This is a genomic window from Xanthomonas sp. 3058 (genome assembly GCF_014199765.1).
GTDB lineage: Bacteria > Pseudomonadota > Gammaproteobacteria > Xanthomonadales > Xanthomonadaceae > Xanthomonas > Xanthomonas campestris_B.
Genome location: NZ_JACHOF010000006.1, coordinates 166,418 through 224,088, shown reverse-complemented (window position 1 = coordinate 224,088; position 57,671 = coordinate 166,418). Strand labels below are relative to the sequence as shown.

The 57,671-nt window shown below is 65.2% G+C and carries 46 protein-coding genes and 1 riboswitch (2 of these 47 running past the window's edge); of the genes, 30 read left to right on the top strand and 16 right to left on the bottom strand.

Annotation, left to right across the window (positions count from 1 at the left end):
- From GGR61_RS10905 to lpxC, 12 genes are all read left to right on the top strand, one after another.
- Positions 1 to 1,057: the 3' portion of a penicillin-binding protein 2 gene (locus GGR61_RS10905; protein ID WP_184621381.1), read on the top strand. The gene continues 812 nt to the left of window position 1, outside the view; the window shows 1,057 of its 1,869 coding nt (coding positions 813–1,869); its start codon lies beyond the left edge, outside the window; the stop codon is at positions 1,055 to 1,057.
- An 8-nt stretch (positions 1,058 to 1,065) separates the two neighbouring features.
- On the top strand, positions 1,066 to 2,541 hold the full coding sequence (locus GGR61_RS10900) for a UDP-N-acetylmuramoyl-L-alanyl-D-glutamate--2,6-diaminopimelate ligase (protein ID WP_184621391.1): 1,476 nt from the start codon (positions 1,066 to 1,068) through the stop codon (positions 2,539 to 2,541).
- Positions 2,538 to 4,031 carry a UDP-N-acetylmuramoyl-tripeptide--D-alanyl-D-alanine ligase gene (murF, locus tag GGR61_RS10895; protein ID WP_184407372.1) on the top strand — a complete coding sequence of 498 codons (1,494 nt, stop codon included), beginning with the start codon at positions 2,538 to 2,540 and terminating at the stop codon, positions 4,029 to 4,031. The genes GGR61_RS10900 and murF overlap by 4 nt, the downstream gene beginning before the upstream one ends.
- Positions 4,021 to 5,106 (top strand): phospho-N-acetylmuramoyl-pentapeptide-transferase, encoded by a 1,086-nt coding sequence (mraY, locus tag GGR61_RS10890; RefSeq protein WP_184407371.1) that lies wholly within the window; start codon positions 4,021 to 4,023, stop codon positions 5,104 to 5,106. The genes murF and mraY overlap by 11 nt, the downstream gene beginning before the upstream one ends.
- Positions 5,106 to 6,476 (top strand): putative lipid II flippase FtsW, encoded by a 1,371-nt coding sequence (gene ftsW, locus GGR61_RS10885; RefSeq protein WP_184621380.1) that lies wholly within the window; start codon positions 5,106 to 5,108, stop codon positions 6,474 to 6,476. The genes mraY and ftsW overlap by 1 nt, the downstream gene beginning before the upstream one ends.
- On the top strand, positions 6,473 to 7,744 hold the full coding sequence (murG, locus tag GGR61_RS10880) for an undecaprenyldiphospho-muramoylpentapeptide beta-N-acetylglucosaminyltransferase (protein WP_184621379.1): 1,272 nt from the start codon (positions 6,473 to 6,475) through the stop codon (positions 7,742 to 7,744). Before ftsW ends, murG begins: the two co-directional genes overlap by 4 nt.
- Positions 7,741 to 9,174, top strand: a complete 1,434-nt coding sequence (gene murC / locus GGR61_RS10875) for a UDP-N-acetylmuramate--L-alanine ligase (protein WP_184407368.1) — start codon at positions 7,741 to 7,743, stop codon at positions 9,172 to 9,174. The genes murG and murC overlap by 4 nt, the downstream gene beginning before the upstream one ends.
- Positions 9,171 to 10,127 (top strand): D-alanine--D-alanine ligase, encoded by a 957-nt coding sequence (locus tag GGR61_RS10870; protein WP_184621378.1) that lies wholly within the window; start codon positions 9,171 to 9,173, stop codon positions 10,125 to 10,127. Before murC ends, GGR61_RS10870 begins: the two co-directional genes overlap by 4 nt.
- Positions 10,128 to 10,251: 124 nt before the next feature.
- On the top strand, positions 10,252 to 11,088 hold the full coding sequence (locus GGR61_RS10865) for a cell division protein FtsQ/DivIB (RefSeq protein ID WP_184621377.1): 837 nt from the start codon (positions 10,252 to 10,254) through the stop codon (positions 11,086 to 11,088).
- Complete coding sequence (gene ftsA, locus GGR61_RS10860; RefSeq protein WP_003485272.1) at positions 11,085 to 12,320, top strand: cell division protein FtsA; 1,236 nt, start codon at positions 11,085 to 11,087, stop codon at positions 12,318 to 12,320. The genes GGR61_RS10865 and ftsA overlap by 4 nt, the downstream gene beginning before the upstream one ends.
- Before the next feature lie 296 nt (positions 12,321 to 12,616).
- A complete protein-coding gene (gene ftsZ, locus GGR61_RS10855) occupies positions 12,617 to 13,852 on the top strand; it encodes a cell division protein FtsZ (protein WP_184407365.1) in 1,236 nt (411 codons plus the stop codon).
- A gap of 233 nt (positions 13,853 to 14,085) precedes the next feature.
- A complete protein-coding gene (gene lpxC / locus GGR61_RS10850) occupies positions 14,086 to 14,997 on the top strand; it encodes a UDP-3-O-acyl-N-acetylglucosamine deacetylase (protein WP_184407364.1) in 912 nt (303 codons plus the stop codon).
- Between the two features lie 186 nt (positions 14,998 to 15,183).
- Here lpxC and GGR61_RS10845 read toward each other — a convergent pair whose 3' ends face one another.
- Positions 15,184 to 15,630 carry a DUF721 domain-containing protein gene (locus GGR61_RS10845; RefSeq protein ID WP_184621376.1) on the bottom strand — a complete coding sequence of 149 codons (447 nt, stop codon included), beginning with the start codon at positions 15,628 to 15,630 and terminating at the stop codon, positions 15,184 to 15,186.
- On the opposite strand from GGR61_RS10845, the gene GGR61_RS10840 reads away from it, so the two are divergent.
- Together GGR61_RS10840 and secA are read left to right on the top strand one after the other, a co-directional pair.
- Positions 15,631 to 16,575, top strand: a complete 945-nt coding sequence (locus tag GGR61_RS10840) for a M23 family metallopeptidase (protein WP_184407362.1) — start codon at positions 15,631 to 15,633, stop codon at positions 16,573 to 16,575.
- A gap of 154 nt (positions 16,576 to 16,729) precedes the next feature.
- A complete protein-coding gene (gene secA / locus GGR61_RS10835) occupies positions 16,730 to 19,468 on the top strand; it encodes a preprotein translocase subunit SecA (RefSeq protein WP_184621375.1) in 2,739 nt (912 codons plus the stop codon).
- A 300-nt stretch (positions 19,469 to 19,768) separates the two neighbouring features.
- Here the strand turns inward: secA and GGR61_RS10830 are convergent, their stop codons facing one another.
- Complete coding sequence (locus GGR61_RS10830) at positions 19,769 to 20,728, bottom strand: hypothetical protein (RefSeq protein ID WP_184621374.1); 960 nt, start codon at positions 20,726 to 20,728, stop codon at positions 19,769 to 19,771.
- Between the two features lie 404 nt (positions 20,729 to 21,132).
- Between GGR61_RS10830 and GGR61_RS10825 the strand changes: the two genes are divergently transcribed.
- The 3 genes from GGR61_RS10825 (at position 21,133) to GGR61_RS10815 (ending at position 23,098) form a co-directional block, all read left to right on the top strand.
- Positions 21,133 to 21,498, top strand: a complete 366-nt coding sequence (locus GGR61_RS10825; protein ID WP_260287500.1) for a VOC family protein — start codon at positions 21,133 to 21,135, stop codon at positions 21,496 to 21,498.
- A gap of 137 nt (positions 21,499 to 21,635) precedes the next feature.
- On the top strand, positions 21,636 to 22,583 hold the full coding sequence (locus GGR61_RS10820) for a Nudix family hydrolase (RefSeq protein WP_184621373.1): 948 nt from the start codon (positions 21,636 to 21,638) through the stop codon (positions 22,581 to 22,583).
- Positions 22,571 to 23,098 (top strand): AAA family ATPase, encoded by a 528-nt coding sequence (locus tag GGR61_RS10815; RefSeq protein WP_184407433.1) that lies wholly within the window; start codon positions 22,571 to 22,573, stop codon positions 23,096 to 23,098. The genes GGR61_RS10820 and GGR61_RS10815 overlap by 13 nt, the downstream gene beginning before the upstream one ends.
- Positions 23,099 to 23,225: 127 nt before the next feature.
- Here the strand turns inward: GGR61_RS10815 and GGR61_RS10810 are convergent, their stop codons facing one another.
- Positions 23,226 to 23,825, bottom strand: coding sequence for a hypothetical protein (locus GGR61_RS10810; RefSeq protein WP_184621372.1), 600 nt, complete (start codon positions 23,823 to 23,825; stop codon positions 23,226 to 23,228).
- Between the two features lie 144 nt (positions 23,826 to 23,969).
- Positions 23,970 to 24,797: a methylenetetrahydrofolate reductase [NAD(P)H] gene (gene metF / locus GGR61_RS10805; protein ID WP_184621390.1), complete on the bottom strand. Its 828-nt coding sequence runs from the start codon at positions 24,795 to 24,797 to the stop codon at positions 23,970 to 23,972.
- Between the two features lie 208 nt (positions 24,798 to 25,005).
- On the opposite strand from metF, the gene GGR61_RS10800 reads away from it, so the two are divergent.
- Positions 25,006 to 25,242 carry a hypothetical protein gene (locus tag GGR61_RS10800; RefSeq protein ID WP_184621371.1) on the top strand — a complete coding sequence of 79 codons (237 nt, stop codon included), beginning with the start codon at positions 25,006 to 25,008 and terminating at the stop codon, positions 25,240 to 25,242.
- A gap of 157 nt (positions 25,243 to 25,399) precedes the next feature.
- Positions 25,400 to 26,377: an NAD(P)H-quinone oxidoreductase gene (locus GGR61_RS10795; RefSeq protein ID WP_184621370.1), complete on the top strand. Its 978-nt coding sequence runs from the start codon at positions 25,400 to 25,402 to the stop codon at positions 26,375 to 26,377.
- A 193-nt stretch (positions 26,378 to 26,570) separates the two neighbouring features.
- On the opposite strand, the gene GGR61_RS10790 is transcribed toward GGR61_RS10795, so the two are convergent.
- A complete protein-coding gene (locus GGR61_RS10790) occupies positions 26,571 to 26,969 on the bottom strand; it encodes a VOC family protein (RefSeq protein WP_184621369.1) in 399 nt (132 codons plus the stop codon).
- A gap of 380 nt (positions 26,970 to 27,349) precedes the next feature.
- On the opposite strand from GGR61_RS10790, the gene GGR61_RS10785 reads away from it, so the two are divergent.
- Positions 27,350 to 28,285, top strand: a complete 936-nt coding sequence (locus GGR61_RS10785) for a Gfo/Idh/MocA family oxidoreductase (protein ID WP_184621368.1) — start codon at positions 27,350 to 27,352, stop codon at positions 28,283 to 28,285.
- A 165-nt stretch (positions 28,286 to 28,450) separates the two neighbouring features.
- Here GGR61_RS10785 and GGR61_RS10780 read toward each other — a convergent pair whose 3' ends face one another.
- Complete coding sequence (locus tag GGR61_RS10780; protein WP_184621367.1) at positions 28,451 to 29,092, bottom strand: hypothetical protein; 642 nt, start codon at positions 29,090 to 29,092, stop codon at positions 28,451 to 28,453.
- Between the two features lie 264 nt (positions 29,093 to 29,356).
- Here GGR61_RS10780 and GGR61_RS10775 point away from each other — a divergent pair, with 264 nt between their 5' ends.
- Complete coding sequence (locus GGR61_RS10775; RefSeq protein WP_184621366.1) at positions 29,357 to 29,902, top strand: DUF2058 domain-containing protein; 546 nt, start codon at positions 29,357 to 29,359, stop codon at positions 29,900 to 29,902.
- Between the two features lie 58 nt (positions 29,903 to 29,960).
- Positions 29,961 to 30,518 carry a DUF3228 family protein gene (locus GGR61_RS10770; RefSeq protein ID WP_184621365.1) on the top strand — a complete coding sequence of 186 codons (558 nt, stop codon included), beginning with the start codon at positions 29,961 to 29,963 and terminating at the stop codon, positions 30,516 to 30,518.
- A gap of 151 nt (positions 30,519 to 30,669) precedes the next feature.
- On the opposite strand, the gene GGR61_RS10765 is transcribed toward GGR61_RS10770, so the two are convergent.
- The 9 genes from GGR61_RS10765 to ahcY all read right to left on the bottom strand — a co-directional run bounded on the left by GGR61_RS10765 (position 30,670) and on the right by ahcY (position 40,537).
- Positions 30,670 to 30,978: a hypothetical protein gene (locus tag GGR61_RS10765; protein WP_184621364.1), complete on the bottom strand. Its 309-nt coding sequence runs from the start codon at positions 30,976 to 30,978 to the stop codon at positions 30,670 to 30,672.
- A 16-nt stretch (positions 30,979 to 30,994) separates the two neighbouring features.
- Positions 30,995 to 31,246, bottom strand: coding sequence for an SHOCT domain-containing protein (locus tag GGR61_RS10760; protein ID WP_184621363.1), 252 nt, complete (start codon positions 31,244 to 31,246; stop codon positions 30,995 to 30,997).
- A 546-nt stretch (positions 31,247 to 31,792) separates the two neighbouring features.
- A complete protein-coding gene (locus tag GGR61_RS10755) occupies positions 31,793 to 34,135 on the bottom strand; it encodes a type I restriction endonuclease subunit R (protein ID WP_260287495.1) in 2,343 nt (780 codons plus the stop codon).
- On the bottom strand, positions 34,119 to 34,418 hold the full coding sequence (locus GGR61_RS10750) for a type II toxin-antitoxin system RelE/ParE family toxin (protein WP_184407347.1): 300 nt from the start codon (positions 34,416 to 34,418) through the stop codon (positions 34,119 to 34,121). The genes GGR61_RS10755 and GGR61_RS10750 overlap by 17 nt, the downstream gene beginning before the upstream one ends.
- Before the next feature lies 1 nt (position 34,419).
- Complete coding sequence (locus GGR61_RS10745; protein ID WP_184621362.1) at positions 34,420 to 34,704, bottom strand: DUF1778 domain-containing protein; 285 nt, start codon at positions 34,702 to 34,704, stop codon at positions 34,420 to 34,422.
- 182 nt (positions 34,705 to 34,886) lie between these two features.
- A complete protein-coding gene (locus tag GGR61_RS10740) occupies positions 34,887 to 35,888 on the bottom strand; it encodes an Abi family protein (protein WP_184407345.1) in 1,002 nt (333 codons plus the stop codon).
- A gap of 10 nt (positions 35,889 to 35,898) precedes the next feature.
- Entirely contained in the window at positions 35,899 to 37,134 is a 1,236-nt protein-coding gene (locus GGR61_RS21370) for a restriction endonuclease subunit S (protein ID WP_326520246.1), read from the bottom strand.
- Positions 37,131 to 38,633, bottom strand: a complete 1,503-nt coding sequence (locus tag GGR61_RS10730) for an N-6 DNA methylase (protein WP_184621361.1) — start codon at positions 38,631 to 38,633, stop codon at positions 37,131 to 37,133. The genes GGR61_RS21370 and GGR61_RS10730 overlap by 4 nt, the downstream gene beginning before the upstream one ends.
- Positions 38,634 to 39,094: 461 nt before the next feature.
- Complete coding sequence (gene ahcY, locus GGR61_RS10725; protein WP_184621360.1) at positions 39,095 to 40,537, bottom strand: adenosylhomocysteinase; 1,443 nt, start codon at positions 40,535 to 40,537, stop codon at positions 39,095 to 39,097.
- A gap of 31 nt (positions 40,538 to 40,568) precedes the next feature.
- Positions 40,569 to 40,681, bottom strand: a riboswitch (S-adenosyl-L-homocysteine riboswitch).
- A gap of 171 nt (positions 40,682 to 40,852) precedes the next feature.
- On the opposite strand from ahcY, the gene GGR61_RS10720 reads away from it, so the two are divergent.
- The 8 genes from GGR61_RS10720 (at position 40,853) to GGR61_RS10685 (ending at position 56,507) form a co-directional block, all read left to right on the top strand.
- Positions 40,853 to 43,333, top strand: coding sequence for a prolyl oligopeptidase family serine peptidase (locus tag GGR61_RS10720; RefSeq protein ID WP_184621388.1), 2,481 nt, complete (start codon positions 40,853 to 40,855; stop codon positions 43,331 to 43,333).
- A 401-nt stretch (positions 43,334 to 43,734) separates the two neighbouring features.
- Positions 43,735 to 46,449, top strand: coding sequence for a phosphoenolpyruvate carboxylase (gene ppc, locus GGR61_RS10715; protein WP_184621359.1), 2,715 nt, complete (start codon positions 43,735 to 43,737; stop codon positions 46,447 to 46,449).
- A gap of 92 nt (positions 46,450 to 46,541) precedes the next feature.
- Entirely contained in the window at positions 46,542 to 47,114 is a 573-nt protein-coding gene (locus GGR61_RS10710; protein WP_184407428.1) for a TetR/AcrR family transcriptional regulator, read from the top strand.
- Positions 47,111 to 48,154 (top strand): DUF4105 domain-containing protein, encoded by a 1,044-nt coding sequence (locus tag GGR61_RS10705; protein WP_184621358.1) that lies wholly within the window; start codon positions 47,111 to 47,113, stop codon positions 48,152 to 48,154. The genes GGR61_RS10710 and GGR61_RS10705 overlap by 4 nt, the downstream gene beginning before the upstream one ends.
- Positions 48,154 to 50,211 carry an alpha/beta hydrolase gene (locus GGR61_RS10700; RefSeq protein WP_260287518.1) on the top strand — a complete coding sequence of 686 codons (2,058 nt, stop codon included), beginning with the start codon at positions 48,154 to 48,156 and terminating at the stop codon, positions 50,209 to 50,211. Before GGR61_RS10705 ends, GGR61_RS10700 begins: the two co-directional genes overlap by 1 nt.
- Positions 50,212 to 50,570: 359 nt before the next feature.
- Positions 50,571 to 51,776, top strand: coding sequence for an OmpA family protein (locus GGR61_RS10695; protein WP_184621357.1), 1,206 nt, complete (start codon positions 50,571 to 50,573; stop codon positions 51,774 to 51,776).
- 560 nt (positions 51,777 to 52,336) lie between these two features.
- Positions 52,337 to 55,111, top strand: a complete 2,775-nt coding sequence (locus GGR61_RS10690; RefSeq protein ID WP_184621356.1) for a TonB-dependent receptor — start codon at positions 52,337 to 52,339, stop codon at positions 55,109 to 55,111.
- A gap of 7 nt (positions 55,112 to 55,118) precedes the next feature.
- Entirely contained in the window at positions 55,119 to 56,507 is a 1,389-nt protein-coding gene (locus GGR61_RS10685; protein ID WP_260287492.1) for a histidine-type phosphatase, read from the top strand.
- Positions 56,508 to 56,864: 357 nt separating this feature from the next.
- On the opposite strand, the gene metK is transcribed toward GGR61_RS10685, so the two are convergent.
- Positions 56,865 to 57,671, bottom strand: the 3' portion of a protein-coding gene (metK, locus tag GGR61_RS10680; protein ID WP_184407338.1) for a methionine adenosyltransferase. The gene runs 405 nt beyond the window's last position; the window shows 807 of its 1,212 coding nt (coding positions 406–1,212); its start codon lies off the right edge, out of view — the gene reads right to left on this strand; its stop codon occupies positions 56,865 to 56,867.

Genomic DNA, 57,671 nt, shown 5'->3' with positions numbered 1-57,671 from the left:
CAACCCCAATTCGGTCACCGGCATCAACCCGTCGGCGCGGCGCAACCGCGCGGTCACCGATCTGGTGGAGCCGGGTTCGACGATGAAGCCGCTCACCGTGGCCACTGCGCTGACCGCCGGCGTGGTGACCAAGGACACCATCATCGATACCAACCCCGGCTACATGGCCGTGGGACGCTTCACCATCCGCGATGTGCCGCGCAACAACGGCGTGCTCAACGTGACCGGCGTGATCACCCGCAGCTCGAATATCGGCGCGGCCAAGATCGCCGCCAAGGTGCCGGACCAGACGTTCTATCAGTCGATCCGCAACTTCGGTTACGGCAGCGCGCCGCATAGCGGCTTCCCGGGCGAATCGGCCGGGGTGGTGCTGTCGCCACAGCGTTGGAGCGGCCCGTCCAAGACCACGATGTCCTACGGCTACGGCCTGTCGGTGACGCCGCTGCAGATCGCGCAGGCGTACGCCACGCTGGGCAACGGCGGCAAGCTGACACCGCCGACGTTCGTGCGCGGCCAGCACAACGAGACCCGTCAGGTGATCACGCCGGAAGTGGCGCGCCAGGTCATCGACATGATGGAAACCGTGGTCACCCAGGGCGGCGCCAAGGGCGCGGCGATCCTGGGATATCACGTGGCCGGCAAGACCGGTACCGCGCGCAAGAACGGCGCCAACGGTTACGAGCGCGGGCATTACAACGCGCTGTTCGCCGGCCTGGTGCCGGCCACCCGTCCGCGTTTTGCCACCGTCATCGTGATCAACGATCCGCAGGGCAAGGTGTATTACGGCGGCCTGGTGTCGGCGCCGGTGTTCCACAAGGTGATGGAAGGTGCGCTGCGGCTGATGGACGTGCCGCCGGACGACATCCAGTCGTGGCTGGCCGCGCAGGCCGCCGGCAAGACCGGTCAGCCGATCGCCAAGCCGCATCCGGTCGATCTGGACCCTGCGTTGGTACCGGACCCGGTGGACGAAGTGTCTGCCGGCATTCCCACTGCGCTTGCGCCGGCCGCGCTTCCCGCGCACGCCCAGCCGGCGCCGTTGCAGGAGAGCCATCAGTGAGCCGCTCCATGCCGCTGTCGCAGCTCTTGCCGGACGTGCCGCTTGCGCACGACGTGCAGGTATCGGGCCTGGTGATGGATAGTCGTGCGGTCCGCCCGGGCGATGCCTTCGTGGCGATTGCCGGTTTCGGTGCGCATGGCCTGGGCTTTGCCGAGCACGCGCGCGCCAATGGCGCTGCTGCGGTGTTGTTCGAGCCACCGGCACCAGCCGAGTTGCCGGCGCCGGCCGATGCGATCGGCGTGCCCGATCTGGCTGCGCGGCTCGGCGCGATGGCCGACCAGTTGCACGGCCAGCCGTCGCGGACCATGCGCATGGTCGGTGTGACCGGTACCAACGGCAAGACCTCCAGCGTGCAATTGCTGGCGCAGGCATTGACCTTGCTTGGCACGTCCACCGGCACCATCGGCACATTGGGGGTGGGCCTGTACGGCACCACCGTGCCGACCGGCTTCACCACGCCGCTGGTGTTGCAGACGCACGCATTGCTGGCGCAGTTGCGCGATGAAGGCGCGCAGGCCGTGGCGATGGAAGTCAGCTCGCATGCGCTGGACCAGGGCCGCGTGGATGCCGTGCACTTCGACGTGGCGGTGTTCACCAATCTCACCCGCGACCATCTCGATTACCACGGCGACATGGCGCAATACGGCGCCGCCAAGGCCAAGTTGTTCACGCGTGCGGGCCTGAAGGCGGCCGTGGTGAATCTTGACGATGCCTTCGGGCGCACAGTGTTCGCCGCACTCGATCCTGCGCTGCGCGCGATCGGCGTGAGTTCGCGCGCGCAGGCCGATGCCATGGTGCGTGCGCAGGCATTGCAGCTGGATCACAACGGCATCAATTTCGCGCTGCACATCGCCGGCCAGGTGCATCCGGTGCACTCGCCGTTGCTGGGCCGCTTCAACGTGGACAACCTGCTGGCCGTGGCTGGCGTGTTGTATGCGCTGGACCTTGCGCCGGCCCAGGTTGCCGACGTGCTGGGCCGGTTGCAGCCGATCCACGGGCGCATGAACCGGCTCGGCGGCGCGCATGGCGCACCGTTGGTGGTGGTCGATTACGCGCACACGCCCGACGCGCTGGAACAGGCATTGGCCAGCCTGCGTTCGCATGCGCAGGATCGGCTGATCTGCGTGTTCGGCTGCGGCGGCGAACGCGATACCGGCAAGCGCCCGCAGATGGCGGCCATTGCCGAGGTCAATGCCGACGTGGCGATCGTCACCGACGACAACCCGCGGGGCGAAGACGGCGATGCGATCGTGGCCGATATCCTGCGCGGCTTTGCGCGCCCGGATGCGGCGATCGTGCAGCGCGACCGCGCCGCCGCGATCCATCAGGCCATCGGCATGGCCGGTGCCTCCGATATCGTGCTGATCGCCGGCAAGGGCCACGAGCCGTATCAGGAAATCGCCGGCGTGCAGCATCCCTTCGACGATGCCTTGGTCGCCGGGCAGGCATTGCTGCCGCGCACCGGGCTGGGAGTGCGCGCATGAAGCTCACCCCGCTGTCGTTGATCGCCCACTGGGCCGGTGGCGAGCTGCATGGCGACGACGCCATGATCGATACCGTCGGCAACGACACCCGCACGCTGGCCAACGGCAGCCTGTATGTGGCGTTGCGCGGCGAACGGTTCGACGGACACGACTTTGCCGCCGATGCAGTGGCGCACGGCGCCAGCGCGGTGCTGGTGGATCGCCTGCTGCCGGCGCTGGGCGTGCCGCAGGTGCTGGTGGAAAATACCGAGCTTGCCCTGGCGCGCATCGCCGCCGGCATGCAGCGCGACCGCGCCACGCGGGTGATCGCCTTGACCGGTTCCAACGGCAAGACCAGCGTCAAGGCCCTGCTGTTGTCGATCCTGACCGAGGCCGGGCGCGTCGACGGCACCACCGTCTACGCCACGCCGGGCAACCGCAACAACGAGATCGGCCTGCCGTTGGCAGTGATCGCCGCCCCCGACGATGCGGATCTGGCGATCTACGAAATGGGCGCCGGCAAGCCGGGCGATATCGCCTATCTCACCGAGATCGCGCAGCCGCACGTGGCCCTGGTCAACAACATCGCGCCCGCGCATCTGGAGCGCCTGGGCAGCCTGCTCGGCGTTGCGCGCACCAAGGGCGCCATCTACGCCGCACTGCCGGCCGATGGCGTGGCGGTGATCAATGCCGACGATGCCTTCGGTGCATGGTTCGAGCAGCAGCTGCATGCGCAGCCGGTGCAGGGCCGTCGCGTGGTGCGCTATGGCCTGCAGGCCAGTGCCGAGATCACCGCACGTCAGCTCCGTCTGCATGCCGAGGGGGCGCACTTCACCCTGGTGACGCCGCAAGGCCAGGCGCAGATCGCGCTGCCGTTGCCGGGCCGTCACAACGTGCTCAACGCGCTGGCAGCGACCGGTCTGGCGTTGGGTGCGGGGATTGCATTGCCGATCATCGCCGCTGGCCTGGCGCAGGCGCGCCCGGTGGCCGGCCGTCAGATCGCCCACACGCTGCCTGGCGGCGCGGTGTTGATCGACGACAGCTACAACGCCAACCCGGGCTCGCTGGACGCCGCCATCGATACCCTGGCCGCTGCGCCAGGCACCGGCTGGTTGGTGCTCGGTGACATGCGCGAACTCGGCCCGGAAGGCGCGGCATTGCACGCCGCTGCCGGACGTCGCGCACGCGCGGCCAAGTTGCAGCGCCTGTACGCGTTGGGCGAGCTCAGTGCCGCCGCCGCGCAGGCGTTCGGCGACGGCGGCCGCGTGTTCGCCACCCATGCCGCGCTGGCCGCGGCCTTGCAGGCGGATCTGGCGCAGCTCGCCGTTTCGCAGACTCAAACGCAGGAACCTTCTTCGATGCACGAACACACCGGTGCGGCGGCGCAGACTGCCGCCACCACGGCGCAACTCCCGCCCACCTTGTTGGTGAAAGGCTCGCGCGGCAGCGCCATGGACCGCATCGTCACCGCGTTGCTCGCACCGGCGGAGGGCGCATCGCATGCTGCTTGAGTTGGCCCGTTGGCTACAGCAACTGGAGAGCCTGTTCGGGCTGTTCAACTATCTGACCTTTCGCGGCATCCTCGCAGCGCTGACAGCGCTGTTCCTGTCGTTGTGGATGGGCCCGGCGGTGATCCGCAAGCTGGCCCAGTTCAAGGGCGGCCAGCCGATCCGCCAGGATGGCCCGCAGACACATTTTTCCAAGGCCGGCACGCCGACCATGGGCGGCTCGCTGATCCTGCTGACGGTGACCTTGTCGGTGCTGTTGTGGGGCGACCTGCGCAACCGTTACGTGTGGTTGGTGCTGGCGGTGATGATCTGCTTCGGCGCGATCGGCTGGTACGACGACTGGATCAAGATCGTGCGCCGTGATCCCAACGGTCTGAAGTCGCGCTGGAAATATCTGCTGCAGTCGATCTTCGGTCTGGCGGCAGGGCTGTTCCTGTTCTACACCGCCGATGTACCGGCGGCGATCACCTTCTACATCCCGATGTTCAAGTCGATCGCGCTGCCGTTGGCCGGCGTGAGTTTCGTGGTGATCGCCTACTTCTGGATCGTCGGCTTCTCCAATGCGGTGAACCTGACCGACGGCCTGGATGGTCTGGCGATCATGCCGACCGTGCTGGTGGCCTGCGCGCTGGGCGTGTTCGCCTATGCCTCGGGCAACGTGGTGTTTGCCGAATACCTGAAAATCCCGCTGATTCCCGGGGCTGGCGAGCTGATCATCATCTGCTCGGCGATCGCCGGCGCGGGCCTTGGCTTCCTGTGGTTCAACACCTACCCGGCCATGGTGTTCATGGGCGACATCGGCGCGCTGTCGCTGGGCGCGGTGCTCGGCACCATCGCGGTGATCGTGCGCCAGGAACTGGTGCTGGTGATCATGGGCGGCGTGTTCGTGATCGAAACGTTGTCGGTGATGATCCAGGTCGCCAGCTTCAAGCTGACCGGCAAGCGCGTGTTCCGCATGGCGCCGATCCATCACCACTTCGAACTGAAGGGTTGGCCGGAGCCGCGCGTGATCGTGCGCTTCTGGATCATTTCGGTGGTGCTGGTGCTGATCGGCCTCGCCACGTTGAAGGTGCGCTGATGAACGACATGTCCCGCCAGGCCACACGACTGGACGCCATCGGCGGCCGCTACGATCCGTGGCTGCTCGGCGCGGCGGCCACGCTCGCCTCGCTGGGCGTGGTGATGGTCGCGTCCAGCTCGATCGAGTTGTCCGACAACCCGTTCTATTACCTCACCCGCCATCTGCTGTTCCTGGGCATCGGCATCGGCCTGGCGTTCTGGGCGATGCGCACCGAGCTCAAGACCATCGAGCAGTACAACCAGGTGTTGCTGCTGGCCTGCTTCGGCCTGTTGATGGTGGTGTTCGTGCCCGGCCTGGGTAGCAGCGTCAACGGTGCCAAGCGCTGGATCAACCTGGGCGTGTCGAAGTTCCAGACCGTCGAAGCGGTCAAGGTGCTCTACATCGTCTGGCTGTCCAGCTACCTGGTGCGCTTCCGCGACGAGGTCAATGCGACCTGGCCGGCGATGCTCAAGCCGCTGGGTGTGGCGGTGGCGCTGGTCGGCCTGCTGCTGATGCAGCCGGACTTCGGCTCGTCGACGCTGCTGCTGGCGATCACTGCCGGCATGCTGGTGCTGGGCGGGGTCAACCTGCCGCGCATGTCGATGCCGATCGTCATCGGCCTGCCGGTGTTCGCCTTCATCGCGATCCTGGAACCGTACCGCCTGCGCCGCATCACCTCGTTCCTGGATCCATGGGCCGATCAGCTCGGCTCCGGTTATCAGTTGTCGAACGCGTTGATGGCGGTGGGACGTGGCCAGTGGACCGGCGTGGGCCTGGGCGCGTCGGTGCAAAAGCTCAACTACCTGCCCGAAGCGCATACCGACTTCATCTTCTCGGTGATTGCCGAAGAGCTCGGGTTCGTCGGCGTGTGCGGGGTGATCGCGCTGTACGCGCTGCTGGTCGGCCGGGCGTTCTGGCTGGGCATGCGTTGCGTGGAAATGAAGCGTCATTTCTCCGGCTACATCGCCTTCGGCATCGGCTTGTGGATCAGCCTGCAGAGCTTCGTTTCGGTGGGCGTGAACCTGGGCATCCTGCCGACCAAGGGCCTGACGTTGCCGCTGATCTCCTCCGGCGGTTCATCGGTGCTGATGACCTGCGTGGCGATGGGCCTGCTGCTGCGGGTGTCCTACGAAATGGATCGTGCCGAGCGCCTGCGCAGCAAGTTGTCGCCGCAGGGTGCGGGTACGGCGACTGCCGAGCCGGCCGAGCCAGTGGTCGAATCCGTACCGCCGGCCTATGCGCCAGCGCGTAAGCCGCAGCGCGAAACCGCTGCTGCCGCTGCGCCTGCACCGGTCGCAGCCGCAGCGGTGGCGCCGGCATCGGCCATCTTGCGCGGCACCAGCCGCATGCAGCCGCGCGTGGAACCGACGTTCGGGAGAATCGCATGAAGGCGGGTGACCATGCGGCTCCCTCGCAAGCGCCCGCATCGTCGGTCGCGGACGTGCGTCCAGTGATGATTCTGGCTGGCGGTACCGGCGGGCACATCTTCCCCGGTCTGGCCGTGGCCAAGGTGCTGCGCGCGCGCGGCGTGCCGGTGACCTGGCTGGGCGCAGACGGCGCGATGGAAACCCGCCTGGTGCCGCAGCACGCCATCCAGATCGATACCCTGGCCATCAGCGGCTTGCGTGGCAAGGGCATCGCCAAGCTGCTCGGCGCGCCGGTGCGGGTGATGCGCGCGGTGCGCGCCGCCGGCTTCGTGCTGCGCAAGCGCCAGCCGCGCGCGGTGATCAGTTTCGGCGGTTTCGCTGCCGGCCCCGGTGGCCTGGCCGCACGTCTGCTCGGCGTGCCGCTGCTGGTGCACGAACAGAACCGCGCGCCGGGCATGACGAACAAGGTGTTGTCGCGTTTCGCACGCCGCGTGTTGACCGGTTTCCCGGGCAGCTTCGTTGGCGAAGAAGCGGTGGGCAATCCGGTGCGCGCGGAGATCGCAGCGCTTCCGTCGCCGGCCACGCGTCTGGTCGGCCGCGGCGGTGCCGTACGGGTGCTGGTGCTCGGCGGCAGCCAGGGCGCACGTGCCTTGAATCAAGCCGTGCCGGCAGCGCTGGCGGCACTCGGTCACCCGGATGTCGACGTGCGCCACCAGTGTGGCGAAAAGCTGCGCGCCGAAGCCGAAGCCTCATACGCGCAGGCCGGCGTCAACGCCAGCGTCGAACCCTTCATCGCCGACATGGCGGCCGCGTATGCATGGGCCGATCTGGTCGTGTGCCGCGCCGGCGCCTCCACGCTGGCCGAGCTGTGCGCCGCCGGCGTCGGCAGCGTGCTGGTGCCGTTCGCCGCCGCCGTCGACGATCACCAGACCCGCAATGCCGAATACCTGGTCGGCGCTGACGCCGCCGTGCTGCTCAAGCAGGACGACACCCTGGCCGTGCGGTTGCAGCAGGTGCTGCAACCCCTGCTCGCCGACCCGGCCCGTCGCCTGTCGATGGCAAACGCCGCACGCACCCTGGCCAAGCCGGATGCCGCAGAGCGCATCGCCGACATCATTCTTCAAGAGGCCGGGAGTGGGGATTCGGGATTGGGCATTCGTCAAGCGCAACAGCACAAGCAGGACAGCATGCAGAGATCCGTTAATGGCGACCGCTCCGCGCAGTTGGTCGCCACCAATCTCCAATCCCGAATGCCAAATCCCGGCACCTCCAGCGGAGGTGCTGCGTGATCCGCCGCCTGCAGGACAGTGGCGATCTGGTACGCGCGTTTCCGCGCGTGCATTTCGTCGGTATCGGCGGCACCGGCATGAGTGGCATCGCCGAGGTGATGCTGACGCTGGGTTATGAAGTCTCCGGTTCGGACAACGCCGATAACACAGCAACGCGCCGGCTGGCCAAGCTCGGTGCGCGGGTGATGCGCGGGCATTCGGCGGCCAATGTGCTCGGCACCGATTGCGTGGTGGTTTCTAGTGCGATCCGCGAAGACAACCCCGAGCTGATGGAAGCGCGCAGCCAGCGCATTCCGATCATGCCGCGTGCGGCGATGCTGGCCGAGTTGATGCGCTTCCGCCGCGGCATTGCAGTGGCCGGCACGCATGGCAAGACCACCACCACCAGCCTGGCGGCGGCCGTGCTGAGCGAGGGTGGGCTGGATCCGACCTTCGTCATCGGCGGGCAGTTGCTGGCGGCCGGTGCCAACGCCAAGCTCGGCGGCGGCCAGTGGCTGGTTGCCGAAGCCGACGAAAGCGATGGCAGCTTCCTGCGCCTGAATCCGTTGATGGCGGTGATCACCAATATCGATTCGGATCACCTGGAAAACTACGGCAACGATTTCTCGCGCATCCAGGCGGCATTCGCAGAATTCCTGCAGCGCCTGCCGTTCTACGGGCTGGCGCTGCTGTGCATCGACGACCCGGAAGTGGCCGCGCTTGCGAGCAAGACGCCGCGCCACGTGATGAGTTACGGCATGAGCGAAAACGCCGACGTGCGCGCCGAGGATGTGATGCAGGACGGCCCGCGCATGCGCTTCACGCTGCGTCTGCCCGAAGGCACCACCACGCCGGTGACGCTGGCTTTGCCGGGCCGTCACAACGTGCTCAACGCGCTGGCCGCTGCCGCGATCGGCTGGCAGCTGGGCGTGGCGCCGGAAACCATTGCGCGTGCGCTGGAAAACTTCGCCGGCATCGGTCGTCGCTTCAACGATCTGGGCGAAGTCACCACCAGTGCCGGTGCGCGCGTCCGCGTGGTCGACGATTACGGCCACCATCCGCGCGAGCTGGAAGCGGTGTTCGCCGCCGCGCGCGGCGGTTGGCCGGACAAGCGTCTGGTGGTTGCATTTCAGCCGCACCGTTACAGCCGCACCCGCGATCAGTTCGACGCCTTCGCCGCAGTGCTGAGCACCGTCGATGCGCTGGTCCTGAGCGAGGTCTATCCGGCTGGCGAAGCGCCGATTCCGGGTGCCGACTCGCGCGCGCTGGCGCGCGCCATCCGTGCGCGCGGTCGCAGCGAACCGGTGGTGGTCGGGCAGATTTCCGGCCTCGCCGAGGTGTTGCCTGACGTCCTGCAGGACGGCGATCTGTTGCTGATGATGGGTGCCGGCGATATCGGTTATGTGGCGCAGCACATCATCAACAACGGCTTCACCGGAGCCGCCGCATGAGCACCCATATCGAAAGCGCCCGCATCACCGATCCAGCTGTCTTCGGTCGTGTCGCCGTGCTGCTCGGCGGGACGTCTTCCGAGCGCGAAGTGTCGTTGAACTCCGGCAGCAACGTGCTCGACGCCTTGCGTGCGCGCGGCGTCGATGCACAGCCGGTCGACGGCATCCCCGCATTGGCGCAGGCCCTGGTCGAGCAGCGCTTCGATCGCGTCTTCAACGTGCTGCACGGCCATAACGGCGGCGGCGAAGACGGCATCGTGCAAGGCCTGATGGAAGCCTTCAAGGTGCCGTACACCGGCTCCAACGTGCTGGGTTCGGCGTTGAGCATGGACAAGATCCGCACCAAGCAGGTGTGGCTGTCGCTGGGCTTGCCGACGCCGCGCTATGCGCGCCTGGCTGCCGGCGCCAGCGCCGATGAGATCCATGCCGCCGCACGGCAGATCGGCTTGCCGGTCATCGTCAAGCCGGCCAACGAAGGCTCCAGCGTCGGCATCAGCCGCGTGTTCGACCAGGCCCAGCTCGAAGAAGCCGTGGTGCTGGCGGCACGCTACGATGGCGCGCTGTTGATGGAACAACTGATCGAAGGCGACGAACTCACCGTGGCCGTGCTCGGTGAACACGCGCTGCCGTCGATCCGCATCGTGCCCAAGGGCCAGTGGTACGACTACAACGCCAAGTACGTGGCCGACGATACCCAGTACCTGTGCCCGGGCCTGGACGGCGATGCAGAAGCGCAGATCCACCAGCTCGCACTGGATGCGTTCCGCGCTGCGGGCGCGCGTGGCTGGGGCCGTGTCGATGTGATGCGCGACCGCGCCAGCGGCCAGCTGTATCTGCTCGAAGTGAACACCGCCCCGGGCATGACCAGCCACTCGCTGGTGCCCAAGGCCGCGCGCCAGCTCGGTATCGATTTCGAAGAGCTGGTCTGGCGCGTGCTGGAGCAGACGCTATGAAGCCGGGATTTGGGATTCGGCATTCGGGATTGGTGAGCAGCGACGCCGCGCGCGCCGTTGCTGTTGCTGCTGCCGTTGCGAATCCCCAATCCCCAATCACGAATCTCGCGCGCGGAGCGCGCGCATGAACGCCACGCTGCGCATCCTGGCGTGGTTGATCGCGGTGGCGCTGGTGGCGTTGCCGGTGGTGGCTGTGCTCAATGGTTGGGTTGGCGCCGAGCGTTGGCCGTTGGCACGCTTGCGGGTGTCCGGCGACTTCAAGCGGGTGCCGGCAGAAGAGTTGCGTGCGGTGGTCTTGCCGTATGCGCGCTCGGGCTTTTTCGCAGTCAAGTTGCAGAACGCGCAGGACGCCATCGCGCGCTTGCCGTGGGTGGAAAGTGCGCAGGTCCGCAAGCGTTGGCCGGACGTGCTGGAAGTGCATGTCACCGAGCACAAGCCGTTCGCGCGCTGGGGAACCGACCGCATGTTGTCCGAGCAGGGCCGGTTGTTCCGCACCCCGCCGTTGCTGAAGGATTTCAAGCTGCCGCAACTCGGTGGCCCGGACAGCAAGACCCAGGACGTCATGGCGCTGTACAACGAATCGCGCGCACTGTTCGCACCGGCCGGGCTGGATGTGGATCGCCTGGAAATGGACGCGCGCGGCAGCTGGTCGCTCGGCCTGAGCAACGGCGTGCAGATCGTGATCGGCCGCGACGACGCGCGCGCGCGCCTGCAGCGTTTCGCCCGCGTGCTACCGCAGCTGGCCGACCCGCAACGCCCGGTCGCCCGCGCCGACCTGCGCTACACCAACGGCTTTACGGTCGAACGAAAAATGGAAGAAGGCGCGCCGGAGACCAAGAAGAAGGGTCCTGCGGCCACACCTGCCGCACACCACACAGTCGTCCTGGAATTGCCTCGCGCCCATACCCCGCTCTTCTCCAATCCCGACTCCCGAATCTCGAATCCCGGCTTTAAGACATGAACCGCAAAGGCGACAAATCCCTCATCGTTGGACTGGACATCGGCACCTCCAAGGTCGTCGCGCTGGTCGGCGAGTACTCGCCCGGCAATCCGATCGAAGTGATCGGCATCGGTTCGCATGAGTCGCGCGGTCTCAAGCGCGGCGTAGTGGTGGATATCGAATCCACCGTGCAGTCGATTCAGCGCGCGGTGGAAGAAGCCGAGCTGATGGCCGGTTGCGAAATCCGCTCGGTGTACGCATCGATCTCTGGCAACCACGTGCAATGCAAGAACTCGCCCGGCATCGTGCCGATCCGCGACGGCGAAGTGACCTGGAGCGATCTGGAACGCGTGCTGGATGCGGCCAAGGCCGTGGCCATTCCTGCCGACCAGCGCATCCTGCATGCGATCCCGCGCGAGTACGTGCTGGACGATTCGCAGGAAGGCATCCGCAATCCGGTCGGCATGACCGGCGTGCGCCTGGAGGTGCATGCGCATCTGGTGGTGTGCGCGCAGTCGGCCGCGGCCAACATCACCAAGTGCGTGCAGAAATGCGGCCTTCAGGTGGACGATCTGGTGCTGTCGTCGCTGGCTTCCAGCGTGGCGGTGTTGACCGCCGACGAACGCGAGTTGGGCGTGGTGCTGGTGGATATCGGTGCCGGCACCACCGACCTGGCCGTCTACGTGCAGGGCGCGATCTGCCACACCGCATCGCTACCGATCGCCGGCGACCACGTCACCAACGACATCGCGCACATGCTGCGCACGCCGACCCCGGAAGCCGAGCAGATCAAGGTGCGTTACGCCTGCGCGCTGGCGCAGCTGGCCACCGCCGAAGAAAGCATCCAGGTGCCGTCGGTCGGCGACCGCCCGCCGCGCCGCATGCCACGGCATGCGCTCGCGCAGGCGGTGCAGGGCCGTTACGAAGAAATCTTCGAAATGGTGCAGGCCGAGTTGCGCCGCTCCGGTTTCGAGGAAATGGTGCGCGCCGGCATGGTGCTCACCGGTGGCGCGTCGAAAATGGAAGGCGTGGTCGAACTGGCCGAAGAGATGTTGCAGATGCCGGTGCGCGTGGGCATTCCCCAGCACGTCACCGGCCTGGGCGAAGTCGTCGGCAACCCGGTGCACGCCTCCGGCGTGGGCCTGTTGCTGATGGGTAGCCAGATCGAACACCCGCGTCGTCCGTCGATCCCGACCGGACGTGCCGGGAGTTTGTTCAAGAAATTGAAGAACTGGTATCGCGGCGAATTCTGAGGGGCCGGGATTTGGAATTCGGGATTTGGGATTGGTAAGTGCGGAAGAAAAAACAGAAGTGGCAGCAACGATTAAGTAGAGAGCGGCGAGCGGGTAGGCGGTAAAATTCTTTGCAGCAATTACATCGAGGAGCAGGTGTGGTGAGTGGTAGAGCGCAGCAGCGGATCTATGGCCCCCCGCACACGAATCCCGACTTTCAAACAACAACACTCGCCGTGGTGCGGAGTGGACAGGGACCAACGCTTTTGCGAATCCCCAATCCCCACACCCCAATCCCGGCTCAAGAGGACACTGACATGGCACATTTTGAACTGATCGAAAAGATGGCTCCCAACGCGGTAATCAAGGTCGTTGGCGTGGGCGGCGGCGGCGGCAACGCGGTTGCGCACATGGTCAACACCAACGTCGATGGCGTGGAATTCATCACCGCCAACACCGACTCGCAGGCGATCAAGAACTGCGGCGCCAAGCTGCAGCTGCAGCTCGGCACCAACGTCACCAAGGGCCTGGGCGCAGGCGCGAACCCGGAAGTCGGCCGCCAGGCCGCGCTGGAAGACCGCGAGCGCATCATGGACGCGCTGCAGGGTGCGGACATGGTGTTCATCACCGCCGGCATGGGCGGCGGCACCGGTACCGGTGCTGCACCGGTGGTGGCACAGCTGGCCAAGGAAATGGGCATCCTGACCGTGGCCGTGGTCACCAAGCCGTTCCCGTTCGAAGGCCGTCGCCGCATGCAGGTGGCGCTGAAGGGCATCGAGGAACTGAGCCAGCATTGCGACTCGCTGATCACCATCCCCAATGAAAAGCTGATCACCGTGCTGGGCCGCAATGCCACCATGGTGCAGGCGTTCCGCGCCGCCAACGACGTGCTGCAGGGCGCCGTGCAGGGCATCGCCGATCTGATCGTGCGTCCGGGCCTGATCAACGTCGACTTCGCCGACGTGCGCACCGTGATGTCGGAAATGGGCCTGGCGATGATGGGCACCGGTTCGGCACGCGGCGACGATCGCGCGCAGGCCGCTGCCGAAGCCGCCATCCAGAACCCGCTGCTGGACGACGTCAACCTCGCCGGTGCCAATGGCATCCTGGTCAACATCACCGCCGGGCCGGACTTCACCATGGCCGAGTTCGACGAGATCGGCCGCACCATCGAAGCCTTCGCTTCGGAAGATGCGACCGTGGTGGTGGGGACCGTGCTCGACCCGGACATGCAGGACGAGGTGCGCGTCACCGTCGTGGCCACCGGCCTGAACCGTGCAGTGGCTCGTCAGTCGCAGCGCCCGGATCAGCGCGCGCCGATCAAGCTGGTGCGCAACGCCACCACCGGCCAGCCGGAATTCGGCGACTTCGACACCAGCAGCGGCGACGCGGTGTCCAAGTCGGTTGGCGGCAGCATGGGCCTTGGCCTGCGCCGTCCGAGCAGCGACTCGGTCGGCAGCAGCAACCCTGGCGGCGGCTCCACGGCGCCGGCCGCAGACCTGCCCAACGACTACCTGGATATCCCGGCGTTCCTGCGCCGCCAGGCCGACTGACGTACGTTCGCTGCGCCGCTTCGGCGGCGTCGCCAGCACTGCCCCGGAGCTCGCTTCGGGGTCGCAATGCCATGTCCTCTTTCTGCCGGATCGCCCGCGATCCGGCAGCTTTTGCAGTGGCGTGACCAGGCGATTACAGTTGCCGTCACGCGCGGCTTGTTAAAATTCGGATAATCTCAACGCATCGACAGCCGGTTCAGCGTCTGTCTGCATTGTTCCTCCAGACTTCGCATATGACCCAGCAACGCACTCTCAAGAACACCATTCGTGCCACCGGCGTCGGCCTGCACAGCGGCGACAAGGTGTATATGACGCTACGGCCGGCTCCGGTCGATCATGGCGTGGTGTTCCGGCGTGTGGACCTGGAACCGATCGTCGAGGTGCCCGCCGATGCCGAGCTGGTCACCGAAACCACGCTGTGCACGGGGCTGACCCGCAATGGCGCCAAGATCCAGACCGTCGAGCATCTGATGTCCGCGCTGGCCGGCCTGGGGGTGGACAACGTCATTGTCGAACTGTCCTCGGCCGAGTTGCCGATCATGGACGGTTCTTCAGGCCCGTTCGTGTTCCTGCTGCAGTCTGCCGGCATCGTCGAGCAGAACAAGTCCAAGCGTTTCATCCGCATCAAGCAGCCGGTGGAAGTGCGCGAGGGCGACAAGGTCGCACGCTTCGAGCCTTACGAAGGCTACAAGCTCGGTTTCACCATCGAATTCAATCACCCGATGATCCCGGCCAGGCAGTCGCGCCAGGAAATCGAGTTCTCCACCTCGGCCTACGTCAAGGAAATCTCGCGCGCCCGCACCTTCGGCTTCATGCGCGACCTTGAGTACATGCGCGAGCGCAATCTGGGCCTGGGCGGCTCGATGGACAACGCCATCGTGCTGGACGAGTTCCGCGTGCTCAACGAGGACGGTCTGCGCTATACCAACGAATTCGTACGGCACAAGATCCTGGACGCCATCGGCGACCTGTATCTGGCCGGCGGCGCCATTCTGGGCGCCTACGAAGGCTTCAAATCCGGGCATGCACTCAATAACAAGCTGGTGCGTGCGCTGTTGGCCGACCAGGCCGCCTGGGAATGGGTCAGCTTCCCGGAAGGCACCGAGCAACCGCCGGTCCTGTACGCCAGTCCCGTCTACGCCTGATGTCGGGGAATGGCGCCAGCGGCGTCCGAAGTGTGAACTCCATCGGATTTTCGGCCCGTTCTTAACACTTATTTAAGACTTCCCTAACTCCTGCGCGTCCTGCGACCGCTAGGATGCGCCGGGTCGTCTGCATCTTCGCAATCCTTTCACACCCTGGCGGCCGCTTCGCACCATGCGGCACGGACCTCACCGTTTTGTCGGTAGGACGTCCTGCAAGGAAGCCAGCGCGTCGCGCAGACCTCGATGCGTCGCCTCGGACACCGGGCGCGCAGGGTCGCGGTTCTGCTGCATTGGGGAATGCAGCTGAGTGGTCGCGGTCTTGACGGTCACTGCGGTGGCCTTCAGTCCGATGGATCGGGCGGCATCAAGGATTTGGGTCTCGGCAAGCCGCACCTTGGCATGCCAGACCGGTGAATCAACTAGAAAAACGAGCTGTTCGCCTCGGACATTGGCCAACCGGCAACGGGTGGCCAGATGGGGCGGTAACAGGGGACGCAACTGCCGGTCCAGCGCATCGAGCCACAAGGCCCGGCGCAAGGGGTCGCCAGCCTTTTCGCCCAACGCTGCCTCGATGGCCGGTTGTGGAGTGGAAGGGTTGCGTGCGTTGGACTTGGGCTTGGACATGACACTCATATGGCGTTGAAGAAAGTCGTAATCAAATCTCGGCAGACCCGGGCCCAGCGGTTGGCCCAACAGTTCCAAGGCTTTGCGGCGGATCGACCGATGCTCGTCCTCGGTGCGGTCCTGGGCCTGGGCATGCTGATCGGCGTCGGTGCCAGTACCGCCACCGGCATGGTGACCAATTCTGCGCTGGAGGCCAAGGTCGCCCGGCAGCAGTCCGAACTTGCGCAGGCGCAGCGCGCCTCGCAGGCGCAGGTCAATGCACTGGCCGCGCGCATGGGCGAGTTGCAGGCGCAGGCGACCCGCCTGAATGCCTTGGGCGAGCGCCTGACCGAAATGGGCAAGTTGAAGGACGGCGAGTTCGACTTCGACGAGCCGGTCGGCGTCGGTGGCGGCGATGAGCCGGTCAACGACATGCCGGTCAAGGTGCTCAAGCAGAATCTCGGGCAGGTCGAGCAGCAGTTCTCCGCCGCTGGCCAGCAGTTGGACGTCCTGGCCTCGCTGATGTTCGATCATCAGCTTGAGCAGAATTCGGTGCCATCGCGGGTGCCGATCCGCAATACCTACATCACCTCCGGCTTCGGTGGCCGCGCCGATCCATTCGATGGTGGCTCGGCCTTCCACAAGGGCGTGGATTTCCATGCCAACGTGGGCGACCCGGTGATGTCGGTGGCCGACGGCGTGGTCAGCTACGCCGGCGTGCGCGGCGGCTACGGCAACGTGGTCGAGGTGGACCACGGCAATGGCTACGTGACCCGCTACGCGCACAACTCGCGGCTGGTGGTGAAGGTGGGCGACCTGGTGCGTGCCGGCCAGCAGCTGGCCAAGGCCGGTTCCAGTGGCCGATCCACCGGCGCACATGTGCATTTCGAGGTCTGGGTGGACGGCAAGGTGGTCAATCCGCGCAAATTCCTGGGCGATACCAATACGCCGGTGGGACGTCGAGGACGCGGTTGAGCAGGCGGCGCGCGGTGCTTGATTCGTGAAGGCCCGCCCCAAGCTACAATAGGGTGTTGCCATCGACAGGGCGCAGTGCGCCCTGTTTCGTTTACGGCGGTCGGGTCTTGGGACCGGCGTCGGTCAAACCGTTCCTTTTCAACCGGTTTCTTCAATGATCAACAGTCTGCTTACCCGTGTCTTTGGCAGTCGTAACGAACGCCAGCTGCGCCAGCTCACCCGCCTCGTCACCCAGATCAATGCGCTGGAGCCGACGATCGAGAAGCTCTCCGACGCCGAGCTGCAAGCCAAGACCCCGGAGTTCAAGCAGCGGCTTGCCATCGGCGAGTCCCTGGACAAGATTCTTCCAGAAGCGTTTGCGGTGTGCCGCGAGGCCAGCCGTCGCGTGCTCGGCATGCGCCATTACGACGTGCAGCTGATCGGCGGCATGGTGTTGCACCTGGGCAAGATCGCCGAGATGCGCACCGGTGAAGGCAAGACCCTGGTGGCCACGCTGCCGGTGTACCTCAACGCGCTGCAGGGCGAGGGCGTGCACGTGGTCACGGTCAACGACTACCTGGCGCGCCGCGATGCTGCGCAGATGGGCAAGTTGTACAACTGGCTGGGCCTGAGCGTGGGCGTGGTGTATCCGGGCATGCCGCACAGCGACAAGCGCGAGGCCTATGGCAGCGATATCACCTACGGCACCAACAACGAGTTCGGCTTCGATTACCTGCGCGACAACATGGCGCTGTCGCGCGCCGACCGCTATCAGCGCAATCTGCATTACGCGATCGTCGACGAAGTCGACTCGATCCTGATCGACGAAGCGCGCACCCCCCTGATCATTTCCGGCCCGGCCGACGAATCGCCGGAGTTGTACATCCGCGTCAACCGCATCGTGCCGCAGCTGACCAAGCAGGAAAGCGAAGAGGGCGAGGGCGATTACTGGATCGACGAGAAGGGCAAGCAGGTGCATCTGTCCGAGGCGGGCATGGGCCACGCCGAAGAACTGCTGATGCAGGCCGGCATCCTGGAAAACGCCGAAGACGGCCTGTATGCCGCGCAGAACCTGAGCGTGGTGCATCACCTCAACGCCGCGCTGCGTGCGCATGCGATCTACCAGCGCGATGTGGATTACATCGTGCGCGATGGCGAAGTGGTGATCGTCGACGAATTCACCGGCCGCACTCTGACCGGGCGTCGCTGGTCCGATGGTCTGCATCAGGCGGTCGAAGCGAAGGAAGGCGTGCCGGTACAGCGCGAGAACCAGACGCTGGCCAGCATCACCTTCCAGAACCTGTTCCGCATGTACAAGAAGCTGTCCGGCATGACCGGTACGGCCGACACCGAAGCCTACGAATTCCAGAGCATCTACGGCCTGGAAGTGGTGGTGATTCCGACCAACCGCCCGACCGTGCGCAAGGACCACCCGGATCAGGTCTTCCTCAACCGCAAGGGCAAGTTCAATGCGGTGCTGGCCGATATCGAAGATTGCGCCAAGCGCGGCCAGCCGGTGCTGGTGGGCACCACCTCGATCGAAACCTCGGAGATGCTGTCCGAGCATCTGCGCAAGGCCGGGGTCAAGCACGAAGTGCTCAACGCCAAGCAGCACGAACGCGAAGCCACCATCGTGGCCAACGCCGGCCAGCCGGGCGCGGTGACCATCGCCACCAACATGGCCGGTCGCGGTACCGACATCGTGCTGGGCGGTTCGCTGGAAACCGAGTTGCACGGCATGGGCGAGGACATCAGCGACGAACAGCGCCAGCAGGCCAAGACCGAATGGCAGCGTCGCCACGATGCGGTCAAGGCGGCCGGCGGCCTGCACATCATCGGTACCGAGCGCCACGAATCGCGGCGTATCGACAACCAGCTGCGCGGCCGTGCCGGTCGCCAGGGTGACCCGGGTTCCTCGCGCTTCTATCTATCGCTGGAAGACAACCTGATGCGCATCTTCGCCTCGGACTGGGTCCAGAAGGCGATGCGCATGATGGGCATGAAGGAAGACGACGTCATCGAGGATCGCCTGGTCAGCCGGCAGATCGAGAAGGCGCAGCGCAAGGTGGAAGCGCACAACTTCGACATCCGCAAGAACCTGCTGGATTTCGACGACGTCAACAACGATCAGCGCAAGGTGATCTACGCCCAGCGCGATGAATTGCTGGATGCCGAATCGGTCAAGGACAACGTCGACGGCATCCGCGGCGATGTGATCTACGATCTGGTCGCCCGTTTCGTGCCGCCCAATTCGGTGGACGAACAGTGGGACCTCAAGGGCCTGGAGGCCACGCTGGAATCGGAGCTGGGCATGCCGCTGGCGCTGAGCGAGATGGCGCGCACGCAGGAAGAGCTGGACGCCGAGCAGATCGCGGCCAAGGTGCAGGCGGCGGTGGATGCGCACTTTGCCGAGAAGGAAGCGGCGGTGGGCAACGACACCATGCGCTCACTCGAAAAGCACGTGATGCTGACCGTGCTCGACCAGGGGTGGAAGGAGCATCTGGCCAAGATGGATTACCTGCGCCAGGGCATCTATCTGCGCGGGTATGCGCAGAAGCAGCCCAAGCAGGAATACAAGAAGGAAGCCTTCGAGCTGTTCTCCGAGATGCTGGAGAACGTCAAGCGCGAAGTGATCAACCTGCTGGCGCGCGTGCGCATCCGCAGCGAGGAAGAAGTGGCCGAGCTGGAAGAGCAGGAACGTCTCCAGGCGCAGGCACGGCTGATGGCCTCGCAGTTCCAGCACCAGGAAGCCGGCGGCTACGGCGCCGACGAGGAAGTGGAGCAGATGCAGGGCGGCACTGCGCCGGTACCTGTGTCGCAGGTCACCCGTGATGAGCCCAAGGTCGGTCGCAACGATCCGTGCCCGTGCGGCAGCGGCAAGAAGTACAAGCACTGCCACGGTCAACTCAGCTGAGCTGAGTTGACCGTGGTGCAGCCCGTGGAGCGGGCTGCACACCCGCTATCCGCGTTGCGGATAACGGGCTCACGGTGCTGCTTCCGATCCCCCGCGCCTTCGGCGCGCCCCCCTTACCAAGGGGGGCTGTACTTACGAAGAGCATCCGTGGGTTGAATCAGAAGCCGCGATACGACACGGCGGACTGGGGCATGTGATCGTCTGCTTCGATCTCCTGCCCTTGACGCATTCCTTTTCCGAAGATGCCTTGCTTGAGGGACGTGACAGGGCCTGCGGCGAGTGCACATTGGGCATTGCCGGCTATTGGCTGCCTTTCGCGGGAAATGGCTCGGTGCCTGGGCAGATCAAGCGCGTCCATCTTTCTCCGTCGTATCGCAGCACGTCGTCGTAGCCGAACGACCAGAGCACGCCATCTGCGACCTGCAGGCGGTTGGCACTGCGGAGATCGGGAGAGATGCCGGTATCGACCCTGCACAGCCGGTCCGATGACCAGGTGTAGAGCGAGGTCGCCGAGCTCAACCAGAGCGTTCCGCCAAACAGCGCGACCGACAGGAATTCCTCAGTGCATCCGGCAGCGCCAACCCGGCTGAAGCCGGTTGCGGCGTTGCCTTTCAGAAGCGTGCCGTTGCGGCCGCAGATCCAGAGCGTTCCGTCCTGATCGGCTGCGATGGCATTGAGCCAGGCACCTGACGGATTGTCTTCGGGTATCCATCGATCGCCAGTGCGCGAATAGATGCGCCCCCGGTCGCCCAGTTTCGTGACCGCATACAGGGTGTTGCCCGACAGGCACAGGTCGGCCACGTCGTAGTGGTCGCCGGGCACCCCGATGATTCCCCGATCGACAGGCTCCCATCTCCCCGGTGCGCTCCGCCGATAGATCTGGCCGGCATAGCCGAAGGCGTAAAGTTCGCTTCCGAGTTGCCGGATGCCGCCGAGATAGCCGAGCTTGCGCGACGTCGGCTTGCAAAGGCCCGCATCGGGAATGTCCTCGATGACCGATTCCTTTTGATGGAACCACACCTTGCCTTCTTCCGAAACGCAGACGAACGCCGGACGGTCCATCGTGCCCGAACGGAAGGTGCAGACATCCACGACCACATCGTCGAGGTTTTGCAGGCCCCACGCGGGAGTGGATGTTGCGTCGTCGAGGACGATGAGCTTGGTCGGCGGGTCGAAGGGATCGCTGTCCCCCACATAAGCCAACAGCATGGCCAGGTCCGAATATTTGGCGTACCCGCTGCGAAAACGTATCTGGCTCACTGGCTTAAGCCTCTCTTCAAAGAATCCAGAGCGAATGCCGCCGCCGAACAGGCTTTGGAGCGGCTCACCGTTGCAGGCGGCGAGGTCCGCTGCGGGGCGAGGGCGGGATCACCCATCGTTCGAATGCAGCGTCGATCCTGGAAGTCATAGTACCCATCCTGTCTGTGCGTTCAGAGGGAGGGTGGGGAGCGCAGGGCTTGCCTCCGGTCGCTCGCGTCTTTGGCGCCATCTTGACTGGCCCGGCACCTGAAACCGCACCCGTAGCCGTTTCCTCGCAAAACACGGTGCGGCCCGTGCGTGTCGCGCCGCCGTGACCTTGCTGCGCTCCACCGCCGCGCCACACCCATGCACCGCCTGCGCGAGGGGGGCGTATGCTCGGCCCATGTCCTGCGTGGAGTGCGGTCATGGCGCTGTCCAGCCAGCAATTGAAGGTATTCGTGCCTGCGCGCGATTACGCGCTGTCGCAGCGGTTCTATCGCGCGCTGGGGTTCGTGCAGGAGGACGAGGTGGGCAATGTGACCTGCTTCCGGCATGGCGCGCATTGCGCCTTTCTGCTGCAGGATTTCTATCTGCGCGAGCTGGCCGAGAACCTGATGCTGCATCTATGGGTGGACGATGCCGACAGCTGGTGGCAGCACGTGCACGACACGGGCCTGGACGAGCAGTTCGGCGTGACGTGCAGTGCGCCGGAAGACCGGCCGTGGGGCGCGCGCGACTTCACCTTGCACGATCCCAGCGGGGTGCTGTGGCGCATCGGGCATCCGTTGTAGGCGGGAATCGGGAATCGGGAAGTGCAACGGCGGGCATGGTGCGTGCTTCGACCAATCCCGATTCCCGATTCCCGAATCTCCAATCCCAGCCCTCAAGCGATTGCGCTGAATGGCTCACTCGCGGCACTCTTGTGCCCATGCCCGATTCCCTGAGATCCATCCACGTCGTTGCCGGCGTGATCACCGACGCGCGCGGTCGCATCCTGTTGACGCGTCGTACCGAAACCCGCGACATGCCCGGCCTGTGGGAATTCCCCGGCGGCAAGCGCGAGCCCGGCGAGACCTCCGAACAAGCGTTGGTGCGCGAGCTCAACGAAGAACTCGGCATCGAGGCGCAGGTGGGCGAGTGGCTGATGGACGTGCCGCAGCTGTACCCGGACAAGCGCCTGCGCCTGGAAGTGCGCCATATCACCGCCTGGAAGGGCAGCCCGCGCGGCCGCGAAGGTCAGGCGATGACCTGGGTGGCGGCAGACAAGTTGACCCGCTATTCGATGCCGCCGGCCGACGTGCCGGTGGTGGGTGTGCTGCGGCAACCCGACCGCTACTTGATCACGCCGGAACCGGAGGACGCTGAGCTGTGGCTGGAAGGGCTGGAGCGCGCGATGCAGGCTGGCATCACGCGCATCCAGCTGCGTGCGCGGCAGATCGAGCCGGCGCGCTGGCGGGCATTGCTGCAGCAGGTGATGACGCTGCGGGGGCGGTCGCGTGCGCAGCTGCTGCTCAATCGCGACATCGCGTTGGCCAGTGAACTCGGCATCGGCGTGCATCTGGGCTCGGAGCAACTGGCCACGCTGCGTGAGCGCCCCTTGCCGCCGGACCAGCTGGTGGCCGCCTCGTGTCATGGGCTGGAGGATTTGCGCCACGCACAGCGTATCGGCTGCGATTTCGCGGTGCTCGGGCCGGTGCAGAGCACGGCTTCGCATCCTGGTGCCACGCCCTTGGGATGGCAGGGCTTTGAAGCCTTGCGCGAGCACGTTTCGCTGCCGATCTATGCGCTCGGCGGCATGCAGGTCGGTGATCTGAGCCAGGCACGTGCGCATGGCGCGCAAGGGATCGCGGCGATTCGGTCGCTCTGGTCGCAGTGACCGAGCCGTCGCCTGCGTTGGTGGTGTTCGGCGGATTGCCGGGCGTCGGAAAGAGTTGTATTGCCCAGGCGCTACTGGCGCAATGCACTGGGTTTTATTTGCGCATCGATACCATCGAGCAATCACTACGCGAAAGTGGTGCACTCGCCAACGACGTCGGACCAGCCGGCTACATGATCGCTTACGCGCTTGCCGAGGCCAATCTACAGCAGGGTCGCGTGGTGGTCGCCGATTGCGTGAACCCATTGCCGGTCACCCGTGAAGCGTGGCGTGGTGTCGCGCGTCGCACACGCAGCCGCTTACTGGAGATCGAAGTGGTGTGCAGCGATCGCAATGTGCATCGGCAGCGCGTGGAATCGCGGCACGGCGACGTCGTCGGATTGCGCGTGCCGGATTGGTCCTCCGTGCTCGCGCATGACTACGCGGCGTGGACCGAGCCGCATGAGGTGATCGACAGCGCCGTGCTGAGCCCGCAGCAGGCTGTCGCGCAGATCATGGGCCGGCTCGCCGCGTAGCCTGCACGCGCACCCGATGAGGCCTGTGGTCTCAAGTGTTCGCGTAGCCGATGGGCGCATTGCCTCCTGGCCAACGCAGGCACGTCTCCACTGCAATCCGGCAGAGTCGTTTCAGCCGGGCGCTGCGCTAAAACGTCACCCAGAAGCAGTTGTACTGCCGGCGCAGTCGCAACACGCTGCGTGCGGGCGTGCCGCTGGCGAGGTTCTGCTCCAGTCGCAGCCCCCACGGACGTGGGCGGCCCGGGTCTTGGGTTGGCGCTGCGTCGATCGCGGGGCTGTCCAGTGGCACGGCCGTGGTCGAGGCGCTGTTGGTATCGCGCTCCCACGGTGACGGGTCGCGTTGCGGGTACATCGGCACGATGTCCAGCAGGGGGCGCTGCACGATGGCTTCCAGGCGGCTCAACACCTGGTTGGCAGCGGCATCGGATTGCCCGCTCCACAGATACAGGCTGGACAGGCGATTGACATCGCGGCTGTCCACTGCCAGTTGCAGCAACGACACCAGTTCGCTCAGTCGACGCGGGCAGCCGTTGCGATACAGGTCGGTGTTGCCCTGGGGACGTGCGGCAGGCGGTGGCCGCGAGGCCGCGCCCACGTCTTCGCAGCGGCGGTCGGTAAACATGGTCTGCCCATCGGGCGTCACGCAGCGACGGATCTCCTGCGCCTGCAGGCGCGCGGCGGGGCAAAGGCAGAACAACAGCAGCAACGGCAGCAGGAGACGAGGCATCGGCGCAGCGTAACGGTGCGTGCGTGAGCCGGCGGGCAACGGAGTGCCCGTTTGGGCAATGATCGTTGGCCCAGGTGCGCGTCTGCGAAGCGCGGGCGGTCAGGCGCGTGCCGGCAAGCGCGCTTTTCGTCGGCTTCGCTCAGCTCAGCGCCCGAGCAGCTGCAACACCTGCGTGGTCGGCTTGGCCAGGTTGAGCGTGTAGAAGTGCAGGGCGGGCGCGTCACCGGCGATCAGGCGCTCGCACAAGCTGGCCACCACTTCGGCCCCGAAGGCGCGCACCGCATCGGCATCGTCGCCGTAGGACTGCATCTTCTTGCCGATCCAACGTGGAATCTCCGCACCGCACTGCTCGGAAAACCGCCGCAGCTGCGAGAAATTGGAGATCGGCATGATGCCGGGAATGATCGGGATCTCCACGCCCATGCGCTGCACCGTGTCGCGGAAATGAAAGTAGGCATCGGCGTTGTAGAAATACTGGGTGATCGCCGCATCGGCGCCGGCATCCACCTTGGCCTTGAAGTAACGCAGATCGCTCAGTGCATCGGTCGCCTGCGGATGGGTTTCCGGATACGCGCCGACTTCGATGCGGAAGGCATCGCCATGTTCGGCGCGGATGAAGGCAATCAGGTCCGAGGCATAGCGCAGGTCGCCCGGGTGGCCCATGCCGGAGGGCAGGTCGCCGCGCAGCGCCACGATGCGGGTGCAACCGATCGCGCGGTACAGCTTGAGCAGTTCGCGGATTTCCTGGCGGCTGCCGCCGACGCAGGACAGATGCGGGGCGGCCTCAAAGCCATGCTTCTGCTTGAGGTGGCGCACCGTTTCGGAGGTGTAGCTGAGCGTGGAGCCGCCGGCACCGAAGGTGCACGACACATACTCCGGTGCGCAGCCCTTCAACTTGGCTGCGGTGCGGTCCAGCTGCGCGCGCTGGTCGTCGGTCTTGGGCGGGTAGAACTCGAAGCTGAGCTGCGTCATCGCGGCGGGTCCGGCGGATCGTGCACGCATAATATCGCTTCATCGCGATGAATGCATATTTGGTTGCGCGTGTCCCGATTCCGCTGTGTCGCAAGCTGCGTCGTCGGTGCATGTGCCCGTCGAATGGTCGGGTCTGCTCGTGCGGCGTGTCTGGATGTCTGTCGCACGGTAAGCTGAGGCACCCCACGTAACTTGACCGGAGCGCGACATGCAAGAAGAGGAAATGGACGTCATCGCCGAATCGTTGGGTCGCATCTGGGTTGCGTTGGCGCGCAGCGTCGGCGATCTGGCGCTTGCCCTGGCCGAGCAACCGGGCGTGGATGGCAACAAGCTGCTGAGCGACTTCGCTGCACGCCTGCCCTCTGACCAGGACGATGGCACCTCGAAGGTATTCGAGGCGATTCGTCAGTACATCGATCAGGGCCCCGCTCCCAGCGAGGAGTGAGTGTCTGCCGTGCGCGTCTGCCCGTGCAGACGCGCGTGGTACGGCGCGGCCTTGGCGTGTGCAGCGTTGGTTCCTGGCGACGCGTTCCGATGCACACCTGCGCCAGGCGTTGACGCAGGCATGCTTACACTCGGCGCACTTTCTACGGAGCGCCTGTATGAGCGAGACCACGATGACCGCCATCGCCATTGCCGATGGCAAGGGCGACGCGGATGCGCTGTATGCCTGCGAGCAACCGCGCCCGCGCCCGGCGCCGGGGCAGGTGTTGATCCGCGTGCACGCCGCCGGCATCAATCGGCCCGATCTGCTGCAACGCGCAGGCCACTATCCGCCACCGCCTGGTGCGCCGGAAACGCTGGGTCTGGAAATCGCCGGCGAGATCGTCGAGCCGGCTGGTCGCTGGAAGGTGGGCGATCGGGTCTGTGCGTTGCTGGGCGGTGGCGGTTACGCGCAGTACGCGGCAGTGGACGCGCGGCATGTGTTGCCGATTCCCGCCGGCATGGATCTGGTGCACGCTGCGGCGCTGCCGGAGACCGTCTTCACTGCCTACGCCAATCTGTTCGAGCATGGCCGGCTGGCTGCCGGCGAGTGGTTGCTGTTGCATGGCGCCACCTCCGGGATCGGTGTGACCGCGATCCAGTTGGCCAAGGCGGCCGGCGCGCATGTGCTGGCCACCGCGCGCTCTGCCGGCAAGGCCGCGCAGGCGCGTGAGTTGGGCGCCGATGTGGCGATCGACTCGACCACCGAATCGTTCGTCGCCGTGGCCAAGGCGCACGGCGGGGTGGATGTGTCGCTCGACATGGTGGGCGCTGCGGTATTTGCCGACACGTTGGAAGCGCTCAACCCGCGCGGGCGCATCGTCTATATCGCGTCGCAGGCCGGGTCGAAGATCGAGGTGCCGATTCCACTGCTGATGCGCAAGCAGGCCATTCTCACCGGATCGACGCTGCGACCGCGCAGTGCCGACGAAAAAGCGCGGCTGGCCGCGGAAGTGGAGCGCGTGGTGTGGCCGTGGATCGAACAAGGCAGGTTGCGTGTGTTGCTGGACAAGTGCTTTCCGCTGAAAGAGGCCGCTGCAGCGCACCGGTACCTGGAGCAGGGCAGCCATCTGGGCAAGGTGGTGCTGGAGATGTGACCGCGCATGGTCGACTGCGTCCCGATACCGGTCGGCTGTCAGGCAGCTGCCGGCAATCGGGTTCGCTGCATCGCTGTCGTAGCGTGTTGCATGTGCAGCAGGATGGCCGAAGCGTGACCAACACCCGCGCGATCGCCCTGTGGCCGTGTTGCCCGGCGCCTTGTCAATCGACGCGCCGCGTTGCCGGCAATGCCTATGCGGCGCTGCCGACCACCGCTTCCAGGTGGTGCCCGTCAGGATCGACGACGAACGCGGCGTAATACGCCTGGCCGTCATCCGGACGCAGGCCGGGCGCGCCGTTGCAGCGGCCGCCGTGCTGCAACGCGGCCCAATGAAACGCATCCACCGCAGCGGCGTCGTGCGCAGCGAATGCCAGATGGAAGCCGACACCTGGTGCGCACTCTGTCGCCTGCCGCTGCTTCAGTGCCAGGCTGTCTTCGCCGCCAGCTTTGCCGTAGCCGACGGCCTGGTCGGGCGTGCCCGGTTCAAGATCGGACCACACCCGCACATCGCCAAGTGCGCCGAGCGCAGCATCGTAGAAAGCGGCGGATGCCTCGATGGCGCGAACGCCCAGCGAAACGTGATGCAACATCGGTGTGCTCCTTGATTGGTGGCGGCGATTGATATCGGCACCTTCGCGTGTCGGTGGCGATCCTGGTCTGCCGCGACGCCGTGGTCAACCAACCTGATGGCAGGGTCGACACGGTTGGCACGCGCGCGCCCGATCCGGTGCTGGAGCGCTGCAGCAACACACGACAACGACCGGGTGTGGCGGCGCGCGTCCCGTGTTGCAAGCGCCACCTCCTGCATGCCGCGACCAGGTGGCGGAGGTATAGCAAAACACGCAGGAGCGATGTCTCGCGGCGAGCCGGGGGCTGCCCGTACACTGCGCTCCTGCATCGCGCCGCTGCCGCGTTGGTCTGTATCGGACAGGTGCGCGGGCCGCTATTTCTCATCCACACGAAGGTTCCGATGAAGCATCCAGACGCACTGCGCATTGCCCTTGTCGGTATCGGCAAGATCGCCCGCGACCAGCACGTGCCCACCATCGCCGCGCGCAACGATGTGCAGCTGGTGGCGACGGTGAGCCGGCATGGCACGGTCGACGGTGTGCCGTCGTATCAGACCCTGGAAGAGGCGTTCGCCGCGCATCCGCAGATCGAAGCGGTGGCGTTGTGCACACCGCCGGTCGGGCGGCACGCGCTGGCGCAGACCGCATTGGCCTCCGGTCGCCATGTGTTCCTGGAAAAGCCGCCAGCGGCCACACTCGCCGAGATCGACGATCTGCGCGCGATGGCGCAGCGCGCGCAACGCAGCCTGTTCACCAGTTGGCACTCGCGTTGCGCCGCAGGTGTGGAGCCCGCCCGCCAATGGCTGGCCGACAAGCAGATCGTGCGCGCGCATATCGCCTGGAAAGAAGACATTCGCCATTGGCACCCGGGGCAGGACTGGATTCTGGAACCCGGTGGCATGGGCGTGTTCGATCCCGGTATCAACGCGCTGTCCATCGCGACCCATCTGCTGCCGCGCACATTGGCGCTACGCGCTGCGCAACTGCAGACACCACAAAACCGCCAGGCGCCGCTGTCCGCCACACTCGCGTTTGTCGATACGGCCGGTGTGCCGGTGACGGCCGAATTCGATTTCCTGCAGACCGGTCATCAACGCTGGGATATCGAGGTCGAAACGACTGCCGGCCTGCTCAATCTCAGCGAGGGCGGGGCCAGATTGAGCATCGACGGGCAGCCGCAAGCGCTGCCGGCATCCACTGAATACGACGGGCTGTATCGACGGTTTGTGCAGTTGGTGCGCGCCGGCGAGTCGGAGGTGGATATCGCACCGTTCGTGCATGTGGCCGACGCCTTCCTGCTCGGGGCACGTACGGTCATCGCGCCGTTCGAGTGGTAGCCAATCCGTGCAGCCATGCATGGTGTCGGCAATGCATGCATCGCCTCATGCGGTCAGCGTGAGCCTCGCCGCACGGCATGGACGACCGAGATCAAACGCCTGCATGCGCTGTGTCGGCTTGCGGTGCAGCAGATACTGCTGCACCGGAAGAGGCCGGTACGCTGCCTAGTTGCGATAGACGTGGCGCAAGTCGTTGCCGGTGTGCAGCTGTTGCAGTTTGCTCAGCGGGACCTCGACCCGGTCGGTGGTGTAGTACCCCGGTTGCCGTGCGGTGACGCCGCGCGCATCGCTCTCGGCGCCTTTCCACTTGCTGTAGCCCTTGGCCGGAACCGCCAGGGTCACGTTCTGGCCGCTGACCTGTTCCACTTTCACCACGCCGTAGGCGTGTCCTTCGAATGCCCCGGGTACTACCGCCTCCAGATCCACCGTGTACAGGTCGCCCTGGCGGGGCTGCGCCAGCAGCGCATCGTCCTGCCTGGAGGTCTGTGCCGAGCTGTACGCGCCGAAGGCCACGAGCGCTGCGATCAGGCAGAGCAATACCAGGCCGCCAAAACGGCGGTAGGCCGGAATCGGCGATGTGCCCAATGTGGCTTCGAAGGTCTTGGTGTCCAGCTGTGTGGTGTGATTGCACCCGTCGCAAACACGCAGGTAGCGCTTCTTGGTCACCCAGCCGAAGAGATACCACAGATGGGCGTAGCGATAATGCAGCACGTTGCGGAAACTGCGCTCCTGCCCGCATTGGCTGCAGTTGGCGGTATTGGCAGCGCCCAACGGGATGACATCGCCACCCGATCCCCAGATGATCATGCGTTCGTCCTTGATACGTTGAAGAGCCTGAATATTATTGCGAAATCGGCGAGATGGGTAGCCAGGGTGCCGCAGTGCTTTATGCGTTGGGCAAGCCAGGCACTGGTGTCCGGGGACGACAGCGCGTCACGCCGTATCGGCGCGCTTGCCCTGAACGTGCATGACACGCTGCGCGCCGTCCGTTCCTGGCCAATCTAGTGTCGTGCCACGGGGCGGGGGCGGAGCACGTTAAACTGTGTGCAGATCCTTTCGCTCACTGATCCCATGCGCAATCCATTGCAAGAACAGCTGCTCAAGGCTGGCCTGGTCAAAAAAGCCCAGGTGGACAAGGTCGCACGCGAGCAGGTCAAACAGCGGCATGCCAAGGGTGCGGCGGTGGTGCCGGTGGACGCCGACAAGGTGGATGCGGCACGGCTGCAGGCCGAGCGTGCAGAACGCGATCGCGCGCTGGCCGAAGAGCGCAATGCGCAGCTGCGGCGGCAGGAAGTCCTGGCTCAGATCAGGCAGATCGTGGACACCAGCAAGATCAAGCGCGAGGGTGAGATCGATTACCGCTTCAACGATGGCAGCGTCATCCGCAGTGTGCTGGTCAACCCGGCATTGCGCAGCCAGCTGGCCAGTGGCGCCGTGGTGATCGTGCGCCACGGCGACGGTTTCGAGCTGATTCCACGCGCTGCCGCCGAGAAGGTCTACAGCCGTGATGCGCAGGCCGTGGTGCTGGATCATGGCCGCATGGATGCCGCTGCAGCGACAGACAGCGACGATGACTATTACAGCCAGTTCAAGGTGCCGGACGACCTGATCTGGTAGCTGGTCGCGTGCAGGGCTGCAGGCTACCCTGACGGTCTTTGCTGCCGATCATCTCGACATGTCGATCGTTCTCACCGCGTTTGCCCGTACCCGCCTGTTCCCACGCGATGGCCGTCGCAACGCCATCCAGGATTGCACGCCCGAGCAGTTCATCCAGCGCCTCAACGACGAGGCGCCAGTGCGCGTCATCGAAGGCTACGCGCCGTTCTGCCAGCTGCATGTGCATCGCAACTGGACCTCGACCCGCTGCCTCACCGTGCCGATCGCCGACGACAACCGCCACCAGCTGCGCTCCGGTTATGAAGCACGCAGCACGCAGGAGTTGCCGGTATTGGTGCGATGGTTCGAAGGCGTCGAGCCACCGGTGGCCGCGTATCTGCTACCCATCCTCTACAGCCGCGATCAGCTCGCCAAGGAAGGCGCGCCCATCGACGCGGACTGGGGCGTGGTCGGTTGTCTCTACACCGCCGAACCTGACGAAATCCCGATGGCGCCGATCACGATGTTGCGCAACGCGCTTGGCGTGGAAGAAGGCGGCTCGGGTGTGGCCCTGGACCGCGATGCCTATCGGCGCAGCGTGGCGTTCTGGGAACGCAATGCGAATTGGCGGCCGTGATTGCCGGTGCTGTGTGGATGCTGGTGGTGGAGCGGCGGCGCGCGCCGTGGTGCCGGATAAAGCGCTTTAAAAAAGCCCTGTGTCGTCGAACCTTATCGTGAGGTAAGGCAAGCATGCATGCGCACGCGTTTGCCCGACACGCTCAACATCGCTAACCGATGCCGAAGACAGCGGTATCGGGCCGCGTCCAGGCAATCGTGGTGATTGCGCCTTGCACCAGGCCCTGATCCCTGAGCTGTGCAAACACCGCTGCCGGCGGCCATCCTGCTGGTGTATCGGTAAACGGAATCTGCAATGACTGCAGCAGGCTGAAAATCTCCGCCAGTTCCTGATGGCTGTGGAATGGCAGTCGTACGCCGTCTTTGGCGTCGGTGCCATGCGCAAGCAATTGTGCGGACATGTCGCCGCGTTCGCAGGCGACGTGGACCTGCTGCTCCAGAACGGCGCGGACATCAGTCATGGCTGGTGGCGGTGACTCAAATGCCATCCAGAATCCGGGCGCGTCGCTGGTTGTATTCTGCTTCGGTGATGACTTGTTGCGATTTCAGGGTCTCCAGCTCCGCCAGTCGAGACTGCACCGTGTTTATCGCTGTCGAGTGTGGCGTGGCGGATGTGACCGATGCGCGCGTTGCACGCTTGGCCGCCCAGACCACCAGTGCGATGACGGCAGCGGCAATGCCGAAAATGACCAGCAGGATGAGCCAATGCCAGATACTGAAGCTACCCATGTTGTTTCCTTTTAACGAGGGAATTTGAAACGGTTTGGCACTGCTGCGCGACACGTCTCCACGTCATGCGTGCAGACGCGGTGCGTGGCACGCGGTACAAAGACCCGGAACGGGCACCCAACGCGCTCAGTCTAGAGCCGTCGCGGCCCCGCGTGGTCAGCGCGACAGCGACTGCTGGGGCTGCACCTGTTCCTGCGCCTGCCGCTGCGACAGGTCGGCGTCCAGTGCCTGGCTCTGGCGCGTGCTCGACTATAGGTCTGGTCGATGCAACCACGGACTCAGCGGCGCAGTGGCGACCGCGCGGGGCACGCTAACACTCGGCGCAGGCATCTTTTAGCGGCGGCGCACCGCAGCAAGCCACACCTTGGCGCGCTGTGACAGGCTGCCGATAACAGTCGGTCCGCCAGAAAGCAGCACGGGCGCCCGAAGGCGCCCGTGCTGTGCACATGATCGGCAGCGACGGCCGCAGGCCGTCCAACTCCCTGCTGGCGGCCGTGATTGTGATCGCGCCGCTGGCGTTTCATACGTCCGTGGATCAGCGGAACATCAGCGGAACAAGTGCGCCTGGATCCCCACGAATGCGCTGCGGATCTCTGCAACGCTGCCCAGCATCCGCTTGGCGTCATTGACCCCGCCGTAGCGGATCCGCAGGACGTCGCCGATCCTGCTGCTGGCCAGCTCGCCGGTACCGTTGCGCGCGTAGTTGCCCAGCACATACTCCAGGAATGAACGCATCTCGCGTTCGTATCCGCCAAGTCCGGTGGACGCCGCTGACTGCACCCGTTGCATCCGCGACAGCGGCGCGAGGGTGAACCGCACGTAGGCCAGCACGTCGAAGATGTCGCTATGGGGCGCATCGATCAGGCGCCGCATGTCGTCCAGACGCTCGCCGTCGTAACCCAGGTCCGTGAGGCGCTGGAGGAAGGCCTCGCGCCGGTCCGGGTCGCTCCAGATGGCGCGCAGTTCGTCCTCGTTCTTCAGCAATGCATCGAGGTCGCCGAACAGCTGCTGCATGAATTCCTGGGCGGTGATCATCCTGCCATCGTTGGACCAGTAAGTGGTCGCGGCAATGTAGTGGATGCTGCGTTCGCGGCCGTCGGAGAGCTTGACCACGACCCGCTTGGGCGGCTCGGGTTCGCGGACGCCACCACCAGGCACGCCGGGCTCGCTCTCGCGGGGCCGCCGTGGTCTGCGCGGCTCGGACGGATCATCCGGCGGCAGCGGCTCGCCATCCCACGCAGCATCGTTGAAGTGCGCATAGGCCTTCACGAAGTCGTAGATGGTGAAGTAGTCCTTGCCTTCGAACGTGCGCGTGCCGCGCCCGATGATCTGCTTGAACTCGATCATCGACTTGACCGGGCGTAGCAGCACGATGTTGCGGATGTTCAGCGCGTCCACGCCGGTGGACAGCTTTTGCGACGTGGTCAGGATGGTCGGCAGGGTCTTCTCGTTGTCCTGGAACTCGCGCAGGTGGCGTTCGCCCAGCTCACCGTCGTCGGCGGTCACGCGCTCGCAGTAGTGCGGGTCCGGGTTGTCCTTGATCTGGTTGATGCAGTTGCGTACCCGTGCGGCGTGCTCCTGGGTGGCGCAGAACACCAGCGTCTTCTGGCGCTGGTCGATCTGGTCCATGAACTCCTGCACGCGGCTGCGCTCGCGCTGGTCGATCACCAGCCGGGTGTTGAAATCGGCTTCCGTGTAGACGCGGCCGCGTTCCAATTCACCTTCCAGTACCACATCGCCCTCGGAGTAGGTGTACTCGTCCAGGGTCGAGGCCATCTGCCGCACCTTGAACGGTGTGAGGAAGCCGTCGCCGATGCCTTCCTTCAACGCATACGTGTAGACCGGCTCGCCGAAGTAGGCATAGGTGTCGCCATTGACATCGCGCTTGGGCGTGGCGGTCAGGCCCAGCTGCACGGCCGGCTTGAAGTACTCCAGGATCGCGCGCCAGCTGCTTTCGTCGCGCGCACCGCCGCGGTGGCACTCGTCGATGACGATGAAGTCGAAGAAGTCCGGCTCGTAGCCTTCGAAGGTGAACTGCGCGCTAGCGGACTGGCCTTCCGTATCGCCGCCACCGGTCATGAAGGTCTGGAAGATGGTGAAGAACACGCTGGCATTGCGCGGAATGCCGCCCTTCTTGCGGATCTCTTCCGGCCGGATCCGGCACAGCGCATCCGGCGCAAACGCACTGAACGCGTTGAAGGCCTGGTCGGCAAGAATATTGCGGTCGGCCAGGAACAGGATCCGTGGGCGACGCACCGGATCACGGCTCAGGTTCCACTTGGCATGGAACAGCTTCCACGCGATCTGAAACGCGACGGATGTCTTGCCGGTGCCGGTGGCCAGCGTCAGCAGGATGCGGTCGCGGTCCGTCGCGATTGCCTCCAGCACCGCGGTGATCGCGTTGTGCTGGTAATAGCGCGGCTGCCACTTGCCGCTGCCGGTCTCGAACGGGACCGCGCCGAAGCGCTCGCGCCAGTCGTTGCCGTGCGGGAAGCAGCGCAGCCAGAGGTGTTCCGGCGTCGGGAACGGCAAGGCGATGTCGCCTTCGGCGCCGGTGTCCATGTCGATGCCATACCAGCCGATCCCGTTGGTGGCATAGGCGAACCGGGCCTGTAGTCGCGCCGCATAGTCCTTGGCCTGACCGACGCCTGCGGTATGGCCCAGCCCGGCGCGCTTGGCTTCGATCACCGCCAGTTTGCGGCCTCGGTAACTCAGTACGTAATCCGCTGACAGCGAAGTACCGCGCTGGCCGCCGCCGAGGATGCGGCCAGGGCAGATCAGTTCCCGGTGGACCTGCGCGCCCTCCACCACGCCCCAGCCGGCATCGCGCAGCACCGGGTCGATGCGGTTGGCGCGGGTGTCGGCCTCGGTTTCATGCATCGCGTGCATAGCCCGCCTCGCGTTGTGCGCGGATCGCCAGGACAAATACGGTGTCCAGCTCGGTTACATACTGGTAGAGGGCAATGTATCCGCGAGTGCCTTGGCCAATGACCAGTTCACGCAGATCGTTGCGCGTCATGCGCCCGATCAGTGGATTGTTGGTGAGCACATCGGATGCGCTGACGATTTCGCCAAGACGCTCCTGGATATGCTCGGCCTCGTGCTGTTCCAGGTGGCCGATGATGCGCCGCAGGTCCTCGTTGACAGAGGGCAGGAACTCGACGCGCGCCACGCTATTTCGCGAACTTGCGGGGGACGGGAAGTGGCGTGTTATTGCCCTGAATGCGTTCCATCAGATAGCGGCGCATCTCTTCCCAGGGAATGCTCTCGCCGGTCTCGAGGAATTCGGCCCAACGGCGTTCGGCCTCTGCATGGAAGTCGGTGCGCCGCTCGGCCAGTTCGGCCTTCTCGGCAATGGCTTCCAGGATGAAGTTGTGCGACGTGGTGCCAGCCGCTTGCGCGGCCTTGGCGATGCGGGCCTTGAGCGCGTCCGGCAGGCGGATGGTGGTGGTGCTCATGCGGGGCTCCCGGTCAGGATGCCCAAATGTAGCACGGGAGTGTCACAGGCGCATCAGCGTCTCGAGCAACGCGCGCCTTGCAGTTTTGATTATGCGTATTGGCGATTCAAAGCCCGCTCGGTTAGACTTGTCGCAACACGACCCCCGCCTCTTGGTTCCCTCGGGAATCTACGCGGGGGTTCTTATTGCCTGTCGCCCGCCAGCCACCAGTCTTTCCAACCGTTGGGCGCTCCCATGTCCGCGCTAGACAACTGGCGTGTAGATGCCTGAGACGGAAAGGCGTCGAGATGCGCCGCCATCCGCTCTGGCCAACTGCTTCCGGGGCACACCACGCGCACCAGATGGCAGACCATCGCCAACTGGATGAACGGCTTGGTCAGCAGATCCTGCCTGTTCTCGAATGCAGCGCCCCAAGCAGGCCATGCGGTTGACGGTGGAATGGGAGAACTCACCATGTTTCGGTTCCACACGCGGCTGTGGTGGGCCACCAGATTGCGCAGGTAGCTCAAACAGCGCACCCAGCTTGCGAACACCTTCCAGTCGGCAATTCCATAGCGCTCAGCGATGGCCTGCTGGTCGGGCACTTTCATCATGGCCAGCAGTTGCGAGACTGCACCGAAGTCCCACACCTCGATAGCGACCCAGATCGGCAGGTCCGGGCCATGCTTCTCACGATAGTGCTTGACGAAGTCCTCGCGGGAGCGCTGCACCAAGCTCTGGTACTTCATCTGCCATGTGGCGAAGAATGTCTGGTTCGTCTGCGGCGCTCTTTTTTCGCGGAACGTGGGGTGGAAGTTGCGCTCATGAAGATGGGCGAAGGTGTCGACTTTGCCCAGTCGGTATGCCACCTCCACCCGCAGCGACACTTCGATTCGTTCAAGGGCATCTGCCAGCAGCACGCGTAGCCGACGATCGAACAGATACAGTTCGATGGCATCGGTGAACGTTGTCCCTGGCATGAAGTGATCCGTGCGCACCGAGCGGATCGACCCCGATTGCGGGTCCTGCTCATGCCGGAAGATCCGGAACGGATACCAGTACGCACTGAGCCGGTAGTAGCCGACACGCTGCAGCCACGCCAGTGCCCATTCCCTGTCCGACAGGGCCAAGCCGCGCTCTTCCAGCATCAAGAGCTGATCTTGAAAGGATTTCCATGGGCGATCGTAGGTACTGGCATCGGTCATGGCGAAGAAATTACGTCAGTTGGCCGGAGAAGGCGGCTTGGAGCAGGGATTGGCGGAGGGCGGCGACTTCTGCAGCAATGTGCGTGTATCTGGCTCGCAGGTTTGCAACGTGAGTTGAAAGGGCGTTTAGCTTTTTCACGATCGCCTCTTGTTGGTTAAGAGGCGGGAACGGGAACTCCGACTCCTCGAACGTCGCGAGATTGATGTTGTCTTGTGCGCTGCCTTTGCCTTTGAGCTTCAATTCCTCTGCGAAGTAGCGAAGCATGTACTCCACATAGTAGGGCGTTGCTTCATCGGGCTTGGGGACCATTCCGATTACGCTGTCAGGAAAACATGCCTCGATCTCCAGCACGCCGGTGTCTGCAATGTTTGCGGCGATGGTGATGCAAACTGTGCCGACCGGCCATAGTTTGCTCTGCATCAGACCCATCTCGTTGTAGCTCTGCGAAAACTCCCGGATGCCGCCTTGAGCTTTACGCACGTCGCCCGTCTGGATGAAAGGATACTTGCCGCCATAAAGCGCTGGATCATTGCGGGGGCGATGCTTGGATTTTCCACGTGAGAAGTCTTTCGCCGTTTCTGCGAGTGTCTTCATGTTTGCGGTGGGCAGAAGTTCGTCAAACGTTGAAAGTAATACTTGCTCGAACAGCGCTTGCCCGTCAGCGAGATTGGCTTCGGCATTGGCGCAGGCGCGGTCGAGGGCGCCGAAGGCCTGATCCAGCACTGCGACGATGCGCTTTTGTTCGTCCATCGGAGGGGTCGGAAACTCGATTTGACCCAACGCGGTACGACTGATCCTGCTCCGGGTTGTTCCGGTGCATAGTGCGGCCACCTCCGAAAGATAGGCGTCCGTCTGAGTAAAGTAGACGAAGAGCTTCGGAAGGATCAGTTGTTCATCGAGACGAACGATCGAGCAGTCAACCGCCGTGATCATCCGGGTATCCAATTCGGGCACGATGCATGCGCGGCCCACAGGATCAGGAAGGCGTGAGATCAGGATGTCTCCGGCTAAGACCTCCGTGCAGTTCAATCGAGCGAAGGTGCCAGCGCTGATGAAGCGCGCCTTTTCAGCCCGATCTTTGAATTCGCCTCCTCCGACGTTGCCAGTTTGAAGCAAGCGGATACCTGACGTTGACTGGTCTTTCGATTCTATCCAGTCACCATCGGAGAACATTTCAGCAAGTTCAGCCAGTGGACTGGTTGGCCACGACGTTTTAACTGGCCGGGCGAGTGCAGAGCAACTCACAGCATCTTCCTCACCTGCGCCAACAACTTCGCCGTCTCCACATCCCGCGCCAGCATATCTTCGATGATTTGCTGCGGGGTGCGTTGCGGCGCAGCCTCAGGCGCATGCGGGTTCTTAACTGACAGGTCGCAGGTGGGGGCGTCCACGTTGGACACGTCGACCGTCCAGCTCTTCTCGCCGCTCACTTTGGCTTTTTGCAGTGCTACGAATTCCGCAAGATCCGTATCATTCAGCGCATTGGTTTTTCCCATCGAGCGGCCGGGGTCGAGCTGGTAGTACCAGATCTTGCTCGTCGGCGCGCCCTTGTCGAAGAACAGCACCACGGTTTTCACGCCCGCGCCCTGGAAGGTGCCGGACGGGCAATCGAGCACGGTGTGCAGGTTGCAGCTGGCCAGCAGTTCGCGCCGCAGCTCGACGCTGGCGTTGTCCGTATTGCTGAGGAAGGTGTTCTTGATGACCACCGCGCCGCGTCCACCGGCTTTGAGCTTGCGGATGAAGTGCTGCAGGAACAGGTAGGCCGTCTCCGACGAGCGGATGGGAAAGTGTTGCTGCACTTCCTTGCGCTCGCCGCCGCCGAAGGGTGGGTTGGCCAGCACGACATCAAAGCGATCCTTTTGCTGGATGTCCATGACGTTTTCCGACAGCGTATTGGCGTGGTGGATATTGGGCGCGTCGATGCCGTGCAGAATCATGTTCATCACGCCCAGCACGTAGGCCAGCGATTTCTTCTCCTGTCCGTAGACGGTCTTACGCTGCAGCGTGTCCCAGTCCTTGGCCGACAGGTCATCGCGGCGCAGATGCTCCCAGGCCTCACACAGGAAGCCGGCGCTGCCGCAGGCGCCGTCGTAGATAGTCTCGCCGATCTGCGGCTGTACCACCTGGATCATCGCGCGGATCAGCGGGCGCGGCGTGTAGTACTCGCCGCCGTTACGGCCGGCGTTGCCCATGCGCTTGATGCGGGTCTCGTACAGCTCGGACAGCTCGTGCTTGGCCTGTGAACTGCCGAAGCTCAGCGTGTCCACGATCTCCAGCACGTCGCGCAGGGTGTAGCCGGAGCGGAAGCGATTGGAGACTTCCGAGAAGATCTCGCCGATCTTGTACTGCAGGCTGTCGGCCTGCACGGTGCTGTCCTTGAACGACTTGAGGTGCTTGACCAGCTTGCCGTTGACGAACTCGATCAGATCGCTGCCGGTGCGCGCGTTGGGGTCGGGCTTGCCGTCCCGCGTCTTCGGCGCAGCCCAGTCCTGCCAGCGGTAGGGCCGGGTCAGGAGCGGCGCGTAGGGCTTGCCCTTGAGCGCGGCCTCATCGGCCCATTCGTGTTCCATGTCGTCCAGGTACTTGAGGAACAGCAGCCACGAGGTCTGCTCGGCGTAGTCCAGCTCCGAGGCCAGGCCTTCATCGTTGCGCATGGCCTTGTCGATGGCATTGAAGGCCTGGACGTAGGCGTTGTGGCTGCCTTGCTCCGTCTTCGTGCTGCTTGCCTGGCGCAGGAGTGGCATCCGCGATCGACACGGAACCACCGCGGCCACGACCGGGCACGATGCGGCCTTGCTCAATCAGGTGCGCTTTGACCCGCGTGTAGGTGCTGTCGGCCCAGCCCAACGCGCTGCCTAGTTTGACGTTGCCTGCAGAGCCACCCAGTGACTCGAGTGTCTGCATGAATCGTTCGGCTTGTGTCTCCAGCGACATCGGGTATGGGCTCCAGCGTTCGTATCGGGCGGGCATTGTCGCAGCAAGCGGGCCCGCCGGCATCGATGCGGATCGACATTGGTTCTCCCTGATGATCGACGCGCAAGGCTGCGCTGCCATCCGACAGGCGCCGCGTGGCGCGGTACTCCCTCAACTCATGGGCAGAGCCGGTGACAGCACCATTCGAGGCGCGCCTGGTCCGCTGATCGCACGAAAAACGGGCGCCTTGCGGCGCCCGTTCTTGTCTGCATGGCGATGTGTTGCCAATGGATCAGTAGCGGTAATGATCCGGCTTGTACGGGCCAGCCACGTCCACGCCGAGATAATCGGCCTGGTCCTTGGTCAGGGTGGTCAGCTTGACGCCGATCTTTTCCAGGTGCAGGCGGGCCACTTCCTCGTCCAGGTGCTTGGGCAGGATGTAGACCTTCTTCTCGTAGGTGTCGCGCTTTTCCCACAGGTCGATCTGCGCCAGGGTCTGGTTGGCGAACGAGTTGGACATCACGAAGCTCGGGTGGCCGGTGGCGCAGCCCAGGTTCACCAGGCGACCGTCGGCCAGCAGGAAGATCGCGTTGCCGTTGCCGAACACGTACTTGTCGACCTGCGGCTTGATGTTGATCTTCTCCACGCCCTTGAGTGCATTCAGCGCATCGACCTGGATCTCGTTGTCGAAGTGGCCGATGTTGCACACGATGGCCTGGTCCTTCATCGCCTGCAGGTGCTCGACGGTGATGATGTCCTTGTTGCCGGTGGTGGTGACATAGATGTCGCCGCGGCCCAGGGTGGATTCGATGGTGTTGACTTCGAAGCCTTCCATCGACGCCTGCAGGGCGCAGATCGGGTCGATCTCGGTGACGATGACGCGGGCGCCATAGTTACGCAGCGAAGCCGCGCTGCCCTTGCCCACGTCGCCGTAGCCGCAGACCACCGCGACCTTGCCGGCCAGCATCACGTCCATCGCGCGCTTGAGGCCATCGGCCAGCGACTCGCGGCAGCCGTAGAGGTTGTCGAACTTGCTCTTGGTGACCGAGTCGTTGACGTTGATGGCCGGGATCAGCAGCTTGCCGGCTTCGGCGATCTGGTACAGGCGGTGCACGCCGGTGGTGGTCTCTTCGGAAACGCCCTTCCAGTCCTTGACCACGCGGGTCCAGTACCCCGGACGCTCGACGGCCACGCGCTTGAGCAGCGCCTTGATCACGCCTTCTTCGTGCGAAGCCGCCGGCTCGTCGACCCAGGTGCTGCCGTTTTCGAGCTCATAGCCCTTGTGGATCAGCAGGGTGACGTCGCCGCCGTCGTCCACCACCAGCTCCGGGCCGGTCAAGGTGCCGTCGGGCAGGGTGAAGGTCAGTGCGTCCAGGGTGCAGTCCCAATACTCTTCCAGCGTCTCGCCCTTCCAGGCGAACACCGGCGTACCGCTGACCGCGATGGCAGCGGCGGCGTGATCCTGGGTCGAGAAGATGTTGCACGAGGCCCAGCGCACGTTGGCGCCGATGTCCTTGAGCGTTTCGATCAGCACGGCGGTCTGGATGGTCATGTGCAGCGAGCCGGTGATGCGCACGTCCTTCAGCGGCTTGCTCTGCGCATGCTTGCGGCGGATCGACATCAGGCCCGGCATCTCGTGCTCGGCGATGTCCAGCTCCTTGCGGCCCCAATCGGCCAGGGAGAGGTCGGCGACCTTGTAGTCGGTCTGTGGGGCGATTTTCGTGACAGCGTTCATGCAATAGCTCCGGTAGGCAGATCAATGTCTGCAATTCCGGGCGCCGTTGAACGATGAATGCTTGTCGAGCCTGGCCGTGTGCCTGCACGGTGTGTGCAGTTGGCGGATCAGTCCGCCATACCGGTCGCAGCGCCCCTCGACGAGAGCGATGAGTATATCGGCAGCACCCCCCTCCGGCATGAATCGGCATCGGCCCAACCAACGGCAGGGGGAGCCACGCGCGGGCGCCTGCTAAGGTCCACGCTCGATCCAGACCGGGGACAAGTCATGCAGGGGACACCGATGAGGCAACGTTGGATGCAGCACGGACGGGTACTGGCGAGCATGCTGGCGCTGAGCGCAGCGCCGCTGGCTTTTGCTGCTGCCGCGCCAGCGGCCCAGCCTGCCACGGCCAGCGCGGCGAGCAATGGCTACCAGCTGCCCTCCAAGGCGCTGCAGGAGGTCGTGGACGCGCCGCGCGCGCCGCTGCTGCAGTTGTCGCCCAAACGCGACCTGGCCGCGATGCTGCAGTTGCCGGCGTTGCCGGATATCGCCGAGGTGGCCCAACCCGAGCTCAAGCTGGCCGGCCTGCGGATCCATCCGAAGACCTTCGCCAGCAGCCGGTTTTCCTTCGCCGGCAAGCTGTGGCTGCTGTCGGTGGCCGATGGCAGCGAGCGGCAGATTGCCGGCCTGCCGACGCCATTGTCGCTGGCCACGTTGAGCTGGTCGCCGGATCAACGCTACCTGGCGTTCCGCCGCGAGGATGCGGCCAGCGGGGCCAACGAACTGTGGCTGGTGGACGTGGCCGCCGGGCAGGCGAAGCGCCTGGTGGCCGGCTTGAACACCAGCGTCAACGACGAGTTGCGCTGGTTGCCCGATGGCAGCGGACTGCTGGTGCAGCAGCAAGTGGCCGGGCAGGGCGCGCCGCCCACGCGCGATGCAGTGCCGGACGGTCCTGCGACCCAGCAGACCAGCGCTGCTGCCGGCGTGCGCTCGCTGCCGACCTATCAGGACCTGCTGCGCAACGAGACCGATGCGCGCGTGTTCGAGTACTACGCCACCGGCCAGCCGATCATCGTCAGCGTGACCGGGCAGGTGCGCCCGATCGCTGCGCCCGGCATCTATCTCAACCTGTCGGTGTCGCCGGATGGCCGTTACATCCTGAGCGAACGCAGCGAGCGGCCGTTCTCGTATGTGGTGCCGGTGGACAACTTCGCGCGGCGCATCGAGGTGCTGGACCTGCAGGGCAAGCTGGTGCGGCAGATCGCCAAGCTGCCGCTGGTCGAAGGCCTGCCGACCGGCAACGACGCGGTGCCCACTGGCGTGCGCGACATCGCCTGGCGCGGTGATGCGCCGGCCACGCTGGTGTGGGCCGAAGCGCAGGACGGCGGCGACCCGGCACGCGCCAGCAAGATCCGCGATGCGGTGCTGATGCAGGCCGCGCCGTTCGCGCGCGCGCCGGTCACGCTGGCGCAGCTGGGCAGCCGTTTTGAAGGTATCCAATGGGGCCGGGGCGATCTGGCCATCCTCAGCGAGAGCTGGTGGAAGACCCGCCGCACCAAGCAGTGGCGGGTTGCGCCGGATCAGCCGCAGCGCGCACCCGAATTGCTCTGGGACCGGTCCTCGCAGGACCGCTACAACGACCCTGGCACGCCGGCGACGGTGGCCGACGGCAAGGGCCGCCCATTGCTGCAGACCAGTGCCGATGGCAATAGCCTGTTCCTGCTCGGCAAGGGCGCCTCGCCGGAAGGCGACCGCCCGTTTGTGGACCGTTTCGATCTGCAAAGCAAACGCGCCACACGGCTGTTCCATTCGCAGGCACCCACCTATTCCGCACCGCTGGCGTTGCTGGATGCGCAAGGCACGCAGTTGCTGCTCAGCCGCGAATCGCCTGAAGAACCGGCCAACTATTTCGTGCAGGCGCTGGGCGATGCAACGCCCGCACCGCGTGCGTTGACCCACTTCGCGCATCCCTTGCCACAGCTGCGCGGCGTGCAGAAGGAGCAGATCCGCTACAAGCGCGCCGATGGCGTGGACCTCACCGCCACGCTGTTGCTGCCGCCCGGTTACGACCCCAAACGCGATGGCCCGCGGCCGCTGCTGATGTGGGCGTATCCGGGCGAGTTCAAAAGCGCCGACACCGCCAGCCAGGTCACCGACTCGCCTTACCGTTTCAACGCGATCAGCTACTGGGGCCCGCAGGCATTTCTGGCGATCGGCTATGTGGTGCTCAATAACCCGACCATGCCGATCGTCGGCGAAGGCGATGCCGAACCCAACGACACCTACGTGCCGCAGCTGGTCGCCGACGCGCAGGCGGCGGTGGATGAAGTGGTGCGGCGCGGGGTCACCGACCGCGAGCACATCGCCATCGGCGGGCATTCGTACGGCGCCTTCATGACCGCGAATCTGCTCGCGCATACGCGCCTGTTCAAGGTTGGCATCGCGCGCAGCGGTGCCTACAACCGCACGCTCACGCCGTTCGGTTTTCAGGCCGAAGAACGCAACTACTGGCAGGCGCAACCGGTGTACCAGGCGATGTCGCCGTTCAACTACGCCGACAAGATCAAGGACCCGCTGCTGTTGATCCACGGCCAGGACGACAACAACACCGGCACCTTCCCGATCCAGAGCGAGCGCATGTTCGCCGCGATCAAGGGGTTGGGCGGCACCGCGAAGCTGGTGATGCTACCCAACGAATCGCACGCGTATCGCGCGCGGCAGTCGATCCTGCAGATGCTGGCCGAGAGCGAGCAATGGTTGAAGACCTATCTCGGCGAGCCGGTGAAGGCGAAGGACGCTACGCGCACGCGTTGATCGAGAGATGCGCTGGCACCTGTAGGAGCGCGCTCGCGCGCGATGAAGCATCACCGAGAGAGCTTCATCGCGCCCGGGTGCGCTCCTACGGTGGATGCGGCCGCCGCGCGTCCCGGGAAGATTCGCCGCGGCGCCCACACGATTGCCGCGATCACCCGTAGGAGCGTACCTGGGCGCGACGGGGCATGACCAGGACAGCCACATCGCGTAGGAGCGGGCTAGCCCGCGATGGGGCATTACCGGGAAAGCTCCATCGCGCGCCAGCGCGCTCCTACGAGAGTCATCGGACAGAGCACTGGCACACGATGGTTGGTGTTGAAACCGTCGCGCTTGTCGCAACCATCTAATCCTTTTGGGTTAGTCTTCGACGACTTTGCGCTTGAAGAGGGTGTGCGTTTCCGATGAACGAGTACCGCAGCAGTCTTGTGTTCGCTACCCCCGATCTTCCCTTGCGCGACGATGTACGTCGGCTCGGCGCGCTGGTCGGTGATCTGCTTGCCGAGCAGGTTTCTGCGGAATTCCTCGATGAAATCGAACGCGTGCGCACCACCGCCATTGCGCGGCGCGAAAGCGATGCGCCACCGTCCACGCTGAGCGAACAGCTGACCGGGCGTGAGCCGCGCGAAGCCGAGTCGCTGGTGCGCGCCTTCAGTACCTATTTCCAGGTCGTCAACATCGCAGAGCGCGTGCACCGCATCCGCCGTCGCCGCGAATACCAGCGTAGCGGCACCGACACCCCGCAGCCGGATGGCCTGCACGATGCATTGCGCCGGCTCAAGGCGCAGGGCGTGACGCTGGAGGAACTCGGCGAGTGGTTGCCGCGCATCGACGTGGAGCCGGTGTTCACCGCACATCCCACCGAAGCGGTGCGCCGCGCATTGCTGGAAAAAGAACAGCTGATGGTCGCCAGCCTGGTCGACAACCTGGATGGCATGCGCACGCCCAATGAGCGCGCCAGCGATGCGGCGCGCTTCCGCATGGCCTTGACCGCGTCCTGGCAGACCGCCGACTCCTCGCCGGTGCGCCCCACCGTGGAGGACGAGCGCGAGCATGTGGGGTTCTATCTCACCCAGGTGCTCTATCGCGTGGTTCCGGTGATGTACGAAACCCTCGAGCACGCCATCGAGGAAACCTACGGCAGCGTGCCGAGCCTGCCGCGCCTGTTGCGCTTCGGCACCTGGGTGGGCGGCGACATGGACGGCAATCCCAACGTGGATGCCACCACCATCGCCGGTACGCTGGATGCGCAGCGCCGCGCGGTGCTGGACCGCTATCAAAAAGAACTCTGGCAACTGGCCAGCCTGCTCAGCCAGTCGACCACGCTGGTGGCGGTGAGCCCGGCGTTGAGCGAGCAACTGCAGCGGTATCGCGCGTTGTTGCCCGATGCCGCCGCACGCTCGCGGCCGCGCCACGGCGACATGCCGTACCGGCTGCTCAACGACCTGATGCGCGCGCGGCTGCAGGCCACGCTCGACGATGCCGATGGCGCGTACACCGCACCAGTGGAGCTGGAGCAGGATCTGCAATTGATCCTGGACAGCCTGCAGGCCAACAAGGGCTTGCACGCCGGTTGGTTCGCAGTGCGCCGTCTGTTGTGGCGCGTGCGCACGTTCGGCTTCCATCTAGCCCGTCTGGACGTGCGCCAGGAATCGAGCGTGCATGCGCGCGCGGTCGCCGATGCCTTGGGCCAGGACGACTGGGATGCGCAGGACGCCACACAGCGCGCCGCGCTGCTGGGCCCGTACGCGTCTGGCGAGCAGGCATTGCCGCGAGTGGATGATGCAGGCAACGCGCGGCTGGATGCGGTCTTCGCCGCACTCGCCGATGCGCGCACGCGGCATGGCGCCGATGCGCTGGGCAGCTACATCATCTCGATGGCGCATAACCGCGCCGACGTGCTGACCGTGCTCGCCCTGGCGCGCCGCGGTGGTCTGGTCGACGACGCTGGCGCGGTGCCGCTGGATATCGTGCCGCTGTTCGAAACCGTGGACGATCTGCGTGGCGGCACCGGCACCGTGCAGGATCTGCTGGCCGACCCGGTCTATCGCCAGCATCTGGCTGCACGCGGCGACACCCAGATGGTGATGCTCGGCTATTCGGACAGCGGCAAGGACGGCGGTATCGCCGCGTCGCGCTGGGGCCTGCAGCGCGCACAGGTGGAGCTGCTGGAAGCGGCGGCCGAACTCGGTGTGCGGCTCACCTTTTTCCACGGGCGCGGCGGCTCGATCGCGCGCGGCGGCGGAAAGACCAGCCGCGCGCTGGATGCGGCACCGCGCGGCAGCGTCGATGGTCGTTTGCGCGTCACCGAGCAGGGCGAAGTGATCCATCGCAAGTACGGCATCCGCGCGTTGGCCCTGCGCTCGCTGGAACAGATGACCGGCGCGGTGCTGCTGTCGAGCCTGCGCCCGCGTGCGCCCGAGCCGCGCGAGGAGCGCTGGCGGCCGGTGATGGATCTGGTGGCCGAACGCAGCACCGTCGCCTATCGCGCGTTCGTCGGCGCGCCGGATTTCATGCAGTACTTCCGCCTGGCCACGCCGATCGATGTGATCGAACGCATGACGCTGGGTTCGCGCCCATCGCGCCGGCTGGGCCAGGATGCGGCGCTGTCCAACCTGCGCGCGATTCCGTGGGTGTTCGCGTGGAGCCAGGCGCGGGCGGTGATCCCGGGCTGGTACGGCGTGGGCAGCGGTCTGCAGGCGGCGGTGGATGCCGGGCATGAAGAGACCTTGTGTGAGATGGCGCAGGACTGGCCGTTCTTCCGCACCTTTCTGGACGACATCGCGATGGTGCTGTCCAAGGGCGACCTTGCGATCGCCGAGCTGTTCTCGCGGTTGTCGGGCGACCTGCATGCGCGGTTCTTCCCCGGCATCGGCGCGGAACTGGCGCTGACCAAACGCTGGGTCAAGGCGCTGACCGGGCAACAGTCGCTGCTGCAGCACGACCCGCGGCTGGCCTTGTCGATCCGCCTGCGCAACCCCTATATCGACCCGATCAGCGTGTTGCAGGTGGACCTGCTGCAACGCTGGCGCGCCACCGATGGCGAAGACGACGAGCTGCTGCGCGCGCTGGTCGCCTGCGTCAACGGCGTCTCGCAAGGGGTACAGAACACCGGCTGATGCCGGCAGGGAACCGACCGTTGGTCGGAGAAATCGCGCAGTCGGCAAGCGGGCTCTGGTGTTACCGGACAAAAATGTCCGATAATGTCGGCATGACTGCAGCCCGCCCCGATGCCGCGCTCCGGCGCCGCCAAATTCTCGATGCCGCCGACGAAGTGTTCAGCGAACACGGCGTCAACGCGCCCCTGGAGCTGGTGATCGAACGTGCCGGCCTTGGCCGCGCCACGTTGTACCGCAATTTCCCCGACCGGTTGGCGCTGATGACGGCGTTGATGACCCGTGGCCTGGATGGCCTGGAGCGGCTGGCCGCCGATCTGGGCGACCAACCGGACGGCCTCGCCGTGCTGCTGCACGACGTGGCCGAGCACATCGCCCAATCCGCACCACTGGTGGATTTCTGGCGCTCGATCCAACGCGCGCACCCGGCGGTGGAGGCGACGGATCGCCGTGTGTTGAGCATCTTTCTGCCGTTCGTGCACCGCGCTCGCGACGCCGGCCTGTGCCGGGCCGATGTCGACGACGAGCAATTGCTGCTGGTGATCGACATGCTGGGCAGTTGCCTGCGCGGCAACGATGAAGGCGAACGCAAACGCCTGGCGCATCGCTCGGCGGACCTGCTGATGCATGCACTGGGGATGCAGGTGCCTGCGGGCGGCATGCGATGAGGCCGACCACGCGCGCCTGCCTGGGGCGCTGGGCCTTGCGGGGGGGGCTGGTACTGGCCGCCGTGTGGGGCGCCCTGGCAATCTATTTTTCGCTCACCGGCAATGCGTTCGTGCGGGCTGGCTGGGTAGGGTCGTGGAGCGCGATGGCGCTGGTGGCGTTGTGGGGCTTGCGCCGTGGCCGCGAGAATTGGGCGTTGGTGGGCATCTTCAGTGCCGCCTTCGTGGTGCTGGCGCTGGCGTGGTGGTGGATGCAACCCAGCCAGCACCGCGACTGGGCCGACGATGTGGCCCAGCGGTTGCAGCCGCAGGTGCACGGCAACATCGTCACCTTGCACAACGTGCGCAACTTCGACTGGCGCAGCGAAACCGACTACGTGCCGCGCTGGGAAACCCGCCAGTACGATCTGGACCGCCTGGTGAGCGCAGACCTGGCGCTGTCGTACTGGATGGGCCCGGCGATCGCGCACACGCTGGTGTCGTTCGGCTTCGACGACGGCTCGCGCGTGGTGTTCTCGCTGGAAATCCGCAAGGAGCGGGGCGAGTCGTTTTCGGCACTGGGCGGATTTTTCCGCAGCTTCGAAGAGACCCTGGTGGCTGCCGACGAGCGCGACATTCTGCGCGTGCGTACCAACGTGCGTGGCGAAGACATGTATCTGTACCGGCTGGCGATTCCCAAAGCCGGTCTGCGCCGCATGTTCATGGGCTACGTTCGCCTGGCCGACGACCTGAATCGCGCGCCGGCGTTCTACAACACCCTCACCAGCAACTGCACCACCATCGTGTTCGCGCTGGTACGGCAGTTGCAGCCGACCTTGCCGCTGGATCATCGCCTGCTGCTGTCCGGTTACGTGGACGAATACGCCTACGATCATCACGGCCTGCTGTCCGGCTACGACTTCGCAACCTTGAAGCAGCGTGGGCACTTCACCGCACGTGCGCTCGCTGCCGACACCGCGCCGGATTTCTCCGAGCGCATCCGCATGGGCATGCCGCAAGCGCCGGCACCTGCGCCAGCCGCAACCGGAAACGCAACACAATGATGAAACGCAGACAGATGCGCAGCAAGGCGCTGCTGGTGACCGGCGTGCTGGCAAGCCTGTTGGCCAGTGGTTGCGCGATGGTGAAAGTGCAGTCGCGCAGCAGTGGCGACTACATCGCGCTCACGCGCGGCGATGTGCTCAGCACTGGCGCGCTCAGCCAGGCCGGCAGCGAGACGCTGCAGGTCGCCGGGTTGCAACCAAAGGAGTGCCGCAAGGATCCGCTGCCGTGCGTGCAGCAACTCACCACGGTGGAAGGCATCGGCGATGAGCGCCGTCTGGCCGCCCAGGCCGAGCTGTGGACCGCGCAGGCGGTGGCGCTGAGCGGAAAGACGCCGGCAACCATGAACGACGCGGCGATGTCTGCGTGGCTGGAGGCGGCACGCCACGCCTATGCGTATCTGTTCTTCACCGCGCGTGCGCCGAGCGCGCGTGCGTTCGAGAATCGCCAGACCCAGGTGCGCGATTACTACAATTACGCCGTGCAGCAGGTGATCGAGGGCGTGTTTGCCCGCGGCCCCCGGAGCGCCGATGCGGCGCTTGCGCCGATCACGGTGGGGCACTGGCGCATGACGTTCGACATCTCTGCCTATCGCCTGCCCGGTGGCGGCAACACGCCGCGCGCGATCTTCTCGGCGTCTGCGCTGCGCTTCGATGGGCTGCGCAGCACCTATCGGCGCGATGGCTTCGGTGCCGAGCTGGTCGCCGAAGTCGACCCGCAGGTGGTCGGCGACCCGGCCGGACTGGCCTTGCAGGCGGCAGCCGGGGCCGCTGCGCCGGCCGCGCCGGCCGCGCCGGTTCGGCCATTGCCGACCTTCAGCGAGATGCCGTATGCGCCGGCCACGCTGCTGATGCGTTTCGAAGGCGATACCCTGGATGCGGTGCTGCGCACCGACGCGGTCACCATGGTGCCGTACGACCCGTACCGTCAGCACGAAGTAGTGCTGCATGGGCAGCGCGTGCCGCTGGCGGCCAACTTCACCGCCGCGTATGGATTGTGGTTGGCCAAGTCCGGATTCGCCGCCCAATCGCTGCGTTCGATGCTGGGCGGCACGCGCGGACTGGCTGCTCCGCATCTGTATCTGATGCAGCCTTACGATCCGAACCGTCGCGTGCTGCTGATGTTGCACGGGCTGGCCAGCAGCCCGGAGGCCTGGGTCAATGTCGCCAATGAAGTGATGGGCGACGAGGCACTGCGCCAGCGCTATCAGATCTGGCAGGTGTATTACCCGACCAACGCACCGATTGCAGTCAATCGCGCGCAAATCCAGACACTGGTGGAGAACAGCCTGAAGCAATTCGATCCCGCCGGTACGGCAGTCGCATCACAGGACATGGTATTGATCGGCCACAGCATGGGTGGGGTGATCGGGCGGTTGCTGGTGTCGTCTTCCGGTGAGCAGGTCTGGAACACGTTGCTGGAAAACTATCGTCTGGAAGGCGAGCGCGGTGAGCGCGTGCGCGCCAAACTGCGGCCGTTGCTGCATTTTTCGCCAATCCCGCAGATCGAGCGCGCCATTTTCATCGCTGCGCCGCATCGCGGCACGCCATTGGCCGAAGGTGGTATCGGCCGCTTCATCGGCCGCATGGTGCGTTTGCCACTGTCCTTGTTGAACAGTTTCGGCGATGTGCTGCAAGACCTGTCCAACAGCGAACGCGAAGGAGCGGGCGGGCCGCATCGGGGCAAGGGTCGCTTGCTGCCGCCGACCAGCATCGACAACCTGCGCGATACCGATCCGTTCGTGCGTGCCACGATGGACCTTCCGATCTCCCCGCGCGTGACGTACAACACCATCATCGGACGCGAAAAACCGCAGGTGCCGCTGGCCGAGTCCGACGATGGGCTGGTGCCGTACCGCAGCGCGCATCTGGAGGGCGCCGAGTCCGAACTGGTGGTGACCTCCTGGCACAGCGTGCAGGAAACCCCGCAGGCGATCCTGGAGATCCGCCGTATCCTGCATGCGCAGATGCAGGCCGAGGCCGGCGAGGCGCCTGCGCCTGCGCAGGGGCAGGGGCAGCCGCAGCCGCCCGTGCCTGCGACGACGCCTGCGACGTTGTAAGGCGGCGACACGTGTGATCGCTGGACGTTGCGCGCAGTCGCCGGCAAACGCAGTGAAGCAGCCACGCGGATGCGCGCGCCGCGTGCCCGCCTGGTGACGGATGCGACGCACGCATGATGGTTGCGGCCCGCCTTGCATCCCGCAGATAGCCCTGCGAGAACAACCTCGCGTCGCGGCTTGCCACACTAGCGTGCCACTGGCTGATCGGTCTCTCGCTGGTCGCGCAGCAGTCGTGTGCAAGCATCCGCCGCCAGCGCCGCCAATGCCCTGGGCAACCATGCGCACCGGCCTTGGCGCCTTATTTACCGTGCGCGTGCTATCAGGCACGTCTCGTACAGGCTCGAACAAGGAAAGGCGCGATGCGCAAGTTGTCGGCAGTGCTGTGGGTCCCCCTGTTGTTGGTCGGTTGCGGCCGTGGCGAAGGTCCGAAGGATGCAGCCGCTGCTGCCGATCCAGCCCCCGCGGCACTTCAGGCGGCACAGGCCAAGGGCGCGCCGGATGCGCCGGCAGCAGTGGAGGAAAGAGTGCCGGAATTTCCGGCCATCCCCACCATCGTCATCCCCGAGATCGTCGGCGTGACCCCGGCGCAACGCGCGCTGGAAGCCTCGCTGCAGGACATCCTCGACCCGATCGAAGGCGTCAGCGTGGCACCCGCGCGCTGCGGCGATGGCGGCACGTTGATCAACGATGCCGGCATCACCAGCGTCGATGCCAACGGCAATCTGCTGCGCAACGGCGACGGCGGCCTGTTCAACCTCAAGGCCGACGGCAGCGGCACCGCCAACTTCGAGGGCGGCCTGGTCAACGTCAATGCCGATGGCAGCGGCACCATCAACGCATCCGGGCAGGGCGGCGACAATGCCCTCATCGACGTGCAGTCCGACGGCGGCGGCACCTATAACGGCCCGGCCGGGCTGATCAGTTTGAACGGCAAGGGCGCCGGCACCTGGAACAGCGACAAGAGCGGCCTGATCGACAACCACGGCGATGGCAGCGGCACCTGGAATGGCCCGCGCGGGTTGGTCACCATCAACGCCGATGGCTCCGGCACCTGGAACGGGCCGGACGGCCTGGTGCAGAACCGCGGCGACGGGACCGGCACGGTCGGCACCCCGCCGCGCGAAGTGCGCATGCCGCCGCTGCCGAAGGTACTGCCTGCCGGCCGTTTCCCGCCGTTGCAGAAGTTCGCTCCACCTGGCGCACCGTGCGGCTATCTGATCACCTTGAACGACCGCATCCTGTTCGACTTCGACAAGTCCGACATCCGCCCGGATGCCGCGCGTGTGCTCGACACCCTGGCCGCCGCACTCGGCAAGGTAGCGACCAAGCAGATGGAAGTGCGCGGGCACACCGATGCCAAGGGCGATGATGCCTACAACCAGGCGCTGTCCGAGCGCCGCGCCAACGCGGTGCTGGCCGCGTTACGCACGCGCGGTGCCGCACAGGGCGCTGGCGCAAAGGGCTATGGCGAATCGCAACCGGTGGCGCCCAATACGGTCGATGGCCAGGACAATCCGGGCGGTCGTCAGCTCAATCGCCGCGTCGAGATCTTCCTGCGCACGTGAGCGAGGCTTGCAGGATCGTGTGAGCGTTAGCGGGTGCGCATGCGTGTTGCGCAGGCGTCGATCTCGACAGCGGCGATGCTGGCGTCGGGCGCAGGCGCGCACTGTTTGTTGTTTTGCGATCCTCGTAACGGCTGTGCTGCGGCAGGTCACGCCATCGCCTTGGCTTATATCTTCAAACGCAATGTGGGCGCCTTCCCCGGAGCGGGAAGGTGCGTTGTCGCAAGAAACACTGCAGAAACCATGACGCCTTCGCGTCATGCGGACTCATGTCGCGGCCTGCGAAGACGCGTGCGCGCCTGCGCCGGTGGCCGTATGCGCATGCCGGCAGCGATCCGCGCTTCCATACGCCAGCGACTATGCCGACTTGCGCGCTTGCTACGTGCATTTGTCAGGGCTGCAGCACACGTCATGGCATTGAAATATGCCGTCACCAACATGCGCGGCGCCTGCTTGCAGGTGTGACGCAGGTCCGCCGCAGGCCACGTCGCTCTCCCACACATCGCGGTCGCGCCGCCGTGGCATGAGCCCATGGCGCGTTGCTGCACGCATTGGATTTGATCATGATCGTTCGTTGTGCGTTGTTGCGTCCTTCGCGTCTGTCGCAGGCCTTATGCGTGTCGTTGTCGATTGTTTGCGGCCATGCAGCCGCACAGTCCGCGCCGTCCGCCGCAACGCCTGCGCAAGGCGAGATGGCCACCCTGGACAAGGTCACCGTCGCCGCCACGCGCTATAACGCGACCGACATGCAGATGGCCGCCACCAATACCGTCAACGTGTTGTCGGCCGACGATCTCAAGACCACTGCGGTCCACAACGTGGCCGAAGCGCTGGGCCTGATGCCGGGCGTGAATGTGGTCAACACCGGGCAGTCGTACTTTGGCGGCATCGATGGCGCAGCACGTGGCGAAGGCATGTTTTCCTCGGTACGTGGCCTCAATGCCGAGTACAACGTCAACCTGATCAATGGCATCAACGTCGCGCAAGGCATGCCGTACAGCCGCGGCGTGCAATTGAGTCTGTTGCCACCCTCGGGCCTGCAGACCATCGTATTGAACAAGACCTCCACTGCCGACATGGACGGCGATGCGATTGGCGGCACCATCGATTACCGCACGCCCAGCGCATTCGATTCGCCCGATCGTCAGGGTGGCAGCGTGACCTTGAGCGGACGCATGGAAAGCCGTGCGCGCGATTACGGCGATTCCGGACTGGGAAGCGGCGCCGCCGGCGATTGGCATGCACGTTTTGGCGATGCCGGGCAGTTCGGCGTGGCAGTCAGCGCGTACTACGACGAACGCCATTTCGTGAACAGCGAAGTGGCCGGCGCGTCGGCCGCGCGCAACGATGGTTCGTGGGAGTTTGCGCGTGCCGATGCCAGCGGCAATCTGGCTGCAGGGAGCGACCCGCAACAGGTGCTGCAGAGTACGGGCGTCAACATCGGGTATTCGCAAGGCGATACCCGCCGTTACGGTGGCAATGCCGCCTTCGACTGGCGGGTGGACCCCAGCCTGCATCTGTATGCGCGCATGACCTACGCCTTTGCCAAGACCGAGCAGAACACCGGCTACACCCAATTCGTTCCGGCCAATGTCAGCTTCACCCAGATCGGCAGCAGTGGCGTCTATCAGCCGCAGATCAATCGCGTCGCAGTGCGCTACTGGTACGAAACCAACCCGGAAGAAGCCGACCTTGCCACCATCCAGTTCGGTGCGGAAAAACAGCTGGGGCATTGGACCTTCGCGCCCAATATTTTTTACGGCACCGGCAATAACGATCGCCCGGATCACGTGGAAATTTCTGCGCGCAACGATCAATACACCTCGACCAACTTCGCCTACGGCGCCAACCGCTTCATCAGTTACGACGGCGACGGCTTCCCGGTCCCGTTGCTGACCCCGGCGATGCAGGCGCAGGCATCGGATGTGGGCAGCCTGTTCGCACGACGCACCGGGCAACTTTCCAAGCAATACAGCGGCCAGGACAAGGGCGGTGGCAAGCTCGATGTGGGCTACGACTTCGACGAAGGGTTGCTGAGCCGCATCGCATTCGGCGTGAAGTATGTGGACAGCTCGCGCAGCTTCACCGACCGCGACTGGACCAATGCCAAGTACACCGACGGCACCTTGTTGCGCGACACCGGGCTGATCGCGCAGCGCTACGACGCGGTCTATCCGGGGCAGTACGCACTCCCCACCGTGCGGCTCAGCAATGCGGCACTCAACAACCTGATCGCTCGCACGCTGACGCCGGCCAGCTTCGACAGCTGCGGGCAACTGGCGATCAACAACCTCAACTGCAACACCATGCGCGCCACCGAGGCGGTGAGTGCCGCCTATGCGATGGCGACGCTACGTACCGGCAATTGGGAAATCCTGCCGGGTGTGCGTTTCGAGCACACCGCCATCACCAACACGTTCTGGGCGCAGCCGGCGGCCATCAATGGGGCCGAGCAGGTCGGTGCATTCGCCAACAATCGCACCCGTTACAACGTGGCGCTGCCGAGCGTGTTCGTGAACTACCGGCCCGATGGCGATGCTGCGGTGTATCGCGGTTCGGTATGGACCAGCTACACGCGCCCGGCGTTCGTACAGCTGGGCGGTGGCCGCTCCACCGATATTTCCAGCGATGGCCAGACCATCATCACCGAAGGCAACCCGGACCTGAAGCCGATCAAGTCGCTCAATGTGGACCTGTCGGGCGAATGGCAGAACGACAGTGGCGGCCACGCAATGCTGGCGGGCTACTACAAGCGGCTGACCGATTACATCTACGAAAGCGGGTCCAACGCGGCCAATGCCGGCGAAAGCGGCAGTGGCAGCACCCGTTTCGTGCGTCCGCAAAACGGTGGCGATGGCCGCGTGCTGGGGATCGAAGCCGCAGTGCGGCAGACCTTCCAGGGGATGCCCGCGCCGCTGGATGGCTTCGGCATCGGCGCCAACCTCACCCGCCAGACCACCCGAGTGGATCTGGGCGAAGAAGGCTTCGCGCACGAGCGTATCCAGAACGCACCGAACCTGCTTGCCAACGCCGAGCTGTTTTACGAAAAGGGCGACTGGTCGGTGAATCTGAGCTACCACTATTCCGGCGAATACGTCTCGGTCTACGACTATCTCAACCGGGGGCAACGCTGGGACAATCTGTGGATCAAGCCGATCACCCGCGTCGATCTGCATCTGGGCTACGCGCCCAACGCGCATCTGCGCGTGGATCTGTCGGTCGCCAACCTCACCAAGCAGCACAGCTATTGGGCGCATGTGGGCCACGAGACCGATGCGATCTCGGACATCGTCGATTCCGGCATGACCAGCCTGCTGACCGCCAAATATGTGTTCTGAGTCCGCAATGAAAGCGGGGCAGGGCGGTGAATGCCTGCCCGCAGGCGATGACGGCAGCGACGCGATGGTGGCCGTAGGGCTGCCGTCGTGCGGGATTGTCGCGCCGGCGCACGCAGGTGTCAGGCGACGGTCGAAGGCAGTGCCTCGGCCGCGATGGCCGTTGCCGGCATTGGCGCTCGGCGCGTTGTTGCTGATCGGTTGCGCGCCACGTGCGCCCACGCCGCCGGCAGTTGCGCAGACCGCCAAGGCCGCGCAACTGGAGCGCGTGGTGGTGGTGTTCCGGCATGGCGTGCGTGCGCCACTGCAGGGCGAGGCTGCGGCTGCGCACTACGCAGATGCGCCGTGGCCGCAGTGGTCCACGCCGGCCAGCCTGCTCACGCCGCGCGGGCGCACCGCTGTGCAGTTGAGTGGCACGTATCTGCGGCAATGGTTGACCCAGCAGGCGCTGTTGCCGGGTACCGGTTGCCCTGCGCCGCAGAGCGTATCGGTCTGGGCCAATACCGACCAACGCACCATCGATAGCGGCAGCTTGCTGGCCGACGCGCTGGCACCTGGCTGCGGGATCGTGGCCGGGCATCGTGAGGCCGGTAGCAACGATCCGTTGTTCCGGCCGATCGAAGCTGGCGCGGTGCCGTTCGATGGCGCGGCAGCGGTCGCCGCGATCAACAAGCAAACCGGCGGACCTGCCGCATTGCTGCAAGGCCACGTGGCCGAGTTGCAGGCGATGCAGCAGATTCTCGGGTGCACCCGTACGCCCTGCGATTTTGCGCAGATGCCGTCCACGCTGGCGCCATCGGTCAATGGGCGCGGCCTGGCCCTGGGCGGGCCGATCGATCTGACCTCCGGCACTGGGGAAGTGTTGTTGTTGCAATACGCCGAAGGCTTGCCGTTGTCGCAGGTCGGTTGGGGCCGTGCCACGCCCGAACGCCTGGCGCAGGTGTCGCGCCTGCATGCGTTGTTGTTCGACATCTACGCGCGGCCGCATTACATGGCGTCGCGCTCGGGCGCGCCGCTGGCACGCGAAGTGCTGCAACGCTTCGGCGATGCGCAGGCACCGAAAGTCTCGGTCTTCGTTGGCAGCGATACGCATATTGCGGCGTTGAGCGGTTTGTTGGGCGTGCATTTCCACCTGCCCGGTTACGGCGCCGACGATCCGCCACCGGGTGGCGCGTTGTTGCTGGGTCTATGGCGCGAACCGAGTGGGGAGCAGGTCGTGCGCGCACGGTATCTGGCGCAATCGCTGGATCAGCTGCGCACGTTGGCGCCGCTGGATCTGGCGCATCCGCCGTTGCAGCAGGAGTTGGCGTTGGACCTGTGCGCGGCAGGGCAACGCATGGCGTGTCCGCTGCACGCGTTCGCGCAGGCGTTGGAGCAGCAGTTGCAACGCGATCCTTGAAGGCAGCGTCGTGCCGCGAGGTGCCAGCTGGCGTTTTTCTCCTTTGCGCGCGCCAACCGCTTCAGCGAACCGAAGCAGTTGCGAAATGCCTGCAGATCGCGTGTGCGGAGTCGGTCGGTGCGCGCGGTGTCGCATCCGGTGTCGGGACACGCGGTGAATCCGCCCCCGGACCAACTGTGTCATTGCAGGGGCTCTGGCCGTTGCGCAAGCCGGGCACGCAGATGCCTGCTTGCGCAACCGCAAGCGATGATTCCTACGCAAGCCGCGATGACGGCACGCGTGCCGCCAAAACGCAGATGGGCCGCATCGGCGGCCCATCTGCACTGCACTAGACACGCTCCCGCAGGAGCGGCTGACTTACTTCAGCTTGGCGTCGGCGCGCAGCGCCTCGGCACGGTCGGTCTTTTCCCACGAGAACGAGGTCGCGCTGTGCTGCGCGCCGGTTGCGTCGGTGTAGGTGAAATCCTTCGGCTTGCGGCCGAAGTGACCGTAGGACGCGGTCTGCTGGTACATCGGGTGGATCAGGTCGAGCATCTGGATGATGCCGAACGGACGCAGGTCGAAATGCTTGCGGATCAGCTTTTCGATCTGCTCGTCGGCGATCTTGCCGGTGCCGAAGGTGGTGACCGAGATCGAGGTCGGCTCGGCCACACCGATGGCGTAGGAAACCTGCACTTCGCAACGGTCGGCCAGGCCGGCGGCCACGACGTTCTTGGCCACATAACGCGCGGCGTAGGCGGCCGAACGGTCGACCTTGGACGGATCCTTGCCGGAGAACGCGCCGCCACCGTGACGGGCCCAGCCGCCGTAGGTGTCGACGATGATCTTGCGACCGGTCAGGCCGCAATCGCCCACCGGGCCGCCGATCACGAACTTGCCGGTCGGGTTGATGTGGAACTTGGTGCCCTTGTGCAGCCACTTGGACGGCAGCACCGGCTTGAGGATTTCCTCGCGCACCGCTTCGATCAGGTCTTTCTGCTTGACGCCCGGATCGTGCTGGGTCGACAGCACCACCGCGTCGATCGCGGTCGCCACGCCGTCTTCGTAACGCAAGGTGACCTGCGACTTGGCGTCCGGACGCAGCCAGGACAGCGCCGAGTTCTTCTTCTTGCGGATCTTGGCCTGCTGCTCGACCAGGCGGTGCGCCAGATGGATCGCCGCCGG

Excerpts from the sequence above, each read along its gene's own strand:
- GGR61_RS10900 (WP_184621391.1), top strand. The coding sequence starts at position 1,066 with ATGCCGCTGTCGCAGCTCTTGCCGGACGTGCCGCTTGCGCACGACGTG.
- murF (WP_184407372.1), top strand. The coding sequence starts at position 2,538 with ATGAAGCTCACCCCGCTGTCGTTGATCGCCCACTGGGCCGGTGGCGAG.
- mraY (WP_184407371.1), top strand. The coding sequence starts at position 4,021 with ATGCTGCTTGAGTTGGCCCGTTGGCTACAGCAACTGGAGAGCCTGTTC.
- ftsW (WP_184621380.1), top strand. The coding sequence starts at position 5,106 with ATGAACGACATGTCCCGCCAGGCCACACGACTGGACGCCATCGGCGGC.
- murG (WP_184621379.1), top strand. The coding sequence starts at position 6,473 with ATGAAGGCGGGTGACCATGCGGCTCCCTCGCAAGCGCCCGCATCGTCG.
- GGR61_RS10870 (WP_184621378.1), top strand. The coding sequence starts at position 9,171 with ATGAGCACCCATATCGAAAGCGCCCGCATCACCGATCCAGCTGTCTTC.
- GGR61_RS10865 (WP_184621377.1), top strand. The coding sequence starts at position 10,252 with ATGAACGCCACGCTGCGCATCCTGGCGTGGTTGATCGCGGTGGCGCTG.
- ftsA (WP_003485272.1), top strand. The coding sequence starts at position 11,085 with ATGAACCGCAAAGGCGACAAATCCCTCATCGTTGGACTGGACATCGGC.
- ftsZ (WP_184407365.1), top strand. The coding sequence starts at position 12,617 with ATGGCACATTTTGAACTGATCGAAAAGATGGCTCCCAACGCGGTAATC.
- lpxC (WP_184407364.1), top strand. The coding sequence starts at position 14,086 with ATGACCCAGCAACGCACTCTCAAGAACACCATTCGTGCCACCGGCGTC.
- GGR61_RS10845 (WP_184621376.1), bottom strand. The coding sequence starts at position 15,630 with ATGAGTGTCATGTCCAAGCCCAAGTCCAACGCACGCAACCCTTCCACT.
- GGR61_RS10840 (WP_184407362.1), top strand. The coding sequence starts at position 15,631 with ATGGCGTTGAAGAAAGTCGTAATCAAATCTCGGCAGACCCGGGCCCAG.
- secA (WP_184621375.1), top strand. The coding sequence starts at position 16,730 with ATGATCAACAGTCTGCTTACCCGTGTCTTTGGCAGTCGTAACGAACGC.
- GGR61_RS10825 (WP_260287500.1), top strand. The coding sequence starts at position 21,133 with ATGGCGCTGTCCAGCCAGCAATTGAAGGTATTCGTGCCTGCGCGCGAT.
- GGR61_RS10820 (WP_184621373.1), top strand. The coding sequence starts at position 21,636 with ATGCCCGATTCCCTGAGATCCATCCACGTCGTTGCCGGCGTGATCACC.
- GGR61_RS10810 (WP_184621372.1), bottom strand. The coding sequence starts at position 23,825 with ATGCCTCGTCTCCTGCTGCCGTTGCTGCTGTTGTTCTGCCTTTGCCCC.
- metF (WP_184621390.1), bottom strand. The coding sequence starts at position 24,797 with ATGACGCAGCTCAGCTTCGAGTTCTACCCGCCCAAGACCGACGACCAG.
- GGR61_RS10800 (WP_184621371.1), top strand. The coding sequence starts at position 25,006 with ATGCAAGAAGAGGAAATGGACGTCATCGCCGAATCGTTGGGTCGCATC.
- GGR61_RS10795 (WP_184621370.1), top strand. The coding sequence starts at position 25,400 with ATGAGCGAGACCACGATGACCGCCATCGCCATTGCCGATGGCAAGGGC.
- GGR61_RS10790 (WP_184621369.1), bottom strand. The coding sequence starts at position 26,969 with ATGTTGCATCACGTTTCGCTGGGCGTTCGCGCCATCGAGGCATCCGCC.
- GGR61_RS10785 (WP_184621368.1), top strand. The coding sequence starts at position 27,350 with ATGAAGCATCCAGACGCACTGCGCATTGCCCTTGTCGGTATCGGCAAG.
- GGR61_RS10780 (WP_184621367.1), bottom strand. The coding sequence starts at position 29,092 with ATGATCATCTGGGGATCGGGTGGCGATGTCATCCCGTTGGGCGCTGCC.
- GGR61_RS10775 (WP_184621366.1), top strand. The coding sequence starts at position 29,357 with ATGCGCAATCCATTGCAAGAACAGCTGCTCAAGGCTGGCCTGGTCAAA.
- GGR61_RS10770 (WP_184621365.1), top strand. The coding sequence starts at position 29,961 with ATGTCGATCGTTCTCACCGCGTTTGCCCGTACCCGCCTGTTCCCACGC.
- GGR61_RS10765 (WP_184621364.1), bottom strand. The coding sequence starts at position 30,978 with ATGACTGATGTCCGCGCCGTTCTGGAGCAGCAGGTCCACGTCGCCTGC.
- GGR61_RS10760 (WP_184621363.1), bottom strand. The coding sequence starts at position 31,246 with ATGGGTAGCTTCAGTATCTGGCATTGGCTCATCCTGCTGGTCATTTTC.
- GGR61_RS10755 (WP_260287495.1), bottom strand. The coding sequence starts at position 34,135 with ATGCACGCGATGCATGAAACCGAGGCCGACACCCGCGCCAACCGCATC.
- GGR61_RS10745 (WP_184621362.1), bottom strand. The coding sequence starts at position 34,704 with ATGAGCACCACCACCATCCGCCTGCCGGACGCGCTCAAGGCCCGCATC.
- GGR61_RS10740 (WP_184407345.1), bottom strand. The coding sequence starts at position 35,888 with ATGACCGATGCCAGTACCTACGATCGCCCATGGAAATCCTTTCAAGAT.
- GGR61_RS10730 (WP_184621361.1), bottom strand. The coding sequence starts at position 38,633 with ATGCCACTCCTGCGCCAGGCAAGCAGCACGAAGACGGAGCAAGGCAGC.
- ahcY (WP_184621360.1), bottom strand. The coding sequence starts at position 40,537 with ATGAACGCTGTCACGAAAATCGCCCCACAGACCGACTACAAGGTCGCC.
- ppc (WP_184621359.1), top strand. The coding sequence starts at position 43,735 with ATGAACGAGTACCGCAGCAGTCTTGTGTTCGCTACCCCCGATCTTCCC.
- GGR61_RS10710 (WP_184407428.1), top strand. The coding sequence starts at position 46,542 with ATGACTGCAGCCCGCCCCGATGCCGCGCTCCGGCGCCGCCAAATTCTC.
- GGR61_RS10705 (WP_184621358.1), top strand. The coding sequence starts at position 47,111 with ATGAGGCCGACCACGCGCGCCTGCCTGGGGCGCTGGGCCTTGCGGGGG.
- GGR61_RS10700 (WP_260287518.1), top strand. The coding sequence starts at position 48,154 with ATGAAACGCAGACAGATGCGCAGCAAGGCGCTGCTGGTGACCGGCGTG.
- GGR61_RS10695 (WP_184621357.1), top strand. The coding sequence starts at position 50,571 with ATGCGCAAGTTGTCGGCAGTGCTGTGGGTCCCCCTGTTGTTGGTCGGT.
- GGR61_RS10690 (WP_184621356.1), top strand. The coding sequence starts at position 52,337 with ATGATCGTTCGTTGTGCGTTGTTGCGTCCTTCGCGTCTGTCGCAGGCC.
- GGR61_RS10685 (WP_260287492.1), top strand. The coding sequence starts at position 55,119 with ATGAAAGCGGGGCAGGGCGGTGAATGCCTGCCCGCAGGCGATGACGGC.